This is a genomic window from uncultured Kushneria sp. (assembly GCF_947497025.1).
In the GTDB taxonomy this organism is placed as follows: domain Bacteria; phylum Pseudomonadota; class Gammaproteobacteria; order Pseudomonadales; family Halomonadaceae; genus Kushneria.
The window spans coordinates 57,672-115,158 of sequence record NZ_CANMFC010000008.1 but is presented as its reverse complement, the minus strand read 5'-3'; the positions used below and the strand labels follow the sequence as shown (position 1 = coordinate 115,158).

At 60.2% G+C, this 57,487-nt stretch carries 53 protein-coding genes, 3 tRNA genes and 1 pseudogene (2 of these 57 only partly in view); 18 read left to right on the top strand and 39 right to left on the bottom strand.

Annotation, left to right across the window (positions count from 1 at the left end):
- The 5 genes from aceF to Q0931_RS14850 all read right to left on the bottom strand — a co-directional run.
- On the bottom strand, window positions 1-2,169 hold the 5' portion of the coding sequence (gene aceF, locus Q0931_RS14870) for a dihydrolipoyllysine-residue acetyltransferase (protein WP_299261638.1). The gene continues 18 nt to the left of window position 1, outside the view; the window shows 2,169 of its 2,187 coding nt (coding positions 1-2,169); the start codon lies at window positions 2,167-2,169; the stop codon falls past the left edge of the window.
- Window positions 2,170-2,252: 83 nt separating this feature from the next.
- On the bottom strand, window positions 2,253-4,934 hold the full coding sequence (gene aceE / locus Q0931_RS14865; protein ID WP_299261636.1) for a pyruvate dehydrogenase (acetyl-transferring), homodimeric type: 2,682 nt from the start codon (window positions 4,932-4,934) through the stop codon (window positions 2,253-2,255).
- 435 nt (window positions 4,935-5,369) lie between these two features.
- A complete protein-coding gene (gene ampD, locus Q0931_RS14860) occupies window positions 5,370-5,906 on the bottom strand; it encodes a 1,6-anhydro-N-acetylmuramyl-L-alanine amidase AmpD (protein ID WP_299261634.1) in 537 nt (178 codons plus the stop codon).
- Between the two features lie 115 nt (window positions 5,907-6,021).
- Window positions 6,022-7,476, bottom strand: coding sequence for an anion permease (locus Q0931_RS14855; RefSeq protein ID WP_299261673.1), 1,455 nt, complete (start codon window positions 7,474-7,476; stop codon window positions 6,022-6,024).
- A 207-nt stretch (window positions 7,477-7,683) separates the two neighbouring features.
- Window positions 7,684-8,187, bottom strand: a complete 504-nt coding sequence (locus Q0931_RS14850; RefSeq protein WP_299261632.1) for a hypothetical protein — start codon at window positions 8,185-8,187, stop codon at window positions 7,684-7,686.
- A gap of 172 nt (window positions 8,188-8,359) precedes the next feature.
- Between Q0931_RS14850 and tsaA the strand changes: the two genes are divergently transcribed.
- Window positions 8,360-9,118 carry a tRNA (N6-threonylcarbamoyladenosine(37)-N6)-methyltransferase TrmO gene (tsaA, locus tag Q0931_RS14845; protein ID WP_299261630.1) on the top strand — a complete coding sequence of 253 codons (759 nt, stop codon included), beginning with the start codon at window positions 8,360-8,362 and terminating at the stop codon, window positions 9,116-9,118.
- 39 nt (window positions 9,119-9,157) lie between these two features.
- Here the strand turns inward: tsaA and purC are convergent, their stop codons facing one another.
- The 4 genes from purC to dapA form a co-directional block, all read right to left on the bottom strand.
- Window positions 9,158-9,883, bottom strand: coding sequence for a phosphoribosylaminoimidazolesuccinocarboxamide synthase (gene purC, locus Q0931_RS14840; RefSeq protein WP_299261628.1), 726 nt, complete (start codon window positions 9,881-9,883; stop codon window positions 9,158-9,160).
- Window positions 9,884-9,966: 83 nt separating this feature from the next.
- Window positions 9,967-10,728, bottom strand: coding sequence for an MBL fold metallo-hydrolase (locus Q0931_RS14835; protein ID WP_299261626.1), 762 nt, complete (start codon window positions 10,726-10,728; stop codon window positions 9,967-9,969).
- Window positions 10,728-11,660 (bottom strand): outer membrane protein assembly factor BamC, encoded by a 933-nt coding sequence (locus tag Q0931_RS14830; protein ID WP_299261624.1) that lies wholly within the window; start codon window positions 11,658-11,660, stop codon window positions 10,728-10,730. The genes Q0931_RS14835 and Q0931_RS14830 overlap by 1 nt, the downstream gene beginning before the upstream one ends.
- Window positions 11,657-12,541 (bottom strand): 4-hydroxy-tetrahydrodipicolinate synthase, encoded by an 885-nt coding sequence (gene dapA, locus Q0931_RS14825; RefSeq protein ID WP_299261622.1) that lies wholly within the window; start codon window positions 12,539-12,541, stop codon window positions 11,657-11,659. The genes Q0931_RS14830 and dapA overlap by 4 nt, the downstream gene beginning before the upstream one ends.
- Window positions 12,542-12,853: 312 nt before the next feature.
- Here dapA and Q0931_RS14820 point away from each other — a divergent pair, with 312 nt between their 5' ends.
- Entirely contained in the window at window positions 12,854-13,330 is a 477-nt protein-coding gene (locus Q0931_RS14820; RefSeq protein ID WP_299261620.1) for a peroxiredoxin, read from the top strand.
- Window positions 13,331-13,367: 37 nt separating this feature from the next.
- Here Q0931_RS14820 and Q0931_RS14815 read toward each other — a convergent pair whose 3' ends face one another.
- A complete protein-coding gene (locus Q0931_RS14815; protein WP_299261618.1) occupies window positions 13,368-14,459 on the bottom strand; it encodes an AI-2E family transporter in 1,092 nt (363 codons plus the stop codon).
- 43 nt (window positions 14,460-14,502) lie between these two features.
- Window positions 14,503-14,769 (bottom strand): sulfurtransferase TusA family protein, encoded by a 267-nt coding sequence (locus Q0931_RS14810; protein ID WP_366941625.1) that lies wholly within the window; start codon window positions 14,767-14,769, stop codon window positions 14,503-14,505.
- Between the two features lie 134 nt (window positions 14,770-14,903).
- Between Q0931_RS14810 and Q0931_RS14805 the strand changes: the two genes are divergently transcribed.
- A complete protein-coding gene (locus Q0931_RS14805; RefSeq protein ID WP_299261616.1) occupies window positions 14,904-16,355 on the top strand; it encodes a M48 family metalloprotease in 1,452 nt (483 codons plus the stop codon).
- A gap of 75 nt (window positions 16,356-16,430) precedes the next feature.
- On the opposite strand, the gene Q0931_RS14800 is transcribed toward Q0931_RS14805, so the two are convergent.
- From Q0931_RS14800 to Q0931_RS14750, 11 genes and pseudogenes are all read right to left on the bottom strand, one after another.
- A tRNA-Lys gene (locus tag Q0931_RS14800) sits at window positions 16,431-16,505 on the bottom strand.
- 46 nt (window positions 16,506-16,551) lie between these two features.
- Window positions 16,552-16,626: transfer RNA gene (locus Q0931_RS14795), tRNA-Lys, on the bottom strand.
- A 46-nt stretch (window positions 16,627-16,672) separates the two neighbouring features.
- Window positions 16,673-16,747, bottom strand: a tRNA-Lys gene (locus tag Q0931_RS14790).
- Window positions 16,748-17,093: 346 nt separating this feature from the next.
- A pseudogene (gene rluB / locus Q0931_RS14785) lies at window positions 17,094-17,936 on the bottom strand (23S rRNA pseudouridine(2605) synthase RluB); the annotation flags it as partial.
- 8 nt (window positions 17,937-17,944) lie between these two features.
- Window positions 17,945-18,913 carry an SMC-Scp complex subunit ScpB gene (scpB, locus tag Q0931_RS14780; protein ID WP_299261614.1) on the bottom strand — a complete coding sequence of 323 codons (969 nt, stop codon included), beginning with the start codon at window positions 18,911-18,913 and terminating at the stop codon, window positions 17,945-17,947.
- Window positions 18,910-19,740: a ScpA family protein gene (locus Q0931_RS14775; protein WP_299261669.1), complete on the bottom strand. Its 831-nt coding sequence runs from the start codon at window positions 19,738-19,740 to the stop codon at window positions 18,910-18,912. The genes scpB and Q0931_RS14775 overlap by 4 nt, the downstream gene beginning before the upstream one ends.
- A gap of 167 nt (window positions 19,741-19,907) precedes the next feature.
- Window positions 19,908-21,029, bottom strand: a complete 1,122-nt coding sequence (gene pqqE / locus Q0931_RS14770; RefSeq protein WP_299261612.1) for a pyrroloquinoline quinone biosynthesis protein PqqE — start codon at window positions 21,027-21,029, stop codon at window positions 19,908-19,910.
- Window positions 21,026-21,313: a pyrroloquinoline quinone biosynthesis peptide chaperone PqqD gene (gene pqqD / locus Q0931_RS14765; protein ID WP_299261610.1), complete on the bottom strand. Its 288-nt coding sequence runs from the start codon at window positions 21,311-21,313 to the stop codon at window positions 21,026-21,028. The genes pqqE and pqqD overlap by 4 nt, the downstream gene beginning before the upstream one ends.
- A complete protein-coding gene (gene pqqC / locus Q0931_RS14760; protein ID WP_299261608.1) occupies window positions 21,310-22,092 on the bottom strand; it encodes a pyrroloquinoline-quinone synthase PqqC in 783 nt (260 codons plus the stop codon). The genes pqqD and pqqC overlap by 4 nt, the downstream gene beginning before the upstream one ends.
- On the bottom strand, window positions 22,089-23,018 hold the full coding sequence (pqqB, locus tag Q0931_RS14755; RefSeq protein WP_299261606.1) for a pyrroloquinoline quinone biosynthesis protein PqqB: 930 nt from the start codon (window positions 23,016-23,018) through the stop codon (window positions 22,089-22,091). The genes pqqC and pqqB overlap by 4 nt, the downstream gene beginning before the upstream one ends.
- 192 nt (window positions 23,019-23,210) lie before the next feature.
- Window positions 23,211-25,025, bottom strand: coding sequence for a DEAD/DEAH box helicase (locus tag Q0931_RS14750; protein WP_299261604.1), 1,815 nt, complete (start codon window positions 25,023-25,025; stop codon window positions 23,211-23,213).
- Window positions 25,026-25,111: 86 nt separating this feature from the next.
- Between Q0931_RS14750 and Q0931_RS14745 the strand changes: the two genes are divergently transcribed.
- Entirely contained in the window at window positions 25,112-25,525 is a 414-nt protein-coding gene (locus tag Q0931_RS14745; protein ID WP_299261602.1) for a hypothetical protein, read from the top strand.
- An 89-nt stretch (window positions 25,526-25,614) separates the two neighbouring features.
- A complete protein-coding gene (locus Q0931_RS14740; protein WP_299261600.1) occupies window positions 25,615-25,935 on the top strand; it encodes a putative quinol monooxygenase in 321 nt (106 codons plus the stop codon).
- Between the two features lie 88 nt (window positions 25,936-26,023).
- On the opposite strand, the gene purL is transcribed toward Q0931_RS14740, so the two are convergent.
- Window positions 26,024-29,923: a phosphoribosylformylglycinamidine synthase gene (gene purL / locus Q0931_RS14735; protein WP_299261598.1), complete on the bottom strand. Its 3,900-nt coding sequence runs from the start codon at window positions 29,921-29,923 to the stop codon at window positions 26,024-26,026.
- A 322-nt stretch (window positions 29,924-30,245) separates the two neighbouring features.
- Here purL and mltF point away from each other — a divergent pair, with 322 nt between their 5' ends.
- Window positions 30,246-31,679 (top strand): membrane-bound lytic murein transglycosylase MltF, encoded by a 1,434-nt coding sequence (gene mltF, locus Q0931_RS14730; protein ID WP_299261596.1) that lies wholly within the window; start codon window positions 30,246-30,248, stop codon window positions 31,677-31,679.
- Window positions 31,676-33,655, top strand: a complete 1,980-nt coding sequence (locus tag Q0931_RS14725; protein ID WP_299261594.1) for a sensor domain-containing diguanylate cyclase — start codon at window positions 31,676-31,678, stop codon at window positions 33,653-33,655. Before mltF ends, Q0931_RS14725 begins: the two co-directional genes overlap by 4 nt.
- 4 nt (window positions 33,656-33,659) lie before the next feature.
- Here the strand turns inward: Q0931_RS14725 and tadA are convergent, their stop codons facing one another.
- Together tadA and Q0931_RS14715 are read right to left on the bottom strand one after the other, a co-directional pair.
- Window positions 33,660-34,121, bottom strand: a complete 462-nt coding sequence (gene tadA / locus Q0931_RS14720) for a tRNA adenosine(34) deaminase TadA (protein ID WP_299261592.1) — start codon at window positions 34,119-34,121, stop codon at window positions 33,660-33,662.
- Window positions 34,122-34,236: 115 nt separating this feature from the next.
- Window positions 34,237-35,304, bottom strand: a complete 1,068-nt coding sequence (locus tag Q0931_RS14715) for an NAD(P)-dependent alcohol dehydrogenase (protein WP_299261590.1) — start codon at window positions 35,302-35,304, stop codon at window positions 34,237-34,239.
- Between the two features lie 237 nt (window positions 35,305-35,541).
- Between Q0931_RS14715 and Q0931_RS14710 the strand changes: the two genes are divergently transcribed.
- Window positions 35,542-36,465: an AraC family transcriptional regulator gene (locus tag Q0931_RS14710; protein ID WP_299261588.1), complete on the top strand. Its 924-nt coding sequence runs from the start codon at window positions 35,542-35,544 to the stop codon at window positions 36,463-36,465.
- 8 nt (window positions 36,466-36,473) lie between these two features.
- Here the strand turns inward: Q0931_RS14710 and Q0931_RS14705 are convergent, their stop codons facing one another.
- Window positions 36,474-36,806: a DUF3817 domain-containing protein gene (locus Q0931_RS14705; protein WP_299261586.1), complete on the bottom strand. Its 333-nt coding sequence runs from the start codon at window positions 36,804-36,806 to the stop codon at window positions 36,474-36,476.
- A 290-nt stretch (window positions 36,807-37,096) separates the two neighbouring features.
- Window positions 37,097-37,495 carry a GNAT family N-acetyltransferase gene (locus tag Q0931_RS14700; RefSeq protein ID WP_299261584.1) on the bottom strand — a complete coding sequence of 133 codons (399 nt, stop codon included), beginning with the start codon at window positions 37,493-37,495 and terminating at the stop codon, window positions 37,097-37,099.
- A gap of 443 nt (window positions 37,496-37,938) precedes the next feature.
- Between Q0931_RS14700 and Q0931_RS14695 the strand changes: the two genes are divergently transcribed.
- Window positions 37,939-38,379 carry an EAL domain-containing protein gene (locus Q0931_RS14695; protein ID WP_299261582.1) on the top strand — a complete coding sequence of 147 codons (441 nt, stop codon included), beginning with the start codon at window positions 37,939-37,941 and terminating at the stop codon, window positions 38,377-38,379.
- Here Q0931_RS14695 and Q0931_RS14690 read toward each other — a convergent pair.
- On the bottom strand, window positions 38,369-39,241 hold the full coding sequence (locus tag Q0931_RS14690; protein WP_299261579.1) for a PA4780 family RIO1-like protein kinase: 873 nt from the start codon (window positions 39,239-39,241) through the stop codon (window positions 38,369-38,371). The genes Q0931_RS14695 and Q0931_RS14690 overlap by 11 nt on opposite strands.
- A 99-nt stretch (window positions 39,242-39,340) precedes the next feature.
- Window positions 39,341-40,747: an ATP-dependent RNA helicase DbpA gene (gene dbpA / locus Q0931_RS14685; RefSeq protein ID WP_299261578.1), complete on the bottom strand. Its 1,407-nt coding sequence runs from the start codon at window positions 40,745-40,747 to the stop codon at window positions 39,341-39,343.
- A gap of 210 nt (window positions 40,748-40,957) precedes the next feature.
- Here dbpA and Q0931_RS14680 point away from each other — a divergent pair, with 210 nt between their 5' ends.
- Window positions 40,958-41,686 (top strand): YebC/PmpR family DNA-binding transcriptional regulator, encoded by a 729-nt coding sequence (locus tag Q0931_RS14680; RefSeq protein WP_299261576.1) that lies wholly within the window; start codon window positions 40,958-40,960, stop codon window positions 41,684-41,686.
- A gap of 87 nt (window positions 41,687-41,773) precedes the next feature.
- On the opposite strand, the gene Q0931_RS14675 is transcribed toward Q0931_RS14680, so the two are convergent.
- Together Q0931_RS14675 and Q0931_RS14670 are read right to left on the bottom strand one after the other, a co-directional pair.
- Window positions 41,774-42,364: a YSC84-related protein gene (locus Q0931_RS14675; protein ID WP_299261573.1), complete on the bottom strand. Its 591-nt coding sequence runs from the start codon at window positions 42,362-42,364 to the stop codon at window positions 41,774-41,776.
- A gap of 344 nt (window positions 42,365-42,708) precedes the next feature.
- Window positions 42,709-43,209, bottom strand: coding sequence for an N-acetyltransferase (locus tag Q0931_RS14670; protein WP_299261571.1), 501 nt, complete (start codon window positions 43,207-43,209; stop codon window positions 42,709-42,711).
- A gap of 103 nt (window positions 43,210-43,312) precedes the next feature.
- On the opposite strand from Q0931_RS14670, the gene yejK reads away from it, so the two are divergent.
- A complete protein-coding gene (gene yejK, locus Q0931_RS14665) occupies window positions 43,313-44,311 on the top strand; it encodes a nucleoid-associated protein YejK (RefSeq protein WP_299261570.1) in 999 nt (332 codons plus the stop codon).
- Here yejK and Q0931_RS14660 read toward each other — a convergent pair.
- Complete coding sequence (locus Q0931_RS14660; RefSeq protein WP_299261568.1) at window positions 44,308-44,826, bottom strand: nucleoside deaminase; 519 nt, start codon at window positions 44,824-44,826, stop codon at window positions 44,308-44,310. The genes yejK and Q0931_RS14660 overlap by 4 nt on opposite strands.
- A 274-nt stretch (window positions 44,827-45,100) precedes the next feature.
- On the opposite strand from Q0931_RS14660, the gene Q0931_RS14655 reads away from it, so the two are divergent.
- From Q0931_RS14655 to cyoD, 5 genes are read left to right on the top strand one after another with little or no spacing between them, the layout of a single operon-like run.
- A complete protein-coding gene (locus Q0931_RS14655; protein WP_299261566.1) occupies window positions 45,101-46,036 on the top strand; it encodes a ubiquinol oxidase subunit II in 936 nt (311 codons plus the stop codon).
- A complete protein-coding gene (locus Q0931_RS14650) occupies window positions 46,033-47,772 on the top strand; it encodes a cbb3-type cytochrome c oxidase subunit I (RefSeq protein WP_299261564.1) in 1,740 nt (579 codons plus the stop codon). The genes Q0931_RS14655 and Q0931_RS14650 overlap by 4 nt, the downstream gene beginning before the upstream one ends.
- Complete coding sequence (locus Q0931_RS14645) at window positions 47,666-48,139, top strand: hypothetical protein (protein ID WP_299261677.1); 474 nt, start codon at window positions 47,666-47,668, stop codon at window positions 48,137-48,139. The genes Q0931_RS14650 and Q0931_RS14645 overlap by 107 nt, the downstream gene beginning before the upstream one ends.
- Window positions 48,136-48,801 (top strand): cytochrome c oxidase subunit 3, encoded by a 666-nt coding sequence (locus Q0931_RS14640; protein WP_299261562.1) that lies wholly within the window; start codon window positions 48,136-48,138, stop codon window positions 48,799-48,801. Before Q0931_RS14645 ends, Q0931_RS14640 begins: the two co-directional genes overlap by 4 nt.
- Window positions 48,798-49,145 (top strand): cytochrome o ubiquinol oxidase subunit IV, encoded by a 348-nt coding sequence (gene cyoD, locus Q0931_RS14635; RefSeq protein ID WP_299261560.1) that lies wholly within the window; start codon window positions 48,798-48,800, stop codon window positions 49,143-49,145. The genes Q0931_RS14640 and cyoD overlap by 4 nt, the downstream gene beginning before the upstream one ends.
- 90 nt (window positions 49,146-49,235) lie before the next feature.
- Here the strand turns inward: cyoD and Q0931_RS14630 are convergent, their stop codons facing one another.
- The 5 genes from Q0931_RS14630 to Q0931_RS14610 all read right to left on the bottom strand — a co-directional run bounded on the left by Q0931_RS14630 (window position 49,236) and on the right by Q0931_RS14610 (window position 55,319).
- Window positions 49,236-50,075, bottom strand: a complete 840-nt coding sequence (locus Q0931_RS14630; protein ID WP_299261558.1) for a putative RNA methyltransferase — start codon at window positions 50,073-50,075, stop codon at window positions 49,236-49,238.
- Window positions 50,072-51,235 (bottom strand): N-methyl-L-tryptophan oxidase, encoded by a 1,164-nt coding sequence (gene solA, locus Q0931_RS14625; protein WP_299261556.1) that lies wholly within the window; start codon window positions 51,233-51,235, stop codon window positions 50,072-50,074. Before solA ends, Q0931_RS14630 begins: the two co-directional genes overlap by 4 nt.
- Complete coding sequence (locus tag Q0931_RS14620) at window positions 51,232-52,509, bottom strand: dicarboxylate/amino acid:cation symporter (protein ID WP_299261554.1); 1,278 nt, start codon at window positions 52,507-52,509, stop codon at window positions 51,232-51,234. Before Q0931_RS14620 ends, solA begins: the two co-directional genes overlap by 4 nt.
- 76 nt (window positions 52,510-52,585) lie before the next feature.
- Window positions 52,586-54,007 carry a protoporphyrinogen oxidase gene (gene hemG, locus Q0931_RS14615; protein ID WP_299261552.1) on the bottom strand — a complete coding sequence of 474 codons (1,422 nt, stop codon included), beginning with the start codon at window positions 54,005-54,007 and terminating at the stop codon, window positions 52,586-52,588.
- Window positions 54,008-54,116: 109 nt separating this feature from the next.
- A complete protein-coding gene (locus Q0931_RS14610; protein ID WP_299261550.1) occupies window positions 54,117-55,319 on the bottom strand; it encodes an MFS transporter in 1,203 nt (400 codons plus the stop codon).
- A gap of 190 nt (window positions 55,320-55,509) precedes the next feature.
- Between Q0931_RS14610 and Q0931_RS14605 the strand changes: the two genes are divergently transcribed.
- Together Q0931_RS14605 and Q0931_RS14600 are read left to right on the top strand one after the other, a co-directional pair.
- A complete protein-coding gene (locus tag Q0931_RS14605) occupies window positions 55,510-55,797 on the top strand; it encodes a LysR family transcriptional regulator (protein WP_299261548.1) in 288 nt (95 codons plus the stop codon).
- 62 nt (window positions 55,798-55,859) lie between these two features.
- Window positions 55,860-56,168, top strand: a complete 309-nt coding sequence (locus tag Q0931_RS14600; protein ID WP_299261546.1) for a LysR substrate-binding domain-containing protein — start codon at window positions 55,860-55,862, stop codon at window positions 56,166-56,168.
- Between the two features lie 73 nt (window positions 56,169-56,241).
- Here Q0931_RS14600 and yghU read toward each other — a convergent pair whose 3' ends face one another.
- Window positions 56,242-57,108 (bottom strand): glutathione-dependent disulfide-bond oxidoreductase, encoded by an 867-nt coding sequence (yghU, locus tag Q0931_RS14595; protein ID WP_299261544.1) that lies wholly within the window; start codon window positions 57,106-57,108, stop codon window positions 56,242-56,244.
- 128 nt (window positions 57,109-57,236) lie between these two features.
- Window positions 57,237-57,487, bottom strand: partial view of an SDR family oxidoreductase gene (locus tag Q0931_RS14590; protein ID WP_299261542.1) — the end only. It continues 475 nt past the right edge of the window; only the last 251 of its 726 coding nucleotides appear in the window; its start codon lies beyond the right edge, outside the window; the stop codon is at window positions 57,237-57,239.

The following is a 57,487-nucleotide window of genomic DNA, read 5'->3' as shown; positions in this document are numbered from 1 at the left end:
AATATCGGTCAGAATTGCTGCCAGATACGCCGTAAAGCGTGCTGCATCGGCACCGTTAACAGCACGGTGGTCATAGGACAGCGACAGCGGACACATCAGCCGTGGCTTGAACTCGCTGCCGTTCCACACCGGCTTCATCTGCGATTTCGAAACCCCCAGAATGGCCACTTCAGGCGCATTGACGATGGGCGTAAACGCCGTACCGCCGATTGAACCGAGACTCGAGATGGTAAAGCAGCCACCCTGCATCTCTTCGCGCTTGAGCTTGCCTTCCTGAGCGCGGCCGGCCAGGTCGATCACTTCCTTTGCCAGCTCGACAATACCCTTTTGATCCACGTTGCGGATCACCGGCACCATCAGCCCGTTGGGTGTATCCACCGCCACACCAATGTTGAAATACTTCTTCTGGATAAGCTTGTCGCCATCCGGATGCAGCGACACATTGAACTGCGGATACTTCGCCAGTGCGTGCGCGGCCGCCTTGATCATGAACGGCAGCGGCGTCAGCTTCGCGCCCTGCTGTGCAGCCTCATCCTTCATCGCCTTGCGGAAGGCTTCAAGCTCGGTGATGTCGGCCTCATCGAACTGGGTCACATGCGGCACGTTGAGCCAGCTGCGATGCAGATTGGTCGCACCCGCCTTCATCAGACGACCCATCGGCTTCTCTTCGATCTCGCCAAACTGGCTGAAATCGATGGCCGGAATCGGCGGAATACCGGCACCACCCTGCGCCGGCGCGGACGACTGAGCGGCAGCACCGCCGCCCTTCTTGCGATCGCTCATGACCTGCTTGACGAAGGCATCCACGTCTTCTTTCAGCACGCGCCCCTTCGGACCGCTGGCCTTGACCTCGGCAAGCTCCACGCCCAGCTCACGTGCCATCAGGCGCACGGCAGGCCCGGCATGAACGCTGCTGCCGGAGGTGCTTTCGCCCTGATGACGACGCGCCTCGGGACCGGGCTCACCGCCGTAGCTGCCCTCATCCTTCTTCGCCTCGCCGTCCGGCGCATCCTGCTTTTGGGTCTCTTTCGAGCCGCCGCTGGATTTGCCTTTCGAACCGGACTTTTCCCCGGAAGACTTGTCATCTGAAGACTTTTTGGCCGAATCGTCGGACTTTTTCTTCGAATCAGCCTTGTCGCCGGAAGACTTTTTGGACGAGCCTTTGGGCTTGCTGCCGGCCACTTCGATATAGCCGATCAGATCGCCTTCGGAAACGGTATCGCCTTCCTTGACGCTGACTTCCACCACCTTGCCCTTGAAGGGGCTGGGGATGTCCATGGAGGCCTTGTCGGACTCCAGAGTGATCAGCGCATCTTCCTCGTTGATCTCATCGCCTTCGCTGATCGAGACTTCGATGATTTCAACGTTGTCGCTACCGCCGATGTCCGGAACACGCAGCTCCTGACGACCGCCTTCGCTGTCGCTCTCCTCAACGTCATCTTCACCGTCACCGATGGCATCGGCTTCTTCCTCATGATCGGCGCCATTGCCATCATCGGAAGTGTCCTCATCGGCATCATCATCGCCTTCGCCAGCGATTTCCATGGTGCCGATCAGGTCGCCCTCGGAGACGGTGTCGCCTTCCTTGAGCTCAAGAGAGACCAGCTTGCCGCTATAGGGGCTGGGCACATCCATCGAGGCCTTGTCGGACTCCAGGGTAATCAGCGCATCTTCTTCGCTAATCTCATCGCCCTCGCTAACCGCGATCTCGATGATTTCAACGTTCTCGCTGCCACCGATGTCCGGAACACGCACTTCTACCGTGCGCTTGCCGCCGGAGGACTTCTTCGGCTTTTTGTCTTCTTCAACATCGGATTCGTCGGCTTCAGCCTCTTCCTCAAGATGCTCGGCGTTGCGGCTGTCCTTGACCGATGACTTGTCATCATCGCTCTCGTCGGCCTCGCCATCACCTTCTTCAGCGTCGCCGTCACCCTCGGCTTCCAGCTCGAGAATGTCGTCGCCTTCGGATACCTTGTCCCCTTCGCTGACCAATACCTTCTTGACCTTGCCAGCCTTCGGTGCGGGGATGTCCATGCTGGCCTTGTCGGATTCCAGCACAATCATGGTGTCTTCGGCTTCGATCGTATCGCCGGCCTGAACGGAGATCTCGATGATCTCGACGCCCTCGCTGCCCCCGATGTCGGGTACCTTAATGATTTCACTACTCAAGGTCGCGCTCCTTATCACCTGGCCGTTGCCCGAGCCGGGTGAGCGTGTCACTCACCCGGCGGCACTTTTGTGAGACAGGCGCCTCAGCTCACCAGCGGATTGGGTTTGCTGGGGTCGATGTCATATTTTTTCATCGCGTCACTGACGACTTTGGCATCGATCTCGCCACGATTGGCCAGCGCGCGCAGCGCCAGTACGGTGACAAAGTAACGATCGACTTCGAAGAAACGACGCAGATGTTCACGCGTATCCGAGCGGCCGAAACCATCGGTGCCCAGAACGTGGAAGTCAGATGGTACCCAAGCACGCACCTGATCAGCATAGAGCTTCATGTAGTCCGTGGAGGCAATAACCGGCCCTTCGCGGCCTTCCAGACAGCTCGTGACCCACGGCTTTTGCTGCTCGCCTTCAGGATTGAGGAACTGCTGACGATCATACTCCAGCGCTTCACGACGCAGCTCGTTGAAGCTGGTCACGCTCCAGACATCGGCGGTGACGCCAAAGTCATCACGCAAGAGCTCGGCGGCGGCTTCCACTTCCCGTAGGATGGTGCCGCTGCCCAGCAGCTGGACACGCGGCTGCTTCTTGTCGCTCTCGCCTTCCTGAAGCAGGTACATGCCACGAATGATGCCTTCCTCGCTGCCTTCCGGCATTTCGGGATGGACGTAGTTTTCGTTCATGACCGTCAGGTAGTAGAAGCAGCTTTCGCGGTCCTGATACATGCGCTTGAGACCGTCCTGCATGATGACCGCCAGCTCATGGCCATAGCAGGGATCGTAGGAGCGGCAGTTGGGCACCGTGGACATCAGGATATGGCTGTGGCCATCCTGGTGCTGCAGGCCTTCACCGTTGATGGTGGTACGTCCGGCAGTCCCGCCGACCATGAAGCCTCGTGCCTGCAGGTCGCCCGCTGCCCAGACCAGATCGCCCACGCGCTGATAGCCAAACATCGAGTAGTAGACGTAAAACGGCAGCAGCGGCACGTGATGGTTGGCATAGGAGGTCGCCGCCGCGATCCAGGCCGCCATGGAGCCGGCCTCGTTGATGCCTTCCTCGAGAATCTGACCCTTCTGATCCTCGCGGTAGTACATGATCTGGCCGGTATCCATCGGCTCGTACTTCTGGCCTTCTGCCGCGTAGATACCGATCTGGCGGAACATGCCTTCCATGCCGAAGGTACGCGCTTCATCGGGGATGATGGGCACGACCTGCTGGCCGAACTGCTTGTTTTTCACCAGGCCGTTGAGCACGCGCACAAACGACATGGTGGTGGAGATTTCACGATCGCCGGATCCTCTGGTCTGCGTCGCGAACATCTTGTCATCCAGCCCCGGAATTTCGATGGGCTCGAAATCGTTTTTGCGCGCCGGCAGATAGCCGCCCAGCTGCTTGCGCCGTTGATGCAGATAGCGCATTTCGGGGCTATCGTCATCCGGCTTGTAGTAGGGCATGCCCTCTTCAAGCTGCTTGTCAGAGACCGGAATGCCGAAACGATCACGCATGACCTTCAGGGCATCGGTTTCCATCGACTTGATCTGGTGGGCTTCCATATCGGCTTCGCCGCTGCCGCCGCCCATGCCATACCCCTTGACGGTGTGCGCCAGTACGACCGTGGGTCGGCCGCCGGCATTGTTGACCGCTTCATGGTAGGCCGCATACATCTTCTGCGGGTCATGACCACCACGATTGAGGCGATAGATATCCTCATCAGAGTAGTCCTTGACCATATCGGCAGTCTCGGGGTACTTGCCGAAGAAATTCTCGCGGGTATAGGCGCCGCCGCGGGCCTTGAAGTTCTGGTACTCGCCGTCGACTGCCTCATCCATGCGCTTTTGCATGATGCCCTTGCTGTCCTGCTCGAACAGCGGGTCCCAGAGACCGCCCCAGACCACCTTGATGACATTCCAGCCGGCGCCACGGAACATGCCTTCAAGCTCGTCCATGATGCGGCCGTTACCGCGTACCGGGCCGTCAAGACGCTGCAGGTTGCAGTTGATGACAAAAATCAGGTTGTCGAGCTTTTCACGGCTGGCCAGATGCAGTGCACCAAGCGATTCCGGCTCGTCGCACTCGCCGTCACCCAGGAAGGCCCAGACCTTGCGATCGCCCATATCCGCCAGGCCACGCGCGTTCATGTACTTCATGACGTGCGCTTGGTAAATGGCCTGAATCGGTCCCAGACCCATCGAGACAGTCGGGAATTGCCAGTAATCCGGCATCAGATATGGGTGGGGATAGGAAGACAGACCTTCAGCCACGGCTTCCTGGCGAAAGGTATCCAGCTGCTCTTCGGTCAGACGCCCTTCGAGAAAGGAGCGGGCATAAATACCGGGCGTTACATGGCCCTGTATGTAGACCAGATCGCCCTTTTGCTCATCGCTGTCGGCACGAAAGAAATGGTTAAAGCCCACTTCGTAAAGTACGGCACAGGACATGTAGCTGGCCAGGTGGCCGCCCAGTCCCTTGTGCTTTTTGTTGGCGCGGATGACCTGCGCCACGCTGTTCCAGCGGATCGCGGAGCGGATCTTGCGCTCCATGAACATGTCGCCGGGCAGCTTTGCCTCGCGATGAACGGGGATGGTATTGCGATGAGGCGTGTTCACGGAGAACGGCGGCAGCTTGCCATCACGGCGCAAGCGATCAGCCAGACGGCTCAGAATATACTGAGCACGCTCCTCACCTTCACGGTCCACTACCGATGTCAGGGCTTCCAACCACTCCCTTGTCTCGATCGGATCGTGATCTTCTCTTGCCTCCAGACTCATAGACGTCTCTCCGAATGAAGATAAGTTGTCAGCGGGCCCTTTTGGAGCCTCTGGCGCTTTCAAGGCGGGGTAGGCACCCGATATTTACAGGGGCCATGGTTTCCGGATACGTCAAACGATGGCATCGGGCGTGCAGTCGCCGGCGCGGATAGCCATAGGGACACTGCAACGGATTCCGACTCGTTGGCCATCAACGAAACAGGTAACACTCGAACATGGGCGCTCTGATTGGACGACGAAGATACCGCAAACACGAAGTCATGCCAATTAACGTCTCCGGACGTGACCGGCATGGCATGCCTCTGGCCACCCACGCCGGGAAGGCCCTCGTCGATACATGCCCGCTCAGTGCAACAGACCATATCGGGTATCCTGCCAGAATAGTCACGTCATTCTGCATGATCCAGCGCCCGAGAATACGTACGTTTAGCCATTTCAGCCGGCCAGGAGCCTCATGAGATACCGATGATCAAAACTCGGCCCCGGATCGGTCTTTCTAAGTGGCGCCACCTGCTCGTGGGTCACCCTCTCACAGGCATTGATACGGGGGTAGAACGCTTCAAGTGCCGTCAGCACCCGGGCCAGGCGGTGGTATTGAGCATGGGTAAAGGGGCGGGCGTCCCCCTCAAGCTCGATGCCGACACTGAAGTCATTGAGTGCCTGACGGCCCTGCCACCGGGAGCGACCGGCATGCCAGGCACGCCGGTCGAAGGGTACAAACTGCACGCAGCTGCCATCACGGCGAATCAGCAGATGCGCCGACACCCGAAGCCCCCGAATCGACTGGAAAAAGGGGTGCGCATCCCAGTCAAGCTGATTGGTGAACAGCGCCTCGATCTCCTTGCCGCCAAACCGGCCCGGCGGCAGACTGATCGAGTGCAGTACCACCAGTGATATCTCCCCGTGTGGCCGGACATCGGCATTGGGAGAGTCCACCTGGTGTGCCGAATCCAGCCTGTGCTGCGTAATCATGTTACCCCCTGTCACGTTGGAAGCCCTGAAACAGTATGGCCTTCACTTTTCAGCCAGTGGCTGGATACCTCGATGCCGACGGACGGCGCCAGCGACAAGGATTGAAGGCACATTTTTAACCGCTGATCAGATGTATCCAGGGGGTTCCGAACCCGAGCCATGCGATCAGATAGATCGCGCCAAAGATGGTACCCAGACGCCAGTAAAGCGGCGCCGGCAGGTAGCCGCTACCGTAATAGACAGGGCTTGGCCCCGTACCGTAGAGCGTAATGATGCCCATGATCCCGATCGAGGGAAGCAACAGCAGCGCAAAGGTATGCATATCAAGACCGGGAATGCCGGAAGCCGCCGCCAGCATGACCGGTAGCAGTGCGGTGGTATGCGCCGTGCTACTGGCAAAGAGATAGTGCAGCAGGAAAAATACGGCTACCAGCGCCACCATGGCCAGTGTCGGACTAAAGCCCGCCAGATGTTCGGAAACCAGCGCACCGAACCATTCGACAAACCCGACACTCTTGAGTCCATCTGCCAGTGCCACCAGCGTTGCAAACCAGGCAAAGGTGTTCCAGGCCGCCTTGTTGGTCAGAATATCGTTCCAGTTGATGATACCGGCAATCAACATCAGGCTGATGACCGCAAGTCCGACCAGCGCGGGCTGAATGATGCTTCCTCCAAGGACCCAGAGCGCCAGCGCCAGGATCACAAGACCCAGCAGCATGATTTCATGACGCGTCAGCTTTCCCATTGCGGCCAGCTCTTCTGCTGCCCAGCGCGGGACGGCCTCGCCGCTTTTTGTCTCCGGTGGGCAAAACCAGTAGGTCAGAAGTGGCGTGAGCAGCAAAAGCACGAGACCTACCGGGGCGGCAGCAATAAACCATTCTCCCCAGTTGATACTGACATCGGTATTGCTCTGCAGGATGCCGATGGCCAGAAGGTTGGGCGCCAGCGCCGTCAAAAAGAGCGTGCTGGTCACACAGGTCGAGGAAATGGCCGTCCACATCAGATACGACCCCACTTTTCTCATGCTTGGATCGTTGGGATGGGAATCATACAGCGGCGGTAGATTGCGAATGACCGGATAAATGGTGCCGCCGCTGCGTGCCGTATTGGAAGGCGTAAAGGGGGCCAGAATGGTATCGGCGATCATTACGGCGTAGCCCAGCGTCAACGTACGACGCCCCATGAGCCTGACCAGCAACAGGGCAATTCGACGCCCAAGCCCGGTTTTTTCATAACCCAGCGCAAACATGAAGGCGCCGAAGATCAGCCAGACGGTCGAATTGGTAAACCCTGAGACGGCCCAGTGAAACGCCTGGTCGGGCGCGTTAAACCCTGCCTGAGAAAGCTGACCGGGCGAAAACAGCACCCAGGGCGCCAGCAGCGCCACTACCACGACGCCGATCAAACCGATGACGGCCCCCGGCAGAGGCTCCAGAATCAACCCGACCACGCAGCCGGCAAAAATGGCAAAGAAATACCAGGCATGAGGTGCCAGCGCCGGCGGCGCCGGTAACAGCGCCAGCAACGCTGCCACCAGTACCGGTGCCAATAGCTCCAGGTATTTTTTCATCACGTTCTACCTCACGATTGCGCCAGCAGGATCACGCAGATGCAGACAACATCCACTCCAGGGAATAAGACTTTAGTAGAAAAATATTATTGCTTCAGCTTTAAAAAAGAAAATGGGCGTCGACGCGTCAGTCATTCACAGGAAAAGGGGAAACAAAAACGCTGCCGGAAGGCAGCGTCTGAAAGTCACTTTCTCTAACGATAGGCTCTAACGACAAGGGTCAGAAGAAGAAATGTCTGTCTGCGGCACCCCCTGAACACGAGCGTTGAACCCCTGGACAAACCGTTTTCTATCGCGTGAGGAAAGAAGCCCAATCGGCAGTAGTCGAGACCGGCGCTCATGATGCATTCGAAACGTGATGCCGCCTTGATTCTCCTTTTCGACATGGGAAATATCACTGAAATTGACAGCCACCATATGGGGCTTCCATGCCGGCCCACCAATATATCGCACACAGTGTTCTTCAAGCCGGAGCACCGGAGACAGGCGCCTGCGTACGGCCAGGTTGTTACCCACCAGCAGCCCCCAGGCCATCAGGGCGACACCGATGGGCCCGACCGGCCAGAGGCGCTCCGTTTGCCAGGCATGTACCAGCAGGGTAATGCCACCGGCCACCGAGAAGGCAAAGGCCACCCCCAAAAGCGTGGTATTGATCTTCTTCTCGGTAAAAAGCATCGGCGTACCGGAAACGGCGCCGTTGTGATCCGTCATGATGATTTATCCTTGCCTCAATACCTGTACGCGCCTGCATCAGGCCCGTGATGTCGATGGCCATTGGACATCAGGATGGCGTCATTTATCCCCGGCTCAGTGAACCTTGGCACCTGCCATCACGCCCTGTTGACAGGATGTCGCCGGCACGACCGAATGGCATAATCACCCCATGACCACACATGATACGTCTTCTCCCATCAGCGCCACGATGACGCTTGATATCATCGGCACCATCGAAAGCTGCTATCCAGACAAGTTCGGTATCCCACGCCAGCCGGGACTGGCACCGAGTGCCACGGCCCTTCTGCGCTTCAACGCGCCGTTTGATCATCCCGACTGCGTGCGCGGACTCGAACAGTTCAGCCACCTCTGGATCAGCTTCATCTTTCATCAGAGCCCCGAACGATGGACGCCGCTGATTCGCCCGCCACGGCTGGGCGGCAATACCAGAATCGGCGTTTTCGCCTCACGTTCGACTCACCGTCCCAACCGGCTGGGTCTGTCACTGGTCGAACTGGCGGGCATCGAATATACCCCGACGCCCGCTCTGATACTGCGCGGCCACGACCTGGTGGATACAACGCCGGTCGTGGATATCAAACCCTATCTGCCCTGGGCCGACAGCGCCATTGAGGCCAGAGCCGGCTTTGCACCCGAGCCGCCGCCGCTTCTTGAGGTCCGGCTAAGTGATGATTGCCAGCGCACGCTAGACGAGCGTCCTGACGGGAAAGATCTTGCCGCCCTGATCCGCGAGGTACTGTCGCAGGACCCGCGACCGGCCTATCGTCGCCACAAGCCGGATGAGCGGAGCTATGGCGTACGCCTTCATGATCTGGATGTTTGCTTTCATGTCGAAGCGAACGAGCCTGCCAGCGGCCTTGATCATGACAGTATCATCGTGGTCGACAGACTGGTTCAAATGAGCTGACAAGGCAGCGACGATACCTCGTCGCCGCCTGCTTCCCGATCAGCCAATGGCCTGATCGAAGTCGATGCCGATGCGGCGTCCGACCTCTTCGTAGGCTTCAATCACACCGCCCAGCCCCTGACGAAAACGGTCCTTGTCCATCTTCTCGCGAGTGGTGGCATCCCACAGGCGGCAGCCATCGGGCGAAAACTCGTCGCCCAGCATGACCTCGCCATTAAACAGACCGAATTCGAGCTTGTAATCCACCAGCAGCAGATTGCCCTTCAAAAAGAGTTTTTGAAGAATGTCGTTGATCTGAAAGGTCAATTCGCGCGCGCGTACCAGGTGCTCACGCCGGGCCCAGCCAAAGGTCTCGGCCAGCGACTCATTGATCATCGGATCACCCTTCTCGTCATTCTTGAGAAAGAGCTCAAAGGTGGGCGGCTCGAGCGCAATGCCCTCTTCCACCCCCAGACGACGACACAGACCGCCGGCGGCAATGTTTCGTACCACACACTCCACCGGCATCATGGTCAAACGCTTGACCTCACACTCGGTCTCCGAGCGCAGCCGTTCGAAATGTACCGGAATACCCGCCTCTTTCAGGGCGTCCATGATGAAGGCATTGAAGCGGTTGTTGACGCGCCCCTTGCGCGCAAGCTGCTCAACCTTCTTGCCGTCAAAGGCACTGGTGTCGTCACGAAACTCAAGGATCAGGCGATCCGGATCATCGGTTTCAAACACGGACTTGGCCTTGCCCGCATAAAGTTCCTGGCGTTTTTCCACGAAAGTCTCCGGCAGGGAATCAGAGGTGAGAGAAAAGAAATGGACTGACGTTGATTGCCTGTCATGCCAGTCATGTCGTTGCATCAGCTGACCGACTGCCAGTCAACGGTTCGCCCCTGCTGGGCAATGACCAGCCGCGACTCATCGTTATCCAGCAAGGGCCTCAACGCCTCAAAGGCAAGCTCGGGCAGATTATTCTTCTCTGACAGGTGCGACGCAACCAGTCGCTGCAGACGGTCAGTGCCCAGCGTCTGCAAAAGCTCTGCGGCCTGACGATTGGACAGATGGCCCAGCCTGCCGCTGACACGTCGCTTGAGACTCGGCGGATAGGGGCCGTAGTCCAGCATGCGTGAATCATGGTTGCATTCGATAAACAGCGCATCGCACTGGTGATAGCGCTTGATCACGTGCGGTGTGACCACGCCAAGGTCGGTCAGAAGGCCCAGCCGATGCGCGCCGGCCTGTATCAGATACTGCACCGGCTCGCGCGCATCATGAGGCACGGTCACCGGCGTAATATCGAAATCACCGATGCTCAGGGTATCTTCAGGCGTGATCAACACCACATTGATGGCCGGATCAGGCTTGAGTGACAGCCAGGTTCCGACCGTCAGGTAGACCGTCAGGCCAAACCGACGCGCCAGGGCAAACACACCGCGAACGTGATCGATATGCTCATGCGTTACCAGGATACCGGCCAGCGTGGCCGGATCCATGGCAAGTGTCTGCATGCGCCTGATCGCTTCACGGATACCGAAACCGCAGTCCACCAGTACCGTGGTTCCGGCACTGCTGACCAGTGTGGCATTGCCGCGACTGCCGCTCCCCAGCGATGCAAATCGCATCAGCGCAAAATCGAGGCCACACCGTCAAGCAGGTCATGGGCCCTTTGCTGATCGACCGGCTTGCCGGTACTGTCGGTCACACTGACGTAGGTGGCGCTGTCTGACGGCGAGAGATGCAGCAGATACTGCTGCGTTTCATCGCTGCTTCCCCGGAAGGGAATCCAGCTGCCCTCGCCCTTGACCGTGGATTCCACGGTAAAGACACGCTCACTGCGATTTTGATCGATCAGACGTCGATTGGAGGTCTCGTAATTGTTTTCCAGCTGCCAGGCAAGCTCTGCCCAGGCGCGCGGAAAATCGAGCGCCAGCGCCAGACGCCAATTGTCATCACGACTTTCCAGACGAACCCGGTCATTGCGTGACAGGTTCTGAGCCACCAGTGACACCCCGCTTTGCGGCGCGCTGGAGGACAGATACTGATTAACCTGGCTCAGACAGGCTTCCACGCTATTGCCACCCTGCTGACAATAGACATCCGTGGTGTTGTTGCGGATACCCTGACGCACTGACAAAACACCGCGGTCGGTCGTGATCTGACCCGTGTTGCCGTCGATGTTTTGTACCTGATAGCCGTTGGCACGCACGAATTCCTGAAGCCGCGGCCAGACAGCACCGGGGGCTGCGCTGACGACCAGCCAGCGATTGCCGTCGGCCTGGCGAGGCTCGACAAAACGCGTTTCACGGTCACTGGTCGACAGGGTCTGCGGACGAGGCGGCTCGTAACCATCGCGATTTTTAATAAAATCGTTGGAAGCCTGCGGCACCGGCATCGCATCCTGATAGCGGGTCTGGTCACGCGACGCCGGAAGCTCCAGCGGCGACGTCATTTCCGCATCGGCATACTCGCTGTTGCGGTCATGATAGTAGCCACCACCACAGCCTCCCATCACAAGCAGCAGTGGCGTCACCATCATCCAGCGTGTTTTGCTCATTGATCCATCACTCCGGCCAGCTGCAGCGCCTCGGCTACGGTGGATTGGTATTTTTCGGAAAGCCAGGTCAGAGGCAAGCGAATGCCGTTTTCCATCAACCCCATCTGATTAAGTGCCCACTTGACCGGAATCGGGTTGGCCTCAATGCCCAGTACCGAATGCAGCGGCATCAGCCGGGTATTGATCTGGTGGGCACGATCATAGTCGCCGCCGGTAGCAGCGCCGCAAAGCTCGTGCATGGCGCGCGGAGCCACATTGGCCGACACCGAAATGGCGCCATGCCCACCGGCAAGCATGAATTCACAGGCTGTCGGATCGTCGCCGGAGTACAGCGCAAAATCGCGCCCCTTGAGACGCTCAATCAGATCCTCGGCACGCTCAAGGTTGCCGGTCGCATCCTTGAGGCCAATGATGTTGTCGATCGATGCAAGGCGCTGCGTGGTCTCGTTGTAGAGATCCACGCCGGTACGACTGGGCACGTTGTACATGATGACAGGCAGATCGCAGGCCTGTGCCACGGCCTTGAAGTGCTGATACAGCCCTTCCTGGGTCGGACGGTTGTAATAGGGCGTCACCGACAGGCAATAGTCGGCACCGACATCCCTTGCATAGCGTGCAAGCTCGACGGCTTCCGCCGTGGCATTGGCGCCGGTACCTGCAATCACGGGAACGCGGCCATTGACCGTTTCAACGACCGTGCGAATCACATCAAAGTGTTCGGCAACACTCATGGTAGTGGGCTCACCGGTGGTCCCGGCCGCCACGATGGCATCAGTGCCGTGCTCGAGATGCCAGCTTACAAGGCGCCTGAGGGCGTCCCAGTCGATGGCCCCATCGGCTTTCATGGGCGTCGCCAGAGCGACCATGCTGCCAGTGATCATCCCGCCAACCTCTTGCTTTGAATTCATTTGAAAGCGGCCGTATCAAAGCCGCCGGTACAGACCTGTGCCGGTATTACCTGCCTGCCGGTCAGAACACACGGGGTCGGTCATCAGGCTGACGATGGTACTCGGCGCACCCCATGCTGTACAGACACAGCCAGGCAGGAAAACGCGCGCGCCCCGCGAACGGCTGATTTCACCCGCAGTCTCGGTTATTGTCACAGCTCTCGCTTAACGCCGTATCGCTGGTGCCATTTCCATTTCAGGATGGCCGAAGACCGGCAAGGCGTTTTATCTTCAGGGAGCACTGACATGAGCATCACCATCGGCACGCCCGCCCCGGACATCACGCTGGAGGCTACCGGCGAGACAGGCTTCAACCCGGCCGCCTTCAAGGGGGAGCAGGTCGTGCTTTATTTTTATCCAAAGGATGCCACACCGGGCTGTACGACAGAGGGACAGGATTTTCGAGACCGCATGGCGGCCTTTGAACAGGCCAATACGCGCGTATTCGGCGTGTCACGTGATTCGCTGCGCCGGCATGAAAACTTCAAGGAAAAGCAGGGGTTCCCCTTCGAGCTGGTCAGTGACCCGGAGGAAACCCTGTGCCGCGCCTTCGATGTCATCAAGCTCAAGAAACTTTACGGCAAGGCGCATGAAGGTATCGAGCGCAGTACCTTCCTGATCGACCGGGAGGGGCGCATTGCAGCGCTCTGGCGCAAGGTCAGGGTGGCGGGCCATGTCGACGAGGTGCTGGCCGCGGCGCAGGCGCTTAACGCAGCCCGGTAAGGGATGACGGCCCTGCGCCTGCGCAGGGCCGCAAGGATTATTCGACGGCGGCAGTGCCTTCCTTGCGCAAGGCACTGGCGCCCCGCGGCCAGGCAAACATCAGGGACTTGATCAGCGTGGCCAGCGGAATGGCGAAAAAGATGCCCCAGAAGCCCCAGATACCGCCAAAAAAGAGCACGGCCAGAATAATCGCCACCGGGTGTAGATTGACGACTTCCGAAAACAAAAGGGTTACCAGAACGTTGCCATCCAGCGCCTGAATAATGGCATAGGCCAGCAGCACATAGAGGAACTGCTCACCAAACCCGAAGTGGAGCCCGGCCGAGGCCGCCACCGGCAGCGTGGCCGCCGCCGCCCCGATGTAGGGCACCAGTACGGAAAGCCCCACCACGATCCCCAGCAGCACCGCGTAGGGTAACCCCAGCGCCCAGAAGGTAAAAAAGGACACCACGCCCACAATCATGATCTCAATGAACTTGCCACGAATGAAGTTGGCAATCTGGGTATCCATCTCACACCAGACCCGCGTCATCAAAAGGCGTTTTTTGGGCAGCAGCGACAGGAAAAAGTCGATCAGACGCTCTCGATCCTTGAGCATGAAAAAGACCAGAATCGGCACCAATACCAGATAGATGATGACGCTCAGTACGCCGGCCAGCGAGCTCAGGGACAGGCTGACGACACGTCGCCCCAGCTGCGTGGCTTCCTGACTGGCCGTATTGATCAGGTGCTGCACCTGATCGGGGGTCACGATACTGGGATAGCGCGCCTGAAGATCGCTCAGAAGTTCCTGACTGCGATATAAAACGGCCGGCAGCCCCTGCACCAGACGCGCAAACTGATCCCACACCATCGGAAAAATGATCAGGGCAAAAAACAGCATCGCCCCGACAAACATCAACAGCACCAGGCAGACGGCAGGCAGTCGTGACAGCCCCAGCCGTTCAAGCCAGCGCACCACGCCCTGCAGCAAAAAGGCAAAGACAAGCGCGGTCAGAAACGGCGCCAGCATGCCGCCAAAAAAGATAATGATGGCAAATCCCAACACCAGCAGGGCGCCCAGCGTGACCGCTTCCTCATCCGAGAGGTAGCGCTCCATGAAATGGTTCCAAAGCTTTTTGAAGGTCATCAGGTTATTGTCACCATAAGGGTCCATCCAGCGGGCGCAGGCATCAGCATCCCTTGATCAATACGTAGTGCCAGGTGTCATCATCATGTCGGCGTGCAGCAAGCTGATGTGCCGTATGCACCACGAAGCTTTCAAAATCACGCCATGAGCCGGGGTCTGTACAGATGACGTGCAGATGCTGTCCCTCATTCAATGCAGCCAGCGCCTGACGTGCTTTCAAGAGCGGCATGGGACAGTCAAGCCCGCGGGCATCCAGTATCTGATCGGCGGCCTGCTCCATCTGCTTGATGTCATCAAGATTTTCCAACACCACTGGCTCCTCTGCTGGTTGTAATCGGCACGATTTAAAGGCAACTTGATGCAACCGGCAACCATTGCTGCCTGTTGCAAACAGGCAGTCACTTCTGCCCTTTCATGTCTCCATCGCCATCCGGTAAGCATGTCATGTCAAGGCATACGCGTTTTCGATGCATTATTACAGCTGCCCTGCTGCTTGGCACGGCCACCTCATCGGTGACATCACCGGCCGGTCAGCTCCCCTCGCTGGGAGACGCGACCGGAAGCTACAGCAGTCAGGAAGAGTTTCGCCTCGGACGGGCCTGGCTGCGCGAGTTTCGTGCCCACGTGGGGCAATGGCGCGACCCCATCACGCAGGACTACCTCAACTCACTGGTGGCGCGGCTTTTGCCCAATAGCCAGCTTGATGATGTCACCCCCATTGTCACGCTGGTCTCGAGCCGAACGCTGAACGCCTTTGCCGTTCCCGGTGGGGTCATTGGCATCAATACGGGGCTGTTTGCCTACGCCCCCGACCAGGACGCGTTTGCCTCGGTCCTTGCCCATGAAATGGGCCATCTGTCCCAGCATCACTTTGCCCGTGAAATGGCGCGCAATGAACGCACCCAGCTGCCTACCATGGCGGCCATGCTGGCCGGCATGGTGCTTGCCGCCGGCGGCGGTGGCAACCTGGGCGTCGCCACCATGGCAGGCACCCAGGCCGCCGCCATGCAGAACCAGCTGAGCTATTCGCGCCGCTATGAGCAGGAAGCCGACCGGGTAGGCCTGCAGGCCATGGCGCGCTCCAGGATGGACCCCATGGCCATGCCGCGCATGTTTGCCACCATGCAGCGGCTGTCGAGCATGCAGGGCAATACCCCGCCCGAATTCTTGCTCACCCACCCCATGACCGACTCACGGCTGAGCAACACCACCAGCCTGGCCCAGCAATACCAGACCGGCAAGATCAGCGACCCGGGCCCGGAGTATGACCTGATCCGAGCCCGCGCCATGCTGGCAATGAACATGAGCGACCCGGAGTTCGTTCGCACCCGGCTTGAGCAGGACCACGCTCACCCGATTGCCCTGCGCTATCTCGATGCCCTGAATGACAGCGTTAACCAGCGCACCGATCAGGCGCTGGCAGCGTTTGATCAGCTTGCCCGCGAGGCGCCGGATGTACTGACACTGCCGGCCAGCGCCGCCGATGCCGCACTCGATGCTGGCCGCCGCGAAGACGCCATTCGTCGCTGCGAACGTATTTTACGCCTGACGCCCGACTACTATCCGGCGCAGATCATTCAGGCCGAGGCCCAGCTGGGCATTAACCCGGCGACGGCCTTTCGCAGCCTGCGAACGCTGGCCGACACACACGCCGAGGATCCGGATGTCTGGAATCTGCTCAGTGAAGCGGCCGGGCGCAGCAATCGCGACGACTGGGGTCATCTGGCGCTGGCCGAACAGCTCCAGCTCAAGGGCGATATCGACGGCGGACTGGAACAGCTGACGCTGGCGGAGAAGGCGTCCCAGCAAAACGGTGATTACGCCCTGACCAGCCGCATTCGGGAGCGGCGAAAGGACTTCAAACAATACCGGGAGACGCTGGAGAAATTTCGCTAGCTCGACGGGCCGAGCTTGATCGCCGACCCATAAAAAACGCCTCATCCCCGCAAAGGAATGAGGCGTTTTCAAAACTGGTGGGTCGTGTAGGATTCGAACCTACGACCAATTGGTTAAAAGCCAACTGCTCTACCACTGAGCTAACGACCCTAAAATCAGGCAGCCAATATGAGGCTCAAAACAATGACAATGCTTGTGGTGGGTCGTGTAGGATTCGAACCTACGACCAATTGGTTAAAAGCCAACTGCTCTACCACTGAGCTAACGACCCGACAATTCTGCCGACAATCACAAACATGCCATTATTTTTGTCGAAATGGTGGGTCGTGTAGGATTCGAACCTACGACCAATTGGTTAAAAGCCAACTGCTCTACCACTGAGCTAACGACCCGCTCGACGGGCGCAAATACTACTTTGAAAGCATTCGCGATGCAAGCGCCTATTGCATACCCTTTGCGTTAACGACGCCCGCTGCCCTTTCGACCCTGCGGCGCTCCCGTATTTCCCTTCTGGCCGCTGCCGCGACGCTCCTGGCCCTTGTCACTCTTGCCCGCCGAGCGGCGGTTGCTCGTCGGGGCGGTAGAGCTCCAGTTCCCAAGGTCGCTGCGCTTCTCATTGCGCTTCTCGCGGGACGACATCGGCCGCACTTCATCACGACGTTCGCTGCGGCGGGGCGCGCTTTCCTGACGCTGGGGCGTACCGTCCTGGCGACGAGGCGTGCTTTCCTGAGTATCGCTGCGCGCCGCTTCCGGCGACTTGACGCCGCGTACGGGACGACGCTTGTTCTTGTCGCGGTTCCAGCGATTTTTCTCATCGGGTGTCAGCGCCGGTACCTTGCGCTTTTCAAGTCCGGCAAGCTCGGAGAGGTCGTCAACCTCCTGCTGGGTCAGCTCGGTCCACTCACCAGCCCGCGCACGCTTGTCCAGAAAGACGCTGCCGTAACGAACCCGCTTGAGCCGGCTGACCGTCAGCCCCTGGGATTCCCAGAGCCTGCGCACTTCCCGGTTGCGTCCTTCCATGATGACCACATGGAACCAGGTATTGATGCCTTCCCCACCGAACTCCTGAACATCGGTAAAACGTGCCGGCCCGTCTTCGAGCATCACGCCATCGACCATGGCACGAACATGTTCCATGGTCACATCGCCCATGACCCGCACGGCATACTCGCGCTCGATCTGCATCGAAGGATGCATCAGGCGATTGGCCAGTTCTCCATCGGTGGTAAACAGCAGCAGACCGCTGGTATTGATGTCCAGTCGACCGATGGCGATCCAGCGCTCGCCGGACAGGCGCGGCAGGTGCTCGAACACGGTGCGACGACCTTCCGGGTCGCGACGCGTACAAAGCTCCCCCTCCGGCTTGTTGTACATGATGACGCGACGCGACGATGCCTCACTCGACTTCAGCGTGACCGGACGGCCATCCACGGTCACCCGGGCATCCTCGGAGATGCGATCACCCAGTTTGGCCGTTTCACCATTGACGTTGATGCGTCCGGCGCCGATGGCGGCTTCCATTTCGCGCCGTGATCCCAGCCCGGCACGGGCCAGTACTTTTTGCAGCTTTTCAGTGTTCATGCGAAGTCTCAATCTTCTGGGTAACTGGTTTGCGTCGATTTCTCATCGGGCCCAGCATCCGGGCCGTCGCGGTCTGCCCTGTCGCGCAGCCGCTCGGCCAGTCGTTGACCGATATCATCAAGACTCGGGCTCTGACGTGAAAGCATCGGCGTCTCAATCGACGAGCGTTCGGATGGCGCCTGCTCGCCTGCGGGCGAGTCGGTCAGCGCATCCTCGGTATAGCTGCTGCCGTTCTCGGCAGCGTCTTCGTTGACAGTGCCGGCGCTGGCACTATCGCCACTGTCAGCCTCTTCACTATCATCACTGCCCGCCTCTGCACTATCGGTCTCGTTGCCGTCAGTGTCGTCTTCATTGGCTGACAACGCTTCCGTGGCACTCATCGAGGCATCTGATGTGTCTACCGAGGCTGGCGTCCGTGCATTGGGCGTGAGCTGTTCGAGCCAGTCAACGGTTTCGCCTTCTTTCACCGCACTGATCGGCGGCAGGGCATCCAGCGTACGCAGTCCGAAATCGTCGAGAAAGCCTCTGGTGGTGGCGTAAACCGCCGGGCGCCCGGGCACATCACGATGCCCGACCACTCGCACCCAACCGCGCTCGATCAGGGTACGCATGATCGAGGCACTGACCGAGACCCCTCGCACGTCCTCGATATCGGCGCGCGTGACCGGTTGACGATAGGCAATCAGGGCCAGCGTCTCCAGCAGGGCGCGCGAATAGCGCTGCGGGCGCTCATCCCAGAGTCGTGACACCCAGGGGGAAAGCCCATCGCGCACGCGAAGGCGAAACCCCGATGCCGTCTCCTCAAGGACCAGGGCACTCTCTGTCAGCCGCGCGTCCAGCGTGGTCAGCGCCTCACGCAGCGCCCGACGACCGGGGCGTTCATGCTCATCAAAGACGGCTTCCAGTCTTTCCAGCGTCAGCGGCTCGCCGGCGGCCAGCAGCACCCCTTCGAGAATATGATCCAGCGGCGGCGTCATGACATTCCCACCTGCTCATCCGTCTCGAAGGGCTGCTCGAGGGCATCCTCCTCGCTGTCGGGCTGCTGTACCCGACCACGCACGTGAATGGGCGACAGCGGCGCGTTCTGTACGATTTCGATCAATCGCTCCTTGCTCAGTTCCAGAATGGCCATGAAGGTCACCACGACCCCGGCCTTGCCTTCTTCAGGATCAAAGAGCGCTTCGAACGCGGTGAACTGTTCCTCGTTGATGCGCTCAAGAATGGCCATCATCCGCTCGCGGGTCGAGAGCACCTCACGGGTGATCTGATGCTCCTGCCTGAAATCGGCCCGCTGCATCAGGGCCGACAGGGCGCCCAGAAGCTCTGAAAGCTCGACGTCGGGATGTTGCACGCGAGGCTGTAGCGCCGGAAGGCCGGCCTCGGCCTGATACCAGTCACGCCCCTGACGCGGCAATTCATCGATGGCCTGGGCGGCCAGCTTGATCTGCTCGTACTCCTGCAGGCGCCGTACAAGCGCCGCCGTTGGATCTTCCTCGTCATCCTCCTCGCTGGCACGGGGCGGACGCGGCAGCAGCGTACGCGACTTGATCTCGGCCAGCATGGCGGCCATCAGCAGATACTCGGCAGCCAGGTCGATACCGCTGACCTTCATGAGCTCGACATATTCGATGTACTGACGGGTGACGGCCGCCACGTTGACGGCCAGAATGTCGAGATTCTGACGCCGAATCAGATACAGCAACAGATCCAGCGGCCCCTCGAAGGTTTCCAGAAAGACACGCAGCGCCTCCGGCGGAATATAAAGATCCTCCGGCATCTCATGCAGCGGCTCACCGCCAACCATGACGGCAGGGGCAGCCTCGGGGGTCGGGCTGTGAAGATCACCGGACTGGGTCATGGGGTTTGAGATGAAGGCTCAGGTGATACGGGGCGTTACCCAAGTTTATCAGGCCACCCCGTGTCAAGCATCTGCATCCTGTTTCTCATGTCAATTGCCCACGTCAGCGTCACTCAGGCGGGCCGTGTGTGTTTCGCAAAGCGTCGATAGGCGAAGGGCTCGTCGCGACCGGATTCTTCCAGCGTCAGCGTCTGTATCTCCTCATGCCAGGGCGAGTGCTGGCATACCGGATCCATCTGGCGAGCGTCACCGGTCATCATCAGTGCCTGACAGCGACAGCCGCCATGATCGATGTCGAGTCGATCACAGCTCTGACACGTCTCGGGCAGAAAGTCGGTCCCACGAAAGGCATTGAACGCTGGCGAGTGGTACCAGATGTCCGCCAGGCCGTGCTCGCGAACGTTCCAGAACTCGAGCCCCGGGATCGTTTGCGCTGCGTGACACGGCAGTCCCAGACCCGAGGGGGTGACGTTGATCGTTTGCTGTCCCCAGCCGTTCATGCAGGGCTTGGGAAAATGGGCGTAATAGTCCGGTACGACCGAATCGATCGCCAGACGCCCCTTCAACCGTCTTTGGGCGGCCTCGACCGTTCTCAGCGCGGTCATCACCTCCGCCCTTTTCGGCATCAGCGCCCCGCGATTGCGCAGTGCCCAGCCGTAATACTGGGCATGCGCCAGCTCCAGACGCTCGGCGCCAAGCCTGAGCGCCAGCTCGATAAAGTCATCGATCTGATGGATATTGGCCCGATGCAGCACCACGTTGAGCGTCAGGGGCAGCCCTCGCGCCCTCACCTCACCGGCAAAGGCGCACTTTTTATCGAACGCCCCGCGCATCCCGGAAACATGCTCGGTGACAACATCATCGGCGCCCTGAAAGGAGAGCTGCACGTGATCCAGCCCGGCGGCCTCCAGCGCCGCCAGCCGCTCCGATGTGATGCTGACGCCAGCGGTAATCAGATTGGAATAGAGCCCTTCCCGGGCACAGGTTTCGACCAGATCGACCAGATCCGGCCGGGCCGCCGGCTCGCCGCCGGAGAGATGCACCTGCAACACGCCCAGTGCCGCCGCTTCGCGCAGCACACGCTGCCAGCCGGCAGTATCCAGCTCATCACTGCGACGCTCGAGTTCGACCGGGTTGGAGCAATAGGGACACTGCAGCGGACAGCGATGGGTCAGCTCGGCCAGCAGCCCCATGGGCGGGGCAACGGTAGTTTCGGCTCGCGGCATATCGTTCATGAGATTACCTCCAGCACGCCACGATCGATCAGGGCATGAAACAGGGCCAGCACGTCATGGCGAATCCGGTCGCGCTCGGCATCATAATCAACAACCAGCCCATCGACGATCTGCGACACGGAGCGCTCACCGTCAACGTGGGTCATGATCGCATGCGCGATCGCATCAAGCTGGAAGATGCGCTCCGGTGCCAGCAGTACCCAGCCGCCGCGAGCGGCATCCTCTCGCATGCGTACGCCGCGCGGCAAACGTACCACGGCGTTATCGTCAAGCGTTTTGCTCAAGGCGTGGCTCCTGCAACCAGAGCGCTTTTACCATCCCAGGCGCCCGGGGGCCGATGACCTTCCACATAGGCGTGCTGTAGCGCATCCAGCATGGTCCAGAGCACGTCGCACTTGAACACCAGCGCCTCCAGCACGGCCTGCTGTTGATCGGCGCGCAGGGCGTGCTCGCGCACATAGGCCAGCGCCCGTTCGGCATCGTGGGGCGCCTGGGTCAGGCGGGGCCGGAAATAGTCCAGCGTCTCTTCGGAGACAAAATCGTAGTGCTCGAGCATGCCCGACACACGCGTGCCGATCACCTTTGGCGAGAACAGCTCGGTCAACGAGGAGGCAACGGCTTCCAGCAGCGTGCGATCGCGCACGAAATGCGTGTAGGCCTCAACGGCAAAGCGTGTTGCGGGCAGAATCAACCGGGTCGAGCGCACCATCTCGCGCTCGAGCCCCAGCCCGTCGGTGAGCTTCAGCCAGCGCTCGATACCGCCCTCACCGGGCGCCTCACCGTCGTGATCAACCAGTCGGCTGCGCCACTCGCGGCGCCAGTCCGGGTCATCAAGGCGCGCCATCAGGGTAGCATCCTTGATGGGGATCATGGCCTGATAGTAATAGCGATTGAGCGCCCAGGCGCGCACCTGACAGCGATCGAGCGCGCCCCCCTGCAGAGCGAGCTGAAACGGATGGCGATGGTGATAGCGTGCCTCACCAATCTCGCGCAGACGCGCTTCCAGCGCCTCGGCATTTATCGGCTCGGTCACTTCAGTCAACGGTGCCTGGTGCGAACTCACGGTGTGATCTCCATGCCGTCAAAGGCGATCTCCCAACCAGCGTCTTCGGCCTCGCGCCGCTCGGGACTGTCCTCGATCAAAACGGGGTTGGTGTTGTTGATGTGAATAAAGATGCGTCGGTCGATGGCAACGCCGGACAGCGCCTTCATGCTGCCCGCCTCTCCTGACATCGACATGTGCCCCATGCGCTGACCGGTCTTGTGGCCGACACCGGCACGGAGCATTTCGTCATCGCGCCACAGGGTGCCATCAAAGAGCAGCGCCGCAGCGCCGTAGAGCCGGTCAGCCAGACGCGGCGTGACCGTGGCGCAGCCGGGGATGTAATACAGTCTCTGACCATCCAGCTCGAACTCGACCCCCACGGTGGACTCGCCCTCGGCACCGATATCCACCTGATCCCCTTCCAGATAGAGCGCGGTCTTGCCGGGCACGGCGAAAACGGTAGCCATGAGCCCCGGCAGCAGCTCGATGCGACTGTCGAGTGCGACATCACACCGCTGGACGCAGTCCGGGGCAAGCACATTGAAAATCGGATTATCACGCAGCACGCCATGAATCTCGGGCGTGGCATACAGTCGAAACGGAGAGCGTTCGCGCAGGCTTAAAAGCCCCGCTACGTGATCGACGTCACCATTGGTGACCAGAATCGACTGGATCGGCGTATGACGATCATCGCCTCTGGGCTGAAGCGCCGGCTCACGCTGTAGCTGGGCGAGCACTTCCGGCGCGCAGTTGATCAGCGCCCAGTGTTCGCCATCGACGGAAACGGCAATCGAGGACTGTGTCCGGGGGACAACACGCCGGGGTTCGGTGCGAGCCAGACGGCATACGCCGCAGCGGCAGTTCCATTGAGGCAGGCCGCCACCGGCGGCCGCCCCCAGTACGCGAACGCGCAAACGCCGCGCCCTGTTGTTGTCACTCTTCAATGTCGATTTCAATCTCGGCAGGCAGATAAACACTGGCTTCCATACCAGCACTGATTTCGTTGACTTCGGGGGTGGACCAGCTCATGAAGGGCTCCTTGATCGCAAACGCGATCATAAATCGATGGTAACAATGCTGCCGGGCGGCAACGGCCTATATCTTAGCAGAATAACGAGTTTTGATGCTGCCCCTCATCAGGTGCCATCGGCACTGTCCGCGCGCCGATAGCGCCCTTCATAATCAAAAAGACGTTCGCGCACCTGCCAGTAGCGCCCCACCTTGCGACCGACCACAAAATCCGGATGCCGCAGGCGCTCGCGCGACGCGATCACCTCATCGATGGTGGCCGGCTGCCAGTCACTGCCCGGTGCGCGCAGATGCGGCTTCAGCCAGGCATGATAAAAGGCTCTGCGCTGCGCGGGCGTTTCCAGTGCATACCACTCCGACAGCGTGGCGCCGTCCTCATCGACATAGGTCACCTTCAAACGAGCCAGACCGCGACCGTTGACGCTCTCCTCCAGCATCATGCCACTGACCCTGAGCACTCGCGCATCCTTGAGCTTTAGCGCATCACGCAGCTTGTCATCGGCATCGATCAGCTGCTCCTGACAGTGATGGCAGCGCCGGGCAGCGATATCGTTTTGCGCCCCGCACTGCTCGCAGACCTTGTAGCGAAAGCGAAAGTCGCACTGTACCTGCTCGCCGCGTTCGTTATCGACCAGCCCCTGACAGCGCCGGCCAAAATGCTCGATCACCAGCTCACCGTCGCGCTTGCCCCAGAAGATATTGGCAAAACCGCACTCGGGACACTCGACCTGTACCGGCTCGCTGTCACTGTCCGGGCGCGGCGCATCGATTTCGGGGCCAAACAGATCCCACGGGTTCCCTGCATAATCCAGCACCAGGCAGTCGCGCTTGCCGGGAGACAGGCGCAGCCCACGCCCGACGATCTGCTGGTAAAGCCCCACCGACTCGGTCGGTCGCAGGATCGCAATCAGATCGACATGCGGGGCATCAAAACCGGTAGTCAGCACCGCTACGTTGATCAGGTATTTCAGTTCACGGTTCTTGAAGGCCTCGATCAGCCGCTCACGCTCGCGTCCGGGCGTGGTACCGGTCACCAGCGCCGCCTGAGCCTCGGGCAGATAGCCCATGATCTCCTCGGCATGCGCCACGGTGGCGGCAAAGATCATGACGCCCTGGCGGTCATGGGCCTGTGCCATCACATCTTCGATAATGACCGGTGTCGCCCGATTGCCGCTGACCACCCGGTTAAGGTCGGATTCTGCGTACTGCCCACCAATGCGGGGCGAGAGCTGCGAAAAGTCATAGCGGGCGATGGCAGCATCAATGCGTCGGGGCTCGGCCAGATAGCCCTGCCTGACCATGACCCGCAGGGGCTGCTCGAACACGCAGTCGCGGAAAAACGAAGTCTCCGGACCACGCACCATGCCGTGGTAGTGGCGGTGATAGATGAACCCCTGCCCCAGCCGATAGGGCGTCGCTGTCAGGCCCAGCACCTTGATATCCGGCCGGCTCGCCCGCAGATGGTCAATCACCCGCTGGTAGCTGCCGGGCGACTGTTGACGCTTGCCGTCCACCTGGTCATCCACCATGGGCGCTACGCGATGGCACTCATCGATGACCAACAGCGTGAACTGACCGTCATCGAACTCATCCAGTGCGTTGATAACGGACTGCACCGAGCCGAACACCACCTGGCGCTGACTGTCGCGTCGCCCCAGACCAGCGCTGAAGATGTCGGCCTTAAGCCCATAGGCCTCATACTTGGCATGATTTTGTGCCACCAGCTCACGGACATGGGCCAGCACCAGCACACGCCCGCGGGCGATTCGCGCCAGCTCGGCAATCACGAGGCTCTTGCCGCTGCCGGTGGGCAAAACCACCACGGCCGGGTCGTGACTGCGGCGAAAATGACCGACGACGCGCTCGACGGCCTCCCTTTGATAGGGGCGTAGCTGCGGCGGTGTCGTTAAAGACGCTGACATATCCTTATACTGGTCCTGTAATCCCTGGGTTGCGGGACTGGCTGAATGTTTAAAACCGTCACCTCTGGTGACCAAAGAGGTGCGTAATGCAGGCCAATACACAGATTGAGCACTACATTGAAGGCCTGGGCGCCATGGATTTCCAGGTGGAGGCCATCGATACTCACGCCGCGCGCATCACGCTCGAAAACCTGGAGTTCGTGCTGGTCGTGGCCGAAGACGAACCGGCCTTTTTTCAGCTGATGCTGCCCGGTGTCTGGCAGGCCGATGCCGGCACGGACCGTGCCCAGTTGCTCGACGTTGCCAATGACGTCATGAATGCCATCAAGGCGGCCAAGGTCGTCATCCACGGTGAGGCCGTTCATGTCAGCGTAGAGCAGTTTGTGGCAGGTCCCGAACAGGGCATCGCGCTGGTGCCAGGGCTTCTGGAGCTTTTGCGAAGCGCCGTGGCAGAGTTTCATGAACGCATGGGCATGGGTCCGGCGCCCAGAGTTCACTGACACGTCATGACGACTGTTTTAATGTCACAGGATTGATGTCACAAGGCCCTTGCCGCCCCGAAAATCTCAACGTCTGCAGGAGAATCATGATGAGCACGACCAATGCCAATTTTGTCGTTCTGGCTGAATTCAACATCAGGGAAGGCCAGCGCGACGCGTTTCTGGCGCTGGCCCACAACGACGCCAACGAGTCGCTGGCCAATGAAAGCGGTTGCCATCAGTTTGATGTGCTGGTGCCGGAGGGCGATGGCAACACCGTTATTCTTCATGAGGTCTATACCGACCGCGCCGCCTTTGACAAGCACATGGAAATGCCCCACTACAAGCCCTTCAAGGAAGGCACCGACCCGCTGCTTGAAGAAGCACCGACCGTACGCTTTTTGAGCCCGGCCGCACGTCCGCAGAACTGAGTTTTTGCTGGCACAAGACATACCTGACGCACGAAAGGGCCTCTACAAGAGGCCCTTTTTATATCCATTCATCGATTCCGAAAAACGCTTAGCCTACCCACTTCCTGGCATTGCGGAACATGCGCATCCAGCCGCCGGCCTCACGCCATTCCTGCGGACGCCAGGAGTTGGTGACAGCACGTGCCACGCGCTCGGGGTGCGGCATCATGATGGTCACGCGACCATCGCTGCTGGTCAGACCGGTAATCCCGGACGGCGAGCCGTTGGGGTTGGCCGGATAGCCGGTGGTCACCTCGCCGAAGTTGTCGACGTAGCGCAGCGCGACCGTGCCGCTGGCCTGAGCCTGACGCAGGTGGCTACCGTCGCGAAACTGCGCCTGCCCTTCCCCGTGCGCCACGGCAATCGGCATCCGGGAGCCTGCCATGTCGGCCAGAAAGAGCGATGGCGTGGACTCGACGCGCACCATCGACACGCGCGCCTCGTACTGCTCGGACAGGTTGCGCACAAAGCGCGGCCAGTGATCGGCGCCGGGAATCAGCGATTTAAGCTGGGAGAGCATCTGACAGCCGTTGCACACGCCAAGGGCAAAAGTGTCTCCGCGCTCGAAAAAGTGCGCAAACTGATCGCGCCCGCGTTCACTGAAGAGAATCGACTTCGCCCAGCCGCCGCCGGCCCCCAGCACGTCCCCGTAGGAGAAGCCACCACAGGCCGCCGCGCCCTGGAAGTCGGCCAGATCCACACGACCTTCCAGGATGTCCGACATGTGAACGTCAATGGCCTCGAAACCGGCGTTGGTGAAATTCCACGCCATTTCCAGCTGTCCGTTGACGCCCTGCTCGCGAAGAATTGCCACTCGCGGCGCGGCCACCTTATTGATAAAGGGCGCTGCCACATTGTCATCAACGTCGTAACTCAGCGCCGCATGAAGTCCCGGATTGCGGGTTTCATCAAGGCCGTCAAATTCCTGGCGGGCGCAGTCGGGATTATCGCGACGGGCCTGCAGCTGATAGCTGGTCTCCGCCCAGGTGCGCAGGGCATGAACCCTCGTGGTCTCGATCAATACGGCGTCATAGAGCGTGACCGAGAAGCGATCATCTCCGGTCGGCGCACCGATGCGATGCACGCATTCGCCAAGACCTGCCGCTGCCAGCGTGGCCAGTACGGCATCAACCTCGTCACGGTGCACCTGGATGACGGCACCCGGCTCCTCGGCAAACAGGGCTTCGGTGGCCTGATGAGCATCGCGCACCAGCTCATCGAGCGTGACGGCCAGACCGCAATGACCGGCAAAGGCCATCTCCGCCAACGTGGTCAAAAGCCCGCCGTCGCTGCGGTCATGATAGGCCAGCAGCCTGTTGTCACGATTCAGGGTCTGAATGGCTCGAAAGAAACCGGCCAGATCTTCGGGGGCGTCCAGGTCCGGAGCGTGGGCGCCCAGCTGGCCATAGACCTGCGCCAGTGCCGAACCGCCCAGGCGATTTTTGCCACGACCGAGATCGATCAGCAGCAGCTCGGTCTCTTCACGCGGATCGAGCTGCGGGGTCAGGGTCTTTCGGGCATCGCTGACCCGCGCAAAGGCCGAGATAATCAGCGACAGCGGCGCCGTCACGGCCTTGTCGCGCTCGCCGTCGCGCCAGGCGGTGCGCATCGACATTGAATCCTTGCCGACCGGAATGGCAATACCAAGTGCCGGGCACAGCTCCATGCCTACGGCATGTACCGCATCATACAGCGCCTGATTTTCGCCTTCGTGGTCGGCGGCGCTCATCCAGTTGGCCGACAGCTTGATATCGCCAAGGGACTCGATGGACGCTGCGGCGATATTGGTAATCGCCTCGGTCACGGCCAGACGCGCCGAAGCGGCCGACGAAATCAGAGCGGCAGGCGTACGCTCACCCATCGCCATGGCCTCGCCGGCGTGGGTATCAAACGACGCCGTGGTCACCGCGCAGTCCGCCACCGGCACCTGCCAGGGACCAACCATCTGGTCGCGCACGGTCATGCCGCCCACGGTACGATCACCAATGGTGATCAAAAAGCTTTTGGAGGCCACTGCCGGCAGTTGCAGCACACGGTCCATGGCCTCGTTGAGATCCAGATTGTCCAGCATCAGCGGCGGCTGAGTGATCTCGCGGCGCTCGAAACTGCGCTGCATTTTCGGCGGCTTGCCAAACAGCACGCTCATGGGCAGATCAATGGGACGGCTTTCAAAGTGCTCGTCGACGACCACAATCTCATGCGCTCGCGTGGCTTCGCCGACCACGGCAAACGGGCAGCGCTCGCGCGCGCACAGCGATTCAAAATACTCGATCGATTCCGGCGCCACGGCCAGCACATAGCGTTCCTGCGCCTCGTTGCACCAGATTTCCAGCGGCGTCATGCCGGGTTCGGCACTGGGCACATCGCGCAGATTGAACAAGCCACCGCGGCCGCCATCCTTGACCAGTTCCGGCAGCGCATTGGAAAGCCCACCGGCGCCCACGTCATGGATAAAGCTGATCGGGTTGTTCTCGCCCAGCGCAATGCAGCGATCAATGACTTCCTGGGCGCGACGCTCCATCTCGGCGTTGTCGCGCTGCACCGAGGCAAAATCGAGGGCATCACTGGTGCTGCCGGAGGCCACGGACGAGGCCGCCCCGCCGCCCAGCCCGATCAGCATGGCGGGACCACCCATGACGATCAGCTTCGCCCCTTCGGCAATCTCGCCCTTGAGCACGTGTTCATCACGTACGCTGCCATAGCCGCCGGCCAGCATGATGGGCTTGTGATAGCCGCGTCGCTCGACGCCGGCCGGGCCCACCACGTCGTGCTCATAGGTACGGAAATAGCCATTGAGTGCCGGGCGGCCAAATTCGTTGTTGAACGCCGCCGCGCCAATCGGCGCCTCGATCATGATGTCGAGCGCGCTCTTGATGCGCTCGGGCTTGCCGTAATCGAACGCCTCCCAGGGCTGCAAAAGCTCGGGAATACGCAGATTGGAGACGGTAAAGCCGGTCAGGCCCGCCTTGGGCTTGCCGCCACGGCCCGTCGCACCCTCGTCACGGATCTCGCCGCCGGCGCCGGTGGCCGCGCCCGGATAGGGGGCAATGGCGGTGGGGTGATTGTGCGTTTCAACCTTCATCAGGATATGGATCGGTTCCTGATGGGTGACAAAACGAAAATCCCGGCTGTCGGCCAGAAAGCGACCCGCCTCATGGCCACGGATAATGGCGGCGTTGTCGCTGTAGGCGGACAGCACATTGTCCGGCGAACACTGATGGGTGTTGCGGATCATGCCGAACAGGGAGTGTGTCTGCGCCTGACCGTCGATCCGCCAGTCGGCATTGAAGATCTTGTGGCGGCAGTGCTCGGAATTGGCCTGAGCGAACATCATCAGCTCAACATCGCTGGGATTGCGCCCCAGGCCGGTAAAGGACTCGACCAGATAGTCGATTTCATCTTCGGCCAGTGCCAGACCCAGCGTGACATTGGCCTCGACCAGCGCACTGCGCCCGCCACCCAGAATGTCCACATGGCTTTGCGGCGCCGGCGAATGGCGCTGAAACAGCTTCGCGGCGTCACTGGCATCCACCAGTACCGTCTGTGTCATGCGGTCGGCCAGTACCTGTCGAATCGCCTCGACCTCCTCTTTCGAGGGCAGCGCGTCGGTTTCGACGAAATAGGCCACGCCCGCCTCAATGCGACGCACGTCATTGAGCCCGCAGTTGTGGGCGATGTCAGTGGCCTTGGATGACCAGGGTGAGACGGTCCCAAAGCGCGGCACGACCAGATAGAGCGCGCCTGCCGGTACCGCATCGGCACGCTCACCGGCCTCCAGCAGCGCACAAAGTCGCTCGAGTGCCCCGGGCTCCGGCGTCTGCTCGACGTCCAGAAAATAGCGGTGCATCGCCTGCACGCCGGTCACGCCCGGCATGGCCTCGCGCAGACGGGCAAGCAGGCGGGCATGACGAAAGGAAGAAAGGGCACTCTGGCCGTGCAGCTCGAGCATGACGAACGAAGCCTCTACTGACTGACAGGAAATGAGGGGTGGTGCGGGAGCGCCATCGAAAGGATACAGCGGTCCCCGTGTTGAAACAGCGCCAGGCGGCGAGGGCGTCATCATACTGGAAAGCGACTCGCGTGGCGAAGCCCGGAGGGCGGCGCGCGACATGGATCGGGCTCAGTCGAAAGACTGAGGCTATCGTGCAGTTAAGAGCCATCGACTAGCCGACATCATCTGCCATCGGTATCCTGGACGCTCTTTCAAACGGCCGTTTTCTCCCATGCACAGGCATCTTTTACGCACAACCCGAAGGATTGCAGGGCTTGCGGTGGCACTTTTGCTGCTGCTGACGCCTGCCCGCGCGATCTCGACGTGGTCTGCTGCGCTGATACCGATGACCTCCACCACCACTCTTTCCAATGTCGAACAGCGCGATTTTCTGGAAATCGCCACGCGCAATACACCGGCTACCTTTTACGAAGGTCGTCAGGGACCGACCGGATTCGAGTTTGAACTCTTTCGCCGCTTTGCCGATGAGCTGGGGGTCAGTCTTGCCGTGGAAGATGATCACCACATCAGTGACGTGCTGGACAATGTTGCCACCGGTCGCACCGATATCGGCGCCGCCGGTCTGGTACTGGATCGACAGCGCCAGGATGTGACCTACTCTCAGCCGATCATGTCCATGCAGCCCATGGTGGCATATCGACGTGGCATGCCGGCCCCCGAAACCATCAAGGATCTGGACGGACTGGACATCGGCACGGTGGCCGGAGCCGGCACCAGCCGGGTTCTGCACGAACTTCAAAAGAGCCACCCGACACTCACCTGGCGGGAAAGCCCCGATCTTGAAACCACGGATCTACTGGCCATGGTGGAAAGTGGCGAACTGGATGCCGCAGTAGTCTATGCTCACGAGTTCAAGTTGAGCCGGCTGTTCTTTCCGGATGTGGCCAGCGCGCTGACGATCGGCGAACCGGTCACCCTGGCATGGGCTTTTCCTGCCCATACTGATCCCTCGCTGGTGGAGCGAGCCAATGAGTTTATCGATCACATGCGACACACCGGTGACCTGGAGCTTCTGACGCAGAAGTATTTTGGCCATGACGATTACCTTGAATATGTCGGCGCACGGCGCTTTATTGCTCAGGCCCAGGCGAACCTGAATCGATGGCTGCCCGACTTCAAACAGGCTGCCGGTGATACCGGGTTTGACTGGAAACTGCTGGCCGCCGTGGGCTATCAGGAATCGCACTGGCAGCCGGATGCCGTCTCTCCCACGGGCGTCAAGGGGCTAATGATGCTGACCCGCGCTACCGCCAGTCACATGGATGTGGACGACCGCGAAGACCCGCAGCAGAGCATTGATGGCGGCGCCCGTTATCTGCGCTATCTGCATGACCGCATTCCCGATGACGTCGCCGAGCCGGACAGGACCTGGATGACGCTGGCGGCCTATAATCTGGGGCTTGGGCATCTGTATGATGCACGACGATTGGCACGCCTTCAGGGCCATGACCCTAATCAGTGGGAGACGATCAAGCAGATGCTGCCACTTCTGCAGGAAAGCAGCTGGTATAACCGGGTGGAACATGGCTTTGCCCGTGGTAACGTGGCTGCGCTTTATGTGCGCAATATCAAACGCTATGAAGAAATCCTGAACTGGGTGGAGCGCAGCCAGCATCAGTTCTCATCGCTTGCCCGTGCCACTGCCAGCAATACCACCACTCCTGTCTTCGAGACCGTGCCACCTGTTCCATGAAAGCCTTTTTCGTCCGCCATGGTGACCTGCTACTGACCCTGCTTGCCCTGCCCTGTCTGGTGGCAGGGTGGTGGCTGACGCCCCCCATGGAGCATCTGCTGCTGGCGATTGTGGGGATGGTCACCCTGTCAAGGCTCGCAATGAACGCCACCCGTCGTTGGCGGCCTCACCTTCTCAGACCCTTTGCGGTCATGATCACCGTTATTACGCTGATACCGCTGTTGGCGCTGCTGGCCTCCTTTTTACTACCGGATACCGTCATGAATTACGCCCAGTGGTCGCTGCTTTTCGATCACTGGCCCGATCAGGTGCCCTTTTACTCGCTGCGCCCATCCATTTTGATCACTCTGGCGCTGCTGCTTTTGCTGCTTCTCCCGCTTTTCTCCTCACGCCCCGGTGAGATTGCGCCCATCGGCCTTGCCATGGCAGGCATGCTGACAGCGATGCATCTCGTCGAGCAGCACTGGTTTATCTCGCTTCATGAAGTGTCCCTGTCAACGCCAACCCTGCTGATCATTGTTTTATTACTGGGCGCCGAGGTCGTGACACAGTGGCCAAAGCGCCGTCTCGGCACCATCGGCATAGCGCTGGCTGCCTCGATGGCCGTTTTACTGGTACTGCTGGTGCTCTGGCACTATCACAACAATCAGAACATTCGAGATGTCAATCAGGTGGCCCGCACGCGCGTCGATACCCTTAGCGAAAGGCTGGGGCAGGAGATCAGCGTCAGCGACCGGGCCATGCAGCGCTTTGCCATCAGCTGGGACACGGCCGGCAGCCCTCCCTCCAGCCGGGCATGGACCCATAGAGCCCGGCGCCTTGTCGAGCATTTTGACTACATGCAGACCATCGCCTATGTCGATCGTCAGGGGCCACGCATCAGGCATGCCTACCCATTGCAGGACAATCAGCCACTGCTGGGTCATCACGTGCTCTCCAACGATAACAACGAGGCGCTGGCCGATGCATTGCGGGGGCAGGCAAGCGCCACCGGCATGGTCAATCTGACCAACGGCGGGCGGGGCGTCATCTTCTACCAGCCCATTCAAGATCTTGATACGTCGGCCATCAACGGCGCAGCCGGTTTTGTGGTCGATCCCGCACGTCTTTTTGCCACGCTTGATGACACTCGGGACAGCCACAACTTTCGCATTCGGGTCATGCAGGATGGCAGCACCCTTTACAGCTCCGACACGCGTGAAGCACTGAGCATGCTGGAACACTGCAATATCCTGCGGCTGGGCCAGAGCAACTTCACGATCTGCGCCGAGGCAAGCTACGCCAGGCTGTTTGACGAGCGCTCAAAACTGCCGGCCATTGTATTGATCACCGGGCTTCTCTTTACCTGGATGATTTATCTGTTGATGTACTTCCACCATCGACTGCGCCGGCGCCACAACGGGGTCAAGGATGCCAACTATCGTCTGCGGGACGAGGTGGAAAAGCGCATTGCCCTGCAGCAGGAAGTGGAGTGGCTGGCACAGCACGATGAACTGACAAGGGTTCCCAATCGGCGCTATTTCAGCCAGTGGGTCGAAAGACTCGATGCCACCCGACCCCGAACGATCATCGTGTTGGATATCGATCACTTCAAGCAGATCAACGATCAGCTGGGTCACCCGACGGGTGACAGCTATCTACAGCGCGTGGCTCATCGGCTGCAGGAGATTGTGACCGCCCATGGCGGTCTGCTGGCCCGCTTTGGCGGCGAAGAGTTCATCGCCTGTCTGCCTGAAATCACGCCTGAAAAGGCCGCCGAGGTTGGCGAGCAACTGCGTCACGGCGTTGAAGCGCTGAAGCTGACAAGACAGGACGGCCAGACACCTGTCACCATCAGTGCCGGGCTGATTACCACTCGCCGCGCCAGTGACACCCTGGCGGATCTGACTCAGTCAGCGGATCAGGCGCTTTATCGTGCCAAGCTTTCAGGACGCAATCGCGTTGAGGTGGCAGGCGCTCTGGATGCCAGAGGCTGACCCCTCAGGTTGAAGCACGCCGGCTGGTGAAAAAGGTTTTCAACAGCCGCCGTGCGGGCGCCGCCAGCACGCCGGAGACGATCTCGACGTCATGATTGTGCCAGGGCTGGGCAAAAAGATTGGCTTTTGACTGTGCCATGCCGGTTCTCGGCTCTGGTGTGCCGTAGACGACCCGCTTGATGCGGGCGTGAATGATGGCGCCGGTACACATCAGACAGGGCTCGACGCTGACATACAGCGTGCAGCCGGTCAGCCGATAGTTGCCGCAGCGCCTGCCGGCATCGCGCAGGGCCTGAACTTCGGCATGCGCTGTGGGATCGTGGCGCCCGACCGGTGCGTTGAACCCCTCACCGATGATCTCGCCTTCAGCGCTGACCACGACCGCTCCGACCGGCACCTCTCCTGCCGCCAGCGCAAGGTGCGCCTGATCCAGCGCCCGGTACATGTAGAACTCGTCGCTGCGCATGGTCACTTTCCTGTCGCCAAATCGGTGCATGATATAAAAAAACCGGCGCCCTGAGGCACCGGTTATCGTGATATCCATCCGTCGATCAGCGATCCGGCTGACAACAAAGCTTTTATCAGGCAGCACTATCGCCCTTGAGAGAGGCCATATCGATTACAAAACGATAGCGGACATCGCCCTTTTGCATGCGATCCCAGGCCTCGTTGATCTGATCAATGTTGATCATCTCGACATCACAGGTGATGCCGTGCTCGGCGCAGAAATCCAGCACTTCCTGGGTTTCAGGCATGCCACCAATGAGCGAGCCGGCCAGTACCTTGCGACGAAACACCAGACCGGCACCGCTGATGGGGGGTTCGATAGGCTCGAGCAGACCGACCAGAATATGCGTACCGTCCGGCTTGAGCGCATTGAGGTACGGATTGATGTCATGCTGGACCGGGACGGTATCGAGCATGAAATCAAAGGTTTCGGTCACGGCGGCCATTTGCGATTCGTCAGTGGAGACCACCACATGATCAGCGCCCTGCCTTTTCGCCTCGGCCACCTTGGATTCGGAGCGGGTGAAAAGCGTTACTTCGGCGCCCATCGCGCTGGCAAGCTTGACGCCCATATGGCCCAGACCGCCCATCCCGATGATGCCAACCTTGTCACCCGGCTTGACGCCATAATGCTTGAGCGGTGAATAGGTCGTGATTCCGGCACACAAAATTGGTGCAGCGGACTTGAGATCAAGACCTTCCGGCATGCGCACTACAAACCGCTCACTGACCACGACCGAATCGGAATAGCCGCCCTGGGTCAGGGTGTTGTCATGACGGTCGGGGCTGCCATAGGTCATGGTAAACCCTTCGGCGCAGTACTGTTCCAGACCACTGTTGCAGGAACTGCACTGGCGACAGGAGTCCACCATGCAGCCCACGCCCACGACGTCACCTGCCTTGAAGGTCGTGACATCATTGCCCACGGCGGTAACACGGCCAACGATTTCATGACCCGGAACGACCGGATAGGTGGCCATGCCCCAGTCATCACGGGCAAAGTGCAGATCACTGTGGCAGACGCCACAGTAAAGAATCTCGATGGAAACATCGTCAGCGCGCAGCGTACGGCGCTCAAAATTCCAGAGGGCAAGTGGGGTTTCAGCGCTATGGGCGGCATAGCCCCTGGCGGGTGTCGACATGAATACTTCTCCTGCGCATGACGCATCAAAACCGAATACCCACTTTGAGCGGGTATTTTCAAGTCTCATCAGTCTGGCGGCAAAAGCGCTTTTACACCATACACGGCCCTGCTGCGTGCTTGCCTATTCCTGCAGCCTCTAGTATTACAGGATATCATAAACGCATTTTTTCATGCACAATCCTGCAACTGCCTGCGCCAGCTGCAGATATTGCCACGAATCACGGATCTCTACGTCATGTCTGATGCCCTGCCTGATATTTCACACGACCCCGCGTCTGACACCCTCCAGCAGCGCATGTGCGATTTGATCACCCCCCTGATCGACCAGGATGGTTATATTCCCACTGAGCTGGAGGGGGTGCGGCTCATGGCACTTCACGGCAGCCACCCACGTACGCCGCTGGTCTACGAGCCGGGGGTGATTATCATCGCCCAGGGTGAAAAGACAGGCTATCTGGGAGAACGCACGATTCACTATGGCGCCGGACACTATCTGGTACAGGCCATGCCGGTTCCTTTTGAATGCGAAACCCGCGCCACGCCTCAGACGCCTCTGCTGGGGGTGTTTATCAGCATCGACATGATCATGCTCGGTGAACTGACCCAGGTTGTACCGACAGCCTCGGACAATGTCTCACAGCCCGAGCCCATGGCGGCCGTGACACTGACCTCCTCAATGGGCCATGGCGTGGTGCATCTGCTGGAATGTCTGCACGACGAGATCATGTGCCGCGCGCTGGGTCGACAACGTGTTCGTGAAGTGCTGTTCGAGGCGCTCAGAGGCCCACAAGGGGAATCGCTGCGCCAGCTTTTACAGCAGCAAACCCGGTATGGTCGCATTGGGCGCGCACTCGAGACCCTGCATCGCGACTACGCGCACCCGCTATCTGTCGAGACCCTGGCCGAAAAGGTCAACATGAGCCCTTCGGCCTTTCATCATCACTTCAAGCGATTTACGCGCCTGTCCCCACTGCAGTATCAAAAGCGCATTCGGCTTTTAAGGGCTCGCGCCATGATTGCGGCCAGAACCCACAATGTCAGCAGTGCCGCCAGTGCCGTGGGCTATCAGAGCGCCTCGCAGTTCAGTCGGGAATACAAGCGCTACTTTGGCAACCAGCCGGTAGGTGATCAGCGCCTGGAGCCTCGACAGGCCGGGTGACCGGCCGTCTACTCGCTGGTCATTCCCACCAGATCTGCTTCCTTGCGCCGCATGAAGGGGGCATTGATGAAGGCACCGAAAGGAATAAAGGCTGCCAGAATCATGCGCGCGATATCCAGCCCGCTCCAGCCACCCATGGAGACCACTCGAAACACCACCGACAGATAGAGCAAAAAGGCCACGCCATGGATGGGCCCCATGATGGAAACGGCCAGCGGCATGTCTGCCACATGCTTGAGTGGTACGGCTACCACAAGCAGCAACAATAGTGTCGTGCCCTCAAGAATCGACACCAGTCTCAGGCGTTTCATTCGGGTATGGATCAGCTCGGGTGTATTCAATGGAGACTCTCTTGAATCGGTGCGCGTTGAGAAGGGTCATGCCAATACTGTAATGAACGGACCCCGCGTTGTGCTACCCGCCGCCCACAGGGCGCGTAGAAAAGCCCCGGCCATCGCCGTGATGACCGCTTTTAAATCCGTCAATCAATTCACTCGCGGACCAGACCATAAACGGCATGATCATGAATCACACCGTTGACGCTCTCGGCGCGCGTGATGACGCCCTCGAGCGTGGCACCCAGACGCTCGCAGACCGCCCGGCTTCGGGTGTTACCGGTCGCCGCCGAGATCTACACCTTATGCAGATCGTAATGCTCAAATGCCAGCTGCGTCATGGCCTGACAGGCAAGCGTCATCAGCCCACGGCCCTGCCAGCGCTCTCCCAGCCAGTAGCCCAGACTGGCCCGACCGGTGGCCGGCATGATGTCGTTGAAACTCACCAGACCGATCAGTCGCGAGCGACCCTGGTGGTCGTGAAGCCCGCAGATCAGACGCTTTCCTTCCGCGTGATCATGCAGCGTCTGACGAATGAATGCAGCACTATCTGCTGGTGATGCCGTGTGGGCGACCCAGCCAAGCCATGGGCTCAGATGGCCGCGATTGTCATCCACCAGCCGAAAAAGCTCCGGTGCCATGCGGGGATGAAGCAGCGAAAGAGACAGCGTCTCATTGATCGAATGAAAGAACATGTTCAACCCTGTGAGGGGAATTCGTGTGAGCAGCGTCACGCTGCCTCTCCCGACATGCACAACATCGACTAATGCCACTCCGGCCATTATTTCGACAACGCCGGCAGCCTTTAATCAATCTACTCAGGCATGATCTGCGCCAGATGGACATAGTCCTGATCAGAATGGTGCCCGCCCGGCGGTTTGGTCGTTTTGCCTTTCATTTCGGGCTGCAGGCAACAACTGTCGGGCTTTCTTCACTGTTCATCTTCTGTGCTGCTCGCCTGCTGCAGCCTCATCGCGCTCTTTACCCTTGATGCTCAAACCGCATTCCATTCATGACCTGACCGGTTTTCAGAGGATGAAAAACCCATGGCCCATGCCCTGGCGGCGCATGTCTCTTGTCAAGGATACTGAAAGATTCTGGCAGGAAATACCCATTCTCATGAAACACAGGCGGGTTTGTGGCGTTCTTTCAGCCTATCGTCTCGCGCGACCACCCTATCGTGGGCACTGAGGCGCTGCTGCGCTGGCTGGCGCCCGATGCGCCAGGGCCCGCCGAATTCATTCCCTATATGGAGGAGCAGGGACTGATTCGTGAGGTGGGCCGGCAGATACTGCATGACATCATTCATACCGCCGCACGGTGGCGCCAGGCACACGACCGCTTTGAAAGTATCTCAGTCAATGTCTCACCCGTTCAGCTACGGGAAGAAGCCTTCGTTAGCCATGTCACTCATGCGCTGGAGGCAAGCGGTCTGCCGGCAGGCTGTCTGATTCTGGCAATTACGGAAAGTCTTTACATCCAGGCCGAGTTCAGCCGCCCCGTGAGCGAGGAGGCCATGACGACGCTGCTGCACTCAAGCGCGCCGCCGTCACGGTGGCAGCAGTCCCCTACTGGCTGATGTCCCGGTCTTCTTCATCCTGCTCCTGCTCGCGACGCTGGCGCTCCTGCTCTTCTTCGCGCACGTCCTCGATCACTTCCAGCAGGTCGCTGACGTCCACGCTGGCACTGTCGCGATCGAAGGTGCCGGTCAGCGGATAATCCGGGTAAAGCTCGCCGGCTTCATAGAGTGACCAGATTTCCAGACCGTAGTCGGTGTTCAAAAGCGACGGCGCATAGCGCCCGAAGCTGCGACGCATGTTGTCGACATCACGCAGCAGCATGCGCGAGGCATTGTTGTTGCCGGCCGCATCCACGGCCTGCGGCAGATCGATGATCACCGGCCCTTCACGCCCAACCAGCACGTTGAACTCCGACAGGTCCCCATGAACCAGCCCGGCACACAGCATGCGCGCCACATCAACCACGATGCGGTGGTGATACTCAATGGCCTGTTCTTCGCTCAGCTTGACGTCATCAAGGCGCGGCGCCGGATCTCCCTCGCCATCAACGATCATCTCCATGAGCAGCACGCCATCGACAAAGCCATGCGGCTCCGGCACCCGCACACCGGCATCCGAAAGACGGTACAGGGCATCCACCTCGGCATTGAGCCAGGCCGACTCCTGCTCGCGCTGGCCATAGCGGGTTTTCTTGGACATGGCGCGGGCCCGGCGGCTGTTACGGACCTGGCGTCCTTCCTGGTACTGCACGGCCTGCTTGAAACTGCGCTGGCTGGCCTCCTTGAATATCTTGGCGCAGCGCAGCTCACTGCCACAGCGCACTACGTAGACCTGGGCTTCCTTGCCACTTTGCAACTGGAACACGATGTCATCGATCAGCCCATCATCTACCAGCGGCTGTAATCGTTTGGGAATTTTCATGCGACCTCTTTGTTCACTCCTGTCATGACAAGTCTGGCACAACGTCATGATGACCGTATTGGTACACCACGTACATGATCCGTACCTGATATCGGGTTATCAGCGCGATATCCGGCGAGCTCGGAAGCTGCGCCCCTTGAGACGCCCGTTGTTCAAATGAGACAGCGCGGCATCTGCCACATCGCGGTGCACGGCCACCCAGGCACTACGCTCCAGCACCTTGATTTTGCCGACCTGGGCGGCATCAATCCCGGCTTCACCGGTCAGCGCACCCACGATATCGCCCGGGCGGATCTTTTGTTTCTTGCCGGCATCAATCATCAGCGTCGCCATCATGGGTCTGAAGGGCGTACGTGACAGCACGCTCGATTCCGGCAAGGGTTCAAGCGTGATGCTGCCCCCCTGCTGCGCTTCATAAAGCGATAGCCGCGCACGCTCGCGCTCACTGACCAGGCTATGGGCCGCGCCCTGCCCGCCGGCCCGGCCGGTACGTCCGATCCGATGGACATGCGTTTCCATGTCATGGGCCAGCTGATAGTTGAACACTGCATCCAGCGCCTCGATATCCAGCCCGCGTGCGGCCACATCGGTGGCCACCAGCACCGAAATGCTGCCGTTGGCCAGCAGGATCAGGGTGCGGTCGCGGTCACGCTGCTCCATGTCACCATGAAGCGCTGCAGCATCGAAGCCATGATCGTTGAGCGCATCGCTTACAGCCTGAACCTCACGCCGGGTATTGCAAAACACCACGCTCGAGGTCGGGCGATACTTGAGCAGCAGGCGCCTTAACGCTTCAAGGCGCGCGGCGTCATCCTCGACGGCGTAAAAGTGCTGATGGATGCTCTGCTCATCGTGATCGGTATCCACCTCGATGGTGACGGGATTCTTCATGACCCTGCCGGCGACCGGGGCCAGTGCCTCACTCCAGGTCGCGCTGAACAGCAGCGTCTGACGGTGTTGCGGCGTCACCTCGATGATGGCATCCAGCGCCTCCTGAAAGCCCATGTCGAGCATGCGATCGGCCTCGTCCAGCACCAGCACATTCAGGGCTTCAAGGCTCAGCGAGCCGCGCTTCAGATGGTCCTCGACCCGACCGGGCGTACCCACGATGATGTGCGCGCCGTGGAACAGTGATTCGCGTTGCGGCCCGATCGGCACGCCGCCGCACAGGGTCAGCACCTTGACGTTGTGACAGCCGCGGGCCAGACGCCGGATCTCTTCACCGACCTGGTCGGCCAGTTCACGCGTCGGACACAGCACCAGGGTCTGCACGCAAAAACGTTTCACATCCAGACGCGCCAACAGGCCAAGCCCGAACGCCGCTGTCTTGCCGGACCCGGTCCGCCCGCGACCGATCACGTCACGCCCGGCCAGCATCAGCGGCAGGCTCTCGGCCTGAATCGGCGTCATGGTGTGATAGCCCAGCGTTGCCAGATTCTCCGAAAGCGCTGGCGGCAGGGCCAGCGAAGTAAAATCGGTCGCAGCGCCTGGAACATCGTTCGACATGAAGACAAATCCTTGTAGGCTGTAAAGAAGGGGCTGCCCGTCATGCCAGGCAATGGGTACAGGGCGCGCAGCATAACAGAGCCGATGCGCAATATCCGTGAGACGCTCACTTTCAGGGGTCAACACGGACCGTTTCAAATAACGCTATTCGCTCCCCGCGGGGTTAAAGTAAAATCGCCACATAATGGTAATCAAGGAACGGAATTCGATATGGGCAGGGCTTTCCAGAACCGCAAGGAATCCATGGCCAAAACGGCCGACGCCAAGACCAAGGTCTACAGCAAGTATGGACGCGAAATCTACGTCTGCGCCAAGTCGGGCGGCACGGACCCCTCGGGCAACCTGACACTGCGTGGCCTGATCGAGCGGGCCAAGAAGGATCAGGTACCGTCACACGTCATCGACAAGGCGCTCGACAAGGCCAGCGGCGCTGGCGGTGAAGACTTCTCCCCGGCGCGCTACGAGGGTTTTGGCCCCGGCAACTGCATGGTGATCGTCGACTGTCTGACCGATAACCCCAACCGTACCTTCGGTGACGTGCGCGGCTGCTTCACCAAGACGAAGTCCAAGATCGGCACCCCCGGCAGCGTCAGTCACATGTTCGATCACAGCGCCATTTTCGTCTTCAGGGGCGAGGATGAAGACGCCGTGCTTGAAGCGCTGATGGAAGCCGATGTCGATGTGACCGACATCGAAAACGAGGACGGCAGGCTCACGGTCTTTGCCCCACATACCGAGTATGCAAAGGCCAAGCAGGCCCTGCTGGACGCCTTCGGCGAGATGGAGTTCGACACCGACGAAATTCAGTTCGTGCCCCAGACCACCACCCCGGTCGAAGGTGACGACGTTGCCCAGCTCGAGAAGTTTCTGGGCATGCTCAACGATCTGGACGACGTGCAAAACGTCTTCCATAACGCCGAGTTTCCCGAAAACGCCTGACCCCTGAACGCGCATGAAAAAACCCGCCGTATGGCGGGTTTTTTCATGATCAAATGACAGGCGAAAACTCGCCCTTGATGCCTGAGCCTAACGACCTACCTTGGAAATCTTCGCGCCTTCCAGCGACACCCCGCCCTGTATGCCCTGATTGTTCATGACAAAGGCGACCACTTCCTGATTGGCGGTATTGTTGGTGATCTGACCATTGGCACCGACATCGGCCACGGCGACCCCGGCATTGGCACCGATCGACCAGCCATTGTCGCTGCGTACGCGGTTAAGCGCCTGGTCACTCATCAGCAGATAGACCACGGCCTGGGACTGGGCGCCGGCCTGAAAACCGACCGAGCCGCTGGTCGTGGTGTAGTAGCCGGCATCCGCACCATCGATCAGCAGTTGACCTTCGCCATGGCTGGCTCCGAACACGAAACTTGCCCCGAGCACCCCCGGGAAGACCAGCACGCCCTTCGCCTGCTGCACCAGACTGCGGGCCTGAGGTGCCGTACGATAAAGACGATCAAGGGTGTCCTGTACGCTCTGATCCAGCTCTGCGCGCTGCGCCATTGGGCTCTGACGATCGGACGGACTGGTGGTGGTACAGGCTGACAGCGTTGTGGCGCCCAGTACAGCGGCAAGCATCAGGGCACCGGTGCGGTTAAAGCGTGAAAAACGTGGCATGAAGTGACCTCCTTCCATGGAAAAACACCGTCTGAAAACCTTACGGTGGCATTAAAAATGTAGCGCTACCGTTGAGTTATAGACCAGAAACCGAATGTCAGCCGGTGTTCTGCAAAATGCTCGCCCAAATGTGCCCTTTTCTTTCGACCAGACCTGTCATGAAACGGTCACGATCTCACTGCAGTCTGAGTCAGGACTTATTACATGCTTTGGGATCGGGAGCCTCACCACCATGATATTGACTGACAAATGCCTTGCGATAGCGATTGCTACCCTGCTGACCTATGGCATGCTCCTGGCGGGCACGCTTCAGCCTTCCAGTCCCCACGAGGGTCATGCCACGCTCATGCATCCGCAGGTGCAGGGCGATACGGCCATGGGTGACCATGCAGGCGTTTCATCCTGAGCACTCTGACCGCTACCCCTTGATAGAACCCATCGCGCTGACCCGCATGCTGAAAGCTCAGGGACTCATAAAGTCTGATGGCCGGCGCGTTGGAGGCCACCACATCAAGCGTGACCGCTTTCCCCATTTGGGCCAGTGCCGCGGCCATTAATGTCTGTCCGATGCCCCTGCCACGTGCTTTCGGATCCACCAGCAGCCCCATGATGCGAGACGTCTGCCAGTAGATCGCCCCGGCAAGACCTTCTTCAGCCTCTGCCACCAGCGCCTCGGATTCACTAAACGCCTTTAGGCGTGTCTCGTCCAAAGGTAACGGTATAACCGGGAAGCGTGCGGGAAAGCCCGGTTCAAAGCGAAACTCATCGCCCTTGCCGCGCTGGTACAGGGTTGCCAGAGCGTCGAAATCCTTACGGCAGTAATCACGTATATCAGGCGTCATCATGCGGTGATCATGGCGCCTCTCGGCACCGGGCTCAAGCCATGGCCCTGCCCCTGAAGTGTCTGGCACGTTATTATCGCGCCACATTTTCTGCCGGATGACTGTCATGCCGATTGTTCAAAGCATCGTCCATTATCTCGACAAGTCCGCTGATGACCAGAGCACCACCCTGAACCCGACGCCGACACCCATGTCCGGCTCGGAGGCGATGGATGCGCTGCTCAACCAGTTTAATGCCACCTTCAACGGCAAGACCAAGGGCTGGGGCCATTTCAACGGCGCCGACGACTCAGGGGTATTTGCCCATGCCCTGGGAGAGTACCTGGCCGGCAATCTGGATTTTGTCGCCTTTACCCAGCAAGGCGCCGAGCGCTTTCGCACGCTGGTCGATGAGCACCTCCCTACCGGGGGGCCGCTGCTGTTTGTTCACGCCAGACAGGGCGAAGCCGAGTTTCTGACCGTGGCGCTGCTGCACTATCGGGAAGGCTTCACGCTCGATGAACAGGGCAATGTCACGACGGGCCGCCAGCTCAATCTGAACCAGATGACACTGGCCGTACGCATTGACCTGACCCAGTGGCAGGCCGGCCAGTCAAAACAATATATTGCCTTTACCCGCGACCGCGGCGGCAAAAAGCTCAGCGAGGATTTTCAGGCGTTTCTGGGCTGCACCGAGGGCGTGGACGCCACCAGCGAAACCCGCACCCTGCTCAAGGCCTTCAGCGACTATGTCGAAAGCGAATCGATGGATGAATCGCAGAGTCGTGAAAAAACCGACGCCGTGATTGACTACGCCAGCGATCAGTCAAAGCGGGGCGAATCGATTACGCTGGAGGAGTTCTCGAGTCTGGTGAATGACGAACGGCCGGACGCCTTTTATGACTATATCCGCAACAAGGATTATGGCCTCTCTCCCGAGATCCCGCCGGACAAGCGCACCCTGCAGCAGTTTCGCCGTTTTACCGGACGCGCCGGCGGCATGTCGATCAGCTTTGACTCGCACCTGCTCGGCGACAGCATCGAGTACAACGAGGCTCAGGACCGGCTGATTATCAAAAAGGTGCCTGACAAGCTGAAAGCGCAGCTGCTCGACAAACGCAGTTAACGCTCGAACGATCCGGTAATCGGCAGCACCTTTTTGCCGTTCACTCGATGGCGCTTTTCATGCAATTCCCTTACGGCGCCCACCAGCGCCGTCACCGGCCCTTCTACCGCCACCCCGGGCGCAACCTCCTGAATGGACAGCATGCGTACCGGGGGCGCCGGGGCATTGAACTGCACCAGCCACTCGCTCAACTGCTCTGATGAGCTGATAAAGACGATGCGCCCCAGCCCCGCCCAGGCATGGGCCGCGGCACACATCGGGCAGTGCTCGCCCGAGGTATAGACCGTGGCCTGCGCTCGAGCCTCAAGGGTCATGTTGGCCGCCGCCCAGCGCGCCAGTACCAGCTCCGGATGCTCGGTAGCATCCCTTGTGACCACGCGATTGCGCGCCTCACACAACACCCGGCCGCTGCCATCCACCAGCACACTGCCAAAGGGATCATCACCGGCCTCAAGGGCCTCGCGCGCCAGCGTTACACAGCGCTTTAGATGCGCGCAGGCCTCTTCATTGATCATTGAATCCACTTCCTTACCTGAGGTTGAGACTTGTCGAGCGGGATCGAAAAACGCCCGATCGTAACTTTCAGCAATGATTAAGTGACAATGTCTGTCTATAGTGATGCCCCGGACACACGCGTCATCAGGCGACACCAAGCTATCTCGCATCAGGGATCGAGGAGATATGTCCGTGACAGGACAAGGAAAACATTCGTTACAACGAAACAGGCTGTACCCACTGTTCGCCTCGCTGATATTGCTGTCAGGCTGCCGCGCGGACATGCCCGGCTTCATGAATCCACAGGGACCGATTGCCCAGGCACAGCGTCACCATTTCTGGGTCATCATCGCGCTGGTCATGATCGTGGTGATCCCGGTCATCATACAAACGCCGCTGATCCTGTGGCGCTATCGCTACCGCGGTCACGCCGTTTATCGTCCCAAATGGGACATGTCGCGCTGGCTGGACATCATCATGTGGGCGGTGCCGATACTCATCGTCGCCATTCTGGGCGTCTATATCTGGCGCCAGACCCACGAACTTGACCCCTATCGCCCGATTGCCGGTGACCAGCCACCGCTTGAGGTACAGGTGGTGGGCTATGACTGGAAATGGCTTTTTATCTACCCCGAGCAGGGGATCGCCACCCTGGGCCAGCTGGTCGTGCCGGTGGATCGCCCGATCTCCTTTGAGCTGACCTCGGCCACGGTGCTGCAGTCATTTTTTATCCCCGCGCTGGGCAGCCAGATTGATGTCATGAACCGCATGGTGACACGCCTGCATCTCGAGGCGGACCATCCCGGACGTTTTGAAGGCAAGAACATGCAGTACAACGGCGAGGGATTTCATCGCCAGCGCTTTGTCACCCGCGCGGTGGATGATGACGCTTTCAACGACTTTGTCCAGCGCACGCGCGAGCAGGGCCAGCCACTGGACCGGGACGCCTACGCGATCATCGCGCAAAAGGGTGACAATCGTGATGTGGCCCGCGAGCTTGGGCTGAATACGGATGACACCGACGCCGTCATTCGCTTCTCGACGGTGCCGGACGGCCTTTTCCATACCATCATGGCGGGCTCGCCCATCGACTGGTCTGCCATGACGATCACGCCGCCCCAGCAGGGTACCACGCGCACCAGCGTCATCGGGGGACCATCGGATAACGACACTGCCCCTTCCTCCGATCACCCATCGTCTTCCCATGACCGCAAGGAGGCGCAGCCGTGAGTGATGCAATGAGTTCGATATTCGGCCGGCTCGGCTGGGACGCGCTGCCTTTCTGGAGCATGCTGCACGACCACTCCCCCATGACCCTCATCAATGGCGTGATTGCCACCGGTGCGGCCGGCATGGTGGTGCTGGGAGCGCTTGCCGCCATCGTGCTGGTGAGCTGGCTGGGCAAATGGAAGTACCTGTGGTCGGAGTGGCTGACCAGCCCGGATCATAAAAAGATCGGCATCATGTTCATCGTGATTGCGCTGGTCATGCTGGCACGCGCCATTATCGAGGCCGTGTTCATGCGCGCCCAGCAGGCGGTGGGACTCGACGGCGGCTTTCTGACCGCCGAGCATTTCGGGGAGCTTTTCACCACCCACGGCACCATCATGGTCTTTTTCATGGCCATGCCGTTTCTGACCGGCATCATCAACTACGTGATGCCCCTGCAGATCGGCGCACGGGACCTCTCCTTTCCGGTCCTGAATCAGGTGAGTCTGGGGCTGACGGCCGCCGGCGCCGCACTGGTGATGATCTCGCTGGTGCTGGCACCGTTCTCCACCGGCGGGTGGACCGGTTACCCACCGTTTACGGAACTTTCCTATAACCCGGGCGCCGGGGTGGATTACTGGATATGGGCAGTGACGCTCTCCACGCTGTCCTCGACGCTGACCGGCATCAATTTCGCCGTCACCATCTTCAAGAAGCGCGCGCCGGGCATGAAGCTCTTTCGCATGCCGCTGTTTACCTGGACGGCGCTGTGCACCGCGATTCTGATGATTTTCGGCATGCCGCCGCTGACCGTGGCCACCGGTCTGCTGGCGCTGGACCGCTATCTGGACTTTCACATGTTCACCACCGATCTGGGTGGCAACATGATGAACTACGTCAATCTCTTCTGGGCCTTTGGCCATCCCGAGGTCTACATCCTGATCCTGCCGCCCTTTGGCATCTTTTCCGAGGTCTTTGCGACCTTCTCGGGCAAACGCATCTACGGCTACAAAATCCTGGTGATTGCCACCATGTGCATTGCCGTGCTGTCGTTTACCGTCTGGCTGCATCACTTTTTCACCATGGGGCAGAGCGCGCACATCAATGCCGCCTTCGGCATCGCCACCATGCTGATCGGCATCCCCACGGGCGTTAAGGTCTATGACTGGATGCTGACCATGTATCGCGGACGCATCCGGCTCTCGGTCCCCATGGTCTATGCCATCGGCTTTATCATGCTGTTCGTGCTGGGCGGCATGACCGGCATTATTCTCGCCACGCCCAGCGTGGATTATCAGATCCACAATTCCCTGTTTCTGGTCGCGCATTTTCACAACATGCTGATCCCCGGCCTTCTGTTCGGCATGCTCAGTGCTACCAACTTCTGGTTCCCCAAGGCGTTCGGATTTCGTCTTGAAGAGCGCTGGGGTTATCGGGCCGCCTTTTGTTGGATCATCGGCTTCATGCTGGCCTTTTTCCCGCTTTATGTGCTGGGACTGATGGGCATGCCGCGCCGCTCGGTGGCGTATTTTGAACCCCAATACCTGCCCTGGACCATCATGGCCGGCATCGGCGCACTGGTGATCCTGTGTGCCCTGCTGTGTCTTTTGCTTCAGCTGTGGGTGAGCATTCGCGACCGTCACGCCAACAATGTCTTTGTTGGCGACCCCCTGGGATGGCCGGACGCTGGAATGGTCGGTCTCCTCACCGCCGCCGGAATACAACTTCCCGGTGCTGCCCGAGATCTACAGCATTGATGCCTTCATGACCGAGAAGGACCGCGGTCAGGGCTGGCAGGCACCGGACCGATATGAGGATATCGAAATGCCGGCCAATAGCGCGCTGGGCGTGGTGATCGCCATCACCGGTCTTGCCATGGCCTTCGGTCTGGTCTGGTACATGTGGTGGCTGGTCATCGCCGCGGGGCTGGTCACCCTGGTCGCCATCATCGCGCGCGGCTTCGTACGCCAGACGACCCGCACCATTTCGGCTTCCGAGGTGCAGCGCACCCACGAGCACTGGCTGGAGCAGGTCAGGCGGACCACGCCGATCAATCGCTCGCAGGAGCAAACCACCGCCAATCACGGTCTACCCGTGCCACCGATTGAGGGCGCCGTGCAATGAGCCAAAACAACGTCATTCCTATCGAGCACAACGCTACCCAGGACGCGCAAAAGACGCGCCATCCCGGCCTCAATCTGGGGCCGGCCCACGCCCACGAAGAGGACACCCGCGAGGAGATGGTGTTCGGCTTCTGGGTGTTCATGATGAGCGATCTGATCATCTTCGGGCTGCTGTTTGCCACCTACGTCACCATGCTGGGCGGCACCGCCGGCGGCCCGGGGCCATCAGAGCTTTTCGAGATGAAAAGCGCCTTTATCGAAACCATGCTGCTGCTGGCCAGCAGTTTTACCTTCGGCATGGCATCACTGGCGCTCAAGTACCGCGAAGACAGGACCCGGCTGGTCTTCTGGCTGGTGGTCACCCTGCTGCTGGGCGTGGCCTTTCTGTTTTTCGAGCTGAAAGACTTCCATACCATGTTCGACAATGGCGGCGTGCCCTCGCGCAGCGGGTATCTGTCGGCGTTTTTCTCGCTGGTGCCGCTGCATGGCCTGCACGTCACCGGCGCCTGCATCTGGCTGGTGGCCCTGCTGGGTCAGCTTGCCGTGTACGGTCTGGATGCCCCGGTCAAGACCGGCATTCTGCGTCTGGCGATCCTGTGGCATTTTCTGGATATCGTCTGGATTGGCATCTTTTCACTGGTCTATCTGGGAGGGCTGTCATGAGCGCACGCCGACTCAATGAACACGAGGCCCGCGAGTGCAAAACCGAGCAGCGCAGCTATGTATGGGGGTTTGCGCTGGCACTGGTGTTGACGCTGATCCCCTTTGCTCTGGTCGCCTTTGCCGATATCGAGCGCCTGACGCTGTGGGTCACGATCGGCGCCTGCGCCCTGCTTCAGGTGGTCGTGCATCTGCGCTTTTTCATGCACATCACACTGGACAAGAACAAGCGCGAGGATCTGTTGCTGATCCTGTTTACCGTGCTGATTCTGGTCATACTGTGCGGCGGCACGCTGTGGATCCTGTTTGATCTTTACCAGCGCATGCTGCCCAACATGATGCCCTGATGCGCCTGTATCGGTCCCCAAAACAGCGCGCGCCCGGTCGTGACCGGGCGCGCGTTTTTTGAAAGGCACTCCTTCAGAGAAGGGAGCGCTCTACAGGCGCCGGCTGCTTCTGAACTGCACCTCCACCGTGACATCCAGATGGGTGAGCGCCTCGGCCTTCGCCCGCCCTTCAGCGCTGGCGCGATAAAGGTGCGGCGTCATCACCAGCAGATCAAGAATCTGCTCACGGCTGCTCAGCGAGCGCGCATGGCGCAAGGTGTCGACTCCCTCAAGGGCAAATCCCGGTGCGGGGGCCTGACGCGGCTCGCGGGGGGCCTTGAGCGTCGGATAGATGATCTCTCGCAGCTCAATCAGATGATCCGGCCCGGCCTCGACCTCCAGCAGCAGCCCGCCGGGCTTGAGTACGCGGGCGAACTCGGCAGGCGTCGGGAAGCCGAACATGCACAGCACCACATCCAGGCTTTGATCCGGCACCGGCAGCGCGGCATTGCTGCCCACCACCCACTGCATGCGCCGGTCACGCCCGGCAGCGGCCTGCACCGCCCATTTGGAGATATCCAGCCCCAGCAGTGACAGCCGGCGCGCCGACTCGACACCGGCCAGCTCGCGCAGGTAGTAGCCCTCACCGCAGCCGGCATCCAGCACGGCCAGCGCCTCATGCGCCGAGCCATGGGACAGCACCCGGCGGCTGACGGCCTCGGCAATGCCCTGATAGTGATCGGCTTCCAGAAAGCGCCGACGCGCGGCGATCATGGCGCGGCTGTCGCCCGGATCGCGGGAGCGCTTTTTCTGCACCGGCAGCAGATTGACGTGGCCCTGGCGTGACACATCAAACGTATGGCCCTGTGGGCAGCACCAGCCTGACTCGGTACGCGACAGCGGCTCGTGATCCAGCGGGCAGATCAGTGACGTGAACGGGGCGATCGTCATTTGACGCTCCCTTCCAGCGATGAAAACCGCGCCAGACCAAACAGGGCCAGTTCCGGCAGGCGACGCTGCTGATCCAGCCATATCCCCAGTGCCTCGCCCAGCGCACTGGCAAACTTGAAGCCGTGACCGGAGAACCCGCCGGCCACGATCAGCCCCGGCAGCGGCTCATCAATCAGGAAGTGCTCATCGGGGGTGCGAATGTATTGACACACCGCACCATGACGCAGTGCCTTGATGCTCGGGAAGTAGCGATCCACCACCTGCTGGAGCTCGCTGACATCGTCTTCATGCTTGCCGAAGGCCGCCATCGTCTCACCGGGTTCAAGCGGCTGGCCGCTGTCGTGTCGCCCTATCTTGAAGCCGGCGCCCTCGATATCGGGAAAGCCGTAATAGATGGCGCCCGAGGGTGTGGTCAGGCTGAAGCCCGGGAAGTGCGCCTGCGCGTAGCGTGAATCACACGCATACCAGGCAAAGGTCTTGCGCACGCGCGTGAGCGGAAGATCAACCCCGAGTTCCGCCATCAGCGGTGCAATGTGCTGACCGGCGCAGAGCAGCACGCGCTCGGCGGCAAAGCGTCGCCCGTCGGCGCAGATGGCGACCCAGCCCCCCTGCGCGCCGGCCTCAAGGCGAATCACCTGCGCGCCGGTGGCAAGCGCTATACGCGGGCTGCGCTCAACGCGCGCGCGCCAGCACGCAAGAATGCGCTCGACATACAGCACGCCGGCATCATGCTCGAAACAGCCGTGCATCGATGTATCCAGCGACCAGCCAGGCCAGCGGCGGGCCAGCTGGTCGCCCGAGAGACTGTCGAGCGCCAGGCCATGCTGGCGCGCGCTGGCCTCGACCTGCTCGATAAAGGGTGCCTCCGGAGGGCCGACATTGACCACGCCGGTAGGCAGAAAAAGCGTCTCGCCACTCTCTTGTTCCAGCTGCTTCCAGAGCCTGAGGGCGCGTCGGGCCAGCGGCACGTAGCTGCTGCCCTCGCCGTAGGCCTGACGCAGCAGGCGTGTTTCGCCGTGATGGGCGCCGTGTTCATGCGGGGGGCTGTGGGCATCCAGCAGCTGCACGCTGGCCTCACCATGGCGGGCCAGCCAGTCGGCGGTCGCCAGTCCCATGCTGCCGGCGCCGATGATCAGATAGTCCGTGCTCGGGGTCGTCACAGCCGAGGCTCCCTTTTGGCGGATTCGACGGGAACCCTGGCCGATGGACCGGATCGGGTGCGGCCCTTGCGCTCGGTGCGCGCAATCAGCGCCGTACCCGCCAGATCGCCGGTCACATTCAATGCCGTGCAGCCCATGCCCACCAGCGCATCGATCGAGGTCAAAAGCGCGACGGTCTCGATCGGCAGGCCCACCTGGGAGAAAACGGTGGCAATCATGACGATGCCCGCCCCCGGTACCCCGGCGGTGCCGATGGAGATCAGCGTGCCGATCAGCACGATCTGCGCCATGGTGGCGATATCCAGCGGCGTCCCCATCACATTGGCGGCAAACACCGCCGAAATGGCGATCCGGATTGCCGCGCCGTCCATGTTGATGGTGGCGCCAAGCGGCAGGCTGAAACCATAAAGAGCCTGTGGCAGCCCCATACGACTGGCGGCGTTGAGACTCAGCGGCAGCACACCGGAGCTGCTCTGGGTGGCAAAGGCCGTCGCCATGGGCGTACGCGCTTCGCGAAAGAAATCCCACAGGCGCACGCCAAAAAGCTTCATCAATACGCAGTAGACCAGCAGATGTACGCCGAGCGCGATGTAAAGCACCATCACCATGTCGCCCAGCGATAAAATGGTCTCAAGCCCCTGCTGGCTGACCGTATTGGCCACGATCGCAAACACGCCGATCGGAACAACATGCAACACGCCGGCCATCACCTTCATCGTGACGGCATTAAGCGCCTCCAGCAGGCGATAGAGGTGATCACCCATCTCGCGCTGGGCGTCACTGGTGCGCATGAACAGCAGCGCCAGACCGAACACCACGGCGGTAAAGATGATGCCCATCAGATTGGGCTCGGCAAACGCCGAGACGATGTTGCTGGGTACGATGTTCAACAGCACCTGCACCAGCCCCGGGTTCTCCGGCACGCTGACGCTGGCACTGGTGTCCAGCGTCAGGCCCTGCCCCGGATCGAACAGCGTGGCGACCGCCAGCCCTACCACGATCGCCAGCGCCGTGGTCACCACGTAATACAGCAGCACCTTGCGCCCGAGGCGGCCCATACTGCCCACATCGGCCTGGTTGATGCCGACCATCAGGGTAAAGAGCACTATGGGTACAATCAGAAACTGCAGAAGGCGCAGCAGCAGATCGCCAAGTGGCGAAAGCCAGGTGACGTACTCACCGCCAAGCAGACCGGCGACCACACCCAGCACCAGCGCCAGCGTCACGCGCAGGATCAGGGAAGTGTTGATATAGAGGCGAAAGAGAGTCTTCATGATGGGTCCTTTGCAACACCGGATTCAGGGCGGCGCTGATGTCGACGCGCGACGGTACAGAAGTCGGGGCAGGTTGTCATGTGCTGACGCGTTGACCCGGCCGCGACTCACCACCGGCGATCAATTCTCCCAGTTTTCGCCCGTTTTCCAGGCAATCCCCCACCGCAATGCCGTCACGCCAGTTGCCGACCAGGTGCAGCCCTGTGTGGTGGGCCAGCGCCTGATCCAGGCGCCTGATCCGCTCCAGATGTCCCAGCTCATACTGCGGAATGGCCCGCGGCCAGCGGCTGACCTGCTGCCAGACCGGGTCGCCGCGAATGCCCAGCAGATCGCGCAGATCGTAAAGCACCTGCTGAACCTGCTCGGCATCGCTGCCCTCGGCAGCTTCGGGCTGGCGACGCCCGCCGATGAACGCATTGATCAGGCAGTGCCCGTCCGGGGCGCGACCTTCAAAGATCGTCGAGGAAAACAGCGCGCCCAGCGTGCGGCGTTTTTCAATGCTCGGAATCAGCACGCCAAAGCCATCGAGGGCGTGGGTGACGTCCTCGCGACGAAAGCCCAAAGCGATCGCGTTGACCGGCGGATAGGCGATTTCCTCAAGCGGCGCGGTCAGTGACGCATCCAGTGGCGCCAGCAGTTTCACCGCCACGGGCGCCGGGACGGCCAACACCAGCTCGCGCGTGCGAAAGCATCGCCCTGCACTGTCGGTGACCTGCCAGTGATCTCCTGCTTTTTCGAGGGCCACCACCTCGCACTGGCACTGGATCTCGCCGCCGTGGGTCTCGATTTCCTCCCCGAGCCGCTCGACCAGACGCTCAAGGCCCGAAGGAAAGCTCATCAGCTTGCCTCGCCACTCGGCCGGCATTTCAGGCGTTGCCCGACGCGATTGCCAGAGCCTTGTCAGGCCGCCGCGAATCAGCGAGCCATATTCCTGCTCGATCGCGACCAGCCGTGGCATCGCGGCCTGTGCCGAGAGTCTTTGCGGATCACCGGCATAGACGCCCGACACAAAGGGGTCGACCATGCGCTCCAGCACCCGCCTTCCCAGGCGGCGCTCGACAAAGCCGGCCAGACTCTCCTCCTCGGCCTGACTTTTTTTGACGAAGGGTTCGCGCACGATCTGTGACCAGCCCTCTCGCCCGATCAGTGGATTATTCAGCGCCTGCAGCAGATGGGTCGGTAGCGCGACCGGCGCGCCATCCATGGCCACAAACCGCTTTTGGGCGGTCGGGTTGGCCGACTGAACCTCGTCCAGCAGATTCATTTCCTCAAGCAGACGATAGAGCGGTGGCTTCATGATCAACGTGTTGGGACCGATTTCGGTCTGCCAGTCACCGTCGCGCCGGCTGCTAATGTTGCCACCCACACGTGACGCCCGCTCCAGCAGCACAACCCGTTTACCGCCCCTGGCCAGCACTCGCGCACAGGCCAGGCCTGTCGCACCGCCACCTACCACGATCACATCAAGCATGTCGCCATTCGGACTGCCTTCTACCATCACCTCTGCTCCTGTCCCTGGCACCTGTCTGCACAAGATATTCCCATCTCACAACAGCATACGCAGCCCGGGCCGGCGAGGCGACACTCGCCTCACGACGCCTTCGCGCTCACGAGCATGCCTGCATGCGCTGTCTATCGCAGACATGGCCTGTCACGATACGCAGCAGTATGAAAGCCACGCCCACCGCCGCAAAGCTCCAGCCACTGACCAGCGTGCCCGGCATGCCCCAGGTGGCAATGAACCAGCCACTGACAGAGGAGGCACACACTGTCCCAAAGTTGGCCGAGGAGACAAAAAGGCTGGTGGCAAACTCCGGTGCCTCCGTTGCCGCCGAGCCCAGCCATATCTGACAGACGACAAGCCCGCTGGTATGTGCAGCCCCCCATAGCAAACCGATGGGCAGCATTGTCGCCATGTCGGAGGACCCCAGCATCAGCAGCAACAGATACGCCATTGCCAGAGTCAGCGGATATCCGAGCACCGTCATTGCCTGCCATCGCCCCAGCAGGCGACCCGCGAGCAGATTGCCGGCCACGCCACCGATACCGAAGACGAACAGCAAAAGGCTAATGGTCTGACTCGAGAAGCCGGTGATACGCCCGAGGTATTCGGCGGCGTAGCTATAAACGGAAAACATCGCGCCGAAGATGGCCACCGTCGCGCCAATCGAATACCAGATGGCTGGCTTGCGCAGCACGCTCGACACACTACCCTGCTGTGCAGCCCCCTCGCTGGACTGGGCCGGCAGCATGAGCCAGAGGCCGATGGCCGCGATCAGATTGACCAGCGCGCAGAAATAAAATGACGCTTCATAAGAAATGGTGGCTTCAATCCAGGTGGTCAGGGGCACACCAATGACCAGCCCCATACTGGTGCCCACCAGCGCCCTGGCCGTGGCCTGCGTCGCCTGTTCGGGTGGATAAAGCGCTACCGCTGCGGCAAATGCGGCCGAAAAAAATACTGGATGCAGCAGGGCCGACGGCACCCTCAGTACCATCAACATGTTGAAGCTGGAGGCCCAGGCAGAAAGCAGACTGCACAGGCTAAACCCCAAAAGCGCAGCCACCAACACCTTGCGGCGATCAAAGCGACTCAGCCACAGCACCATAAAGGGCCCGACCACCGCCACGATCAAGGCGAAAAACCCTACCAGCCAGCCGGCATGTGCGACCGACACCCCGTAGCGCTCGGTAATGGTCGGCAAAACACCCACCACACCAAACTCAACGGCATAGAGGCCAAGGCGATAAAAAAGAGCGAACGTCCCGATTGAGCCACGCCTTGCGCTCCTTTGGTCGCGATGACCCATGGAGGCGACAGCTATCCGATTGATTCAAAAACATCCTGCGTATCATGACATTAACCTTCGACTATCAAGAGTCGGAGACCCTACAGATGCCTGCTGGGACAGACAATGTGGTCATGAGGCCGAACACATAAGACATTTTTGTCCGCAATCCCTCTGACTTCGGACAGCATCGATGCACGGCCTTCACAGCATGAACATTTTTCTTCACGTTGCAGAGTCACTGAGCTTTACCCAGGCGGCCCGTCAACTGGGAGTTTCCGCCTCTGCGGTAGGCAAGAGTATTTCAAGGCTGGAAGCTCAACTGGGGGTGCAACTGCTGTATCGCAGTACGCGCAGCATGACGCTCACCGAGGAAGGCCGGTACTTCCTGACCCGCAGCCGAAACATTCTTGATGATGTGGCCTCACTTCAGCACGAGCTGACGGCCCATCAGCACAGGCCCATCTTGATGATGTGGCCTCACTTCAGCACGAGCTGACGGCCCATCAGCACAGGCCCAAAGGCCACCTGCGCCTGAGCCTTCCCAATGCACGTGCCCTCATGCTCCCCATTCTCAGCGACTTCACTCGTCTTTATCCGGAGATCACCCTTGATCTGGACTTCAACGACCGTGTGGTCGACCTCATCGATGAGAAATTTGATGCAGTGGTCCGTGCGGCCTGCCTGCCCGATTTCGCCATTCACGATGCGCTTGTGGCAGGAAAGCTCGAGCGCGTCCTGCCGGACCAGACAGGACGCAGTGGCACCTTTCATATGCTCTGGCCGTCAAACCGCTATCTCACCTCCAGACTTCGGGTGCTGATCGACCACTTCAGTGCCCGACTTTCGGCGCCATCATTATCGCAGTAACGTCATCAACCGAGCCGGACAGCAAAAAGCCCGGCTCGGCGCCGGGCTTTTCACTTTCTGACCCTGGTAAAAATCAGCTCTGACCGATTTTGTCCTGCGTCTTCGTATCGAAGTCGCTGGCATCGTGGCGTTCGTGGAGCTGGGTGTCCGGCTCACCAAAGGTGCGATTGACCATGCGGCCACGCTGTACCGCCGGACGAGCGTCGATCTCTTTCGCCCAGCGCACGACGTGCTCATAGCTTTCCACCTGCAGGAACTCGGCAGCATCATACAAACGGCCCAGCACCAGCTGGCCATACCAGGACCAGATGGCGATATCGGCAATGGTGTACTCACTGCCGGCCATGTAAGCGTTATCAGCCAGATGGCGGTCAAGCACATCAAGCTGACGCTTGGCTTCCATGGTGTAACGGTCGATCGGGTATTCGAGCTTCACCGGCGCATAGGCATAAAAGTGCCCGAAACCGCCCCCCAGGAAGGGCGCGCTGCCCATTTGCCAGAACAACCAGTTCATGGTTTCAGTGCGAGCGACGTGCTCACTCGGCAGCAGCTCGCCAAACTTCTCGGCCAGATACAAAAGAATCGAGCCGGACTCGAACACCCGCGTGGGCGGTTCGCTGGTGTGGTCGGCCAGTGCCGGAATCTTGGAGTTGGGGTTGAGTTCGACAAAGCCGCTGCCGAACTGATCGCCTTCGCCAATGTTGATCAGCCACGCATCGTATTCGGCCCCCTCATGACCGAGCGCCAGCAGCTCCTCAAGCATGATGGAGGCTTTCACGCCGTTGGGTGTGGCCAGCGAATAGAGCTGAAAAGGATGCTTGCCGACCGACAGTGTCTTGTCATGCGTGGGCCCGGCGACCGGACGATTGATACTGGCAAACTTGCCACCGCTTTCCTTCGGTTCCCAGACTTTCGGCGGCGTATATTCCTGATCACTCATGAGTCATTTCCTTGTCGCTTGCATGTGGGTGTCTGACACCCGGCGTCAGGAGAAAAGATAGCCTGTTAACGAAAAGGCATCGACCCTGAATCCCGTGCCCCATCGATCTCACGCGCATGAGCGGTGTGTTACCAGGCAAGCGTCTGCCCTTCAAAATCCACGAAGCGCTGCTCGACCTGCCCCAGCGCGGCTTCCAGCACGTTCACAAGCCCCGTCACGCTCTGCTCGACCGTCACCGGGGCATCCTCACCGCCCATGTCGGTCTGCACCCAGCCCGGATGCAGGTTGAGCACGCCCACACCCGCCGGTATGGCCTCATTGATGGCAAACCCGCGTGACAGGCTGTTGAGCGCCGCCTTGCTGGCCCGATAAAGCTCAC

Bases quoted from the DNA above. Each gene is read 5' to 3' on its own strand.
- tadA (WP_299261592.1), bottom strand. From the start codon at position 34,121: ATGCGCAGCGACGAGTTCTACATGTACCGGGCGCTGGATCAGGCGCAC.
- Q0931_RS14715 (WP_299261590.1), bottom strand. From the start codon at position 35,304: ATGTCGACACCCGCCAGGGGCTATGCCGCCCATAGCGCTGAAACCCCA.
- Q0931_RS14710 (WP_299261588.1), top strand. From the start codon at position 35,542: ATGTCTGATGCCCTGCCTGATATTTCACACGACCCCGCGTCTGACACC.
- ampD (WP_299261634.1), bottom strand. From the start codon at position 5,906: ATGATTACGCAGCACAGGCTGGATTCGGCACACCAGGTGGACTCTCCC.
- pqqE (WP_299261612.1), bottom strand. From the start codon at position 21,029: ATGAACGATATGCCGCGAGCCGAAACTACCGTTGCCCCGCCCATGGGG.
- aceE (WP_299261636.1), bottom strand. From the start codon at position 4,934: ATGAGTCTGGAGGCAAGAGAAGATCACGATCCGATCGAGACAAGGGAG.
- Q0931_RS14670 (WP_299261571.1), bottom strand. From the start codon at position 43,209: ATGATGACGCCTGATATACGTGATTACTGCCGTAAGGATTTCGACGCT.
- dapA (WP_299261622.1), bottom strand. From the start codon at position 12,541: ATGATCACTGGCAGCATGGTCGCTCTGGCGACGCCCATGAAAGCCGAT.
- Q0931_RS14675 (WP_299261573.1), bottom strand. From the start codon at position 42,364: ATGCCACGTTTTTCACGCTTTAACCGCACCGGTGCCCTGATGCTTGCC.
- Q0931_RS14680 (WP_299261576.1), top strand. From the start codon at position 40,958: ATGGGCAGGGCTTTCCAGAACCGCAAGGAATCCATGGCCAAAACGGCC.
- Q0931_RS14855 (WP_299261673.1), bottom strand. From the start codon at position 7,476: ATGAAAAAATACCTGGAGCTATTGGCACCGGTACTGGTGGCAGCGTTG.
- Q0931_RS14745 (WP_299261602.1), top strand. From the start codon at position 25,112: ATGCAGGCCAATACACAGATTGAGCACTACATTGAAGGCCTGGGCGCC.
- yghU (WP_299261544.1), bottom strand. From the start codon at position 57,108: ATGAGTGATCAGGAATATACGCCGCCGAAAGTCTGGGAACCGAAGGAA.
- Q0931_RS14815 (WP_299261618.1), bottom strand. From the start codon at position 14,459: ATGACCTTCAAAAAGCTTTGGAACCATTTCATGGAGCGCTACCTCTCG.
- Q0931_RS14620 (WP_299261554.1), bottom strand. From the start codon at position 52,509: ATGAAGACTCTCTTTCGCCTCTATATCAACACTTCCCTGATCCTGCGC.
- Q0931_RS14830 (WP_299261624.1), bottom strand. From the start codon at position 11,660: ATGAGCAAAACACGCTGGATGATGGTGACGCCACTGCTGCTTGTGATG.
- Q0931_RS14605 (WP_299261548.1), top strand. From the start codon at position 55,510: ATGAACATTTTTCTTCACGTTGCAGAGTCACTGAGCTTTACCCAGGCG.
- Q0931_RS14645 (WP_299261677.1), top strand. From the start codon at position 47,666: ATGTCTTTGTTGGCGACCCCCTGGGATGGCCGGACGCTGGAATGGTCG.
- Q0931_RS14750 (WP_299261604.1), bottom strand. From the start codon at position 25,025: ATGTCAGCGTCTTTAACGACACCGCCGCAGCTACGCCCCTATCAAAGG.
- Q0931_RS14725 (WP_299261594.1), top strand. From the start codon at position 31,676: ATGAAAGCCTTTTTCGTCCGCCATGGTGACCTGCTACTGACCCTGCTT.
- Q0931_RS14655 (WP_299261566.1), top strand. From the start codon at position 45,101: ATGAATCCACAGGGACCGATTGCCCAGGCACAGCGTCACCATTTCTGG.
- hemG (WP_299261552.1), bottom strand. From the start codon at position 54,007: ATGGTAGAAGGCAGTCCGAATGGCGACATGCTTGATGTGATCGTGGTA.
- Q0931_RS14820 (WP_299261620.1), top strand. From the start codon at position 12,854: ATGAGCATCACCATCGGCACGCCCGCCCCGGACATCACGCTGGAGGCT.
- cyoD (WP_299261560.1), top strand. From the start codon at position 48,798: ATGAGCGCACGCCGACTCAATGAACACGAGGCCCGCGAGTGCAAAACC.
- Q0931_RS14640 (WP_299261562.1), top strand. From the start codon at position 48,136: ATGAGCCAAAACAACGTCATTCCTATCGAGCACAACGCTACCCAGGAC.
- Q0931_RS14740 (WP_299261600.1), top strand. From the start codon at position 25,615: ATGAGCACGACCAATGCCAATTTTGTCGTTCTGGCTGAATTCAACATC.
- yejK (WP_299261570.1), top strand. From the start codon at position 43,313: ATGCCGATTGTTCAAAGCATCGTCCATTATCTCGACAAGTCCGCTGAT.
- dbpA (WP_299261578.1), bottom strand. From the start codon at position 40,747: ATGTCGAACGATGTTCCAGGCGCTGCGACCGATTTTACTTCGCTGGCC.
- Q0931_RS14660 (WP_299261568.1), bottom strand. From the start codon at position 44,826: ATGATCAATGAAGAGGCCTGCGCGCATCTAAAGCGCTGTGTAACGCTG.
- scpB (WP_299261614.1), bottom strand. From the start codon at position 18,913: ATGACGCCGCCGCTGGATCATATTCTCGAAGGGGTGCTGCTGGCCGCC.
- Q0931_RS14775 (WP_299261669.1), bottom strand. From the start codon at position 19,740: ATGGTTGGCGGTGAGCCGCTGCATGAGATGCCGGAGGATCTTTATATT.
- Q0931_RS14835 (WP_299261626.1), bottom strand. From the start codon at position 10,728: ATGCGATTTGCATCGCTGGGGAGCGGCAGTCGCGGCAATGCCACACTG.
- Q0931_RS14690 (WP_299261579.1), bottom strand. From the start codon at position 39,241: ATGAAAATTCCCAAACGATTACAGCCGCTGGTAGATGATGGGCTGATC.
- tsaA (WP_299261630.1), top strand. From the start codon at position 8,360: ATGACCACACATGATACGTCTTCTCCCATCAGCGCCACGATGACGCTT.
- Q0931_RS14805 (WP_299261616.1), top strand. From the start codon at position 14,904: ATGTCAAGGCATACGCGTTTTCGATGCATTATTACAGCTGCCCTGCTG.
- Q0931_RS14610 (WP_299261550.1), bottom strand. From the start codon at position 55,319: ATGGGTCATCGCGACCAAAGGAGCGCAAGGCGTGGCTCAATCGGGACG.
- Q0931_RS14700 (WP_299261584.1), bottom strand. From the start codon at position 37,495: ATGTTCTTTCATTCGATCAATGAGACGCTGTCTCTTTCGCTGCTTCAT.
- Q0931_RS14600 (WP_299261546.1), top strand. From the start codon at position 55,860: ATGCTCCCCATTCTCAGCGACTTCACTCGTCTTTATCCGGAGATCACC.
- purL (WP_299261598.1), bottom strand. From the start codon at position 29,923: ATGCTCGAGCTGCACGGCCAGAGTGCCCTTTCTTCCTTTCGTCATGCC.
- Q0931_RS14850 (WP_299261632.1), bottom strand. From the start codon at position 8,187: ATGACGGATCACAACGGCGCCGTTTCCGGTACGCCGATGCTTTTTACC.
- Q0931_RS14630 (WP_299261558.1), bottom strand. From the start codon at position 50,075: ATGACGATCGCCCCGTTCACGTCACTGATCTGCCCGCTGGATCACGAG.